The sequence below is a fragment of the Mycetocola sp. TRD_SC_2 genome (assembly GCF_055361225.1).
The window spans coordinates 508,186-565,856 of record NZ_CM143954.1 but is presented as its reverse complement, the minus strand read 5'-3'; the positions used below and the strand labels follow the sequence as shown (position 1 = coordinate 565,856).

Genomic DNA, 57,671 nt, shown 5'->3' with positions numbered 1-57,671 from the left:
TGGGCATCGACAGTGCCGAACACCTCAGCCAGGAGCGCCGTGTACGCGTCGTCGGGCGGGTCGTCCGACCAGAGCGCGAACGCTCCCCCCGGCTCGAGGTGCGCGGCCGCCTGGCGGATTCCTTCCACCGTGTAGAAGCCCACTGAGTTCTCGTTGAGCAAATGCCGTGGCGAGTGGTCGATGTCCACGAGGATCGCGTCGAACCGCGAATCGGATGCCGGCTCCGCCCGCATGAGTGCGAAGAAGTCGCCGTGGACGAGGCGAGTGCGAGCATCCGTCACGATGGGAGTTGACACCGGCAGCAGCTCGCGCTGGTGCCAGTCGATGACCGCGTCGAGGGCATCGACCACGGTCATGCTGGCGACCCGGTCATGGGTGAGCACTGCTTCGGCGGTGTAGCCGAGGCCGAGCCCGCCAACGACGACGGTGAGGGCATCACCGTCGACGGCAGCGAGGCCGAGGTGGGCGAGTTCGATCTCGGCGACGGGGAACAGGCTCGACATGAGGAACTCGTCGCCGAGCTTGACCTCGTAGATGTCGACGGCGAGAGCCGGGTCGTGCCGGCGGCGGAGGCTGACCTCGCCGAGCGGGGTCTCCTGCCAGGCGAGCTCTTCGAACCGGAGGCTCATCGGATGCCGGAGGTTCGGGAGAAAGTGCGCATGCCCCATGCTCCCACGCGCCGCCCTCCCTCGTTCGTCGAGTAGCGAGCGAAGCGAGCGTATCGAGACGCGGCGCTGCCCCTCCCGTTCGTCGAGTAGCGAGCGAAGGGAGCGTATCGAGACGCGCCGCCCACCTCCCTCGTTCGTCGAGTAGCTCGCCTTCCCTCCCGTTCGTCGAGTAGCGAGCGAAGCGAGCGTATCGAGACGCGCCGCCCCCATCGCCCCTAAGGTTGCGCGACCGGCTGGTACTCGTCGAGAGTGTCTGCACGGAAGTGGTCCCGAACAACGGCGACCTGGTTCCAGTCGACGTCGATCGCGATCTCTCCGTCATGGTCCGCGGGCCCGATGACGGGCAGGGTGAAGAACGTGACGTCATCCGTCCGGAGGTTACGCAGCTCGAAGCCAAGCCCGACCGCGTACCCGGAGGAGAACCCGCTGTCGACTTCGAGGTATGGAGTAGCTGCCGACATGAGCTCGGTGATCTTGCCAGGGTTGGTCAGAGTCTCCGCACTGAGGAACTTGGCCATGAGGCCTTTCACGAAAGCCTGCTGGTTGCGGAGCCGCTGAAGATCGCCATCGGTGAACGATTCGATCTCTCGGACGTACTCGAGGGCTTGCTTCCCGTTGAGCGTGATCGGCCCCTTTTCGAAGGAACGGAACGGAACCTCGTTGTTCACTTCCACTCCCCCGAGGGCGTCGGTGATCCCGGCAAAGCCCTCGAAGTCGACGCTCGCAACGCGGTCGATACGAGCGTCGAGCACCCCCTCGACCGTTTGCACAGCGAGCGGAACGCCGCCCAGAACGAGAGCAGCATTCAGACGATCCTGACCATGGCCCGGAATCTCGACCCAGCTGTCCTTCATGATCGACATCACATGGACACTTTCGCGGTCTCCCGAGACATGGATCACCATCAAGGTGTCGGAGCGGGTGCCTTCAATGTCGCTGGCGTCAGAGCCGGGGCTGCCCGCGTCAGAACCAATGAGCAAAATGTTCTGCGAAGCATCACCGGTAGCCGCCGGACGATCGGCTTCTGCAGGGAAAGAATTCTCGAACTTTTTAGCGCTGTCGAACGACGCAGACAGGCCATAGGCGTAAGCGCCGAGCGCCGCCAGCACCACGACGAGAAAAACCCCGGTGACAATCAACACAGTGCGCAACGGAAACCGGAACCGCCGTGGTGGCGGCGGCGTCGCGAGATAATCCTGAGGAAGGCTCATCTTGGTATCCAACCAGATGAATCACCCTCCGACGACCCCTTACCCTCATCCGATCCTTCTCTCCCGGGCATAGCAGCCCAGCAAGACGCCGCTACCGGCTAGTTCTGTGATGGAAGCAGGACCATTACGGGGCCCTGTCAATCCCGCAGGCGCTGCGGTCATTTAGAATCGCAGCCCGTCAGTTCGTACCTTGGACCCGCGCTGTCTATGCTTCACAGTGTGGCTATCCGCGAACGATTACTCCCCGTCGCCGGAGAGTCGACCTTAGGATCGAAATCTGTCGGATTCCGACTGGACATTCAAGGACTTCGCGGCCTTGCTGTGTTGATGGTGGTCCTTTACCACGCTGGCCTGCCAGGGCTCACGGGAGGATTTGTCGGCGTAGATGTCTTTTTCGTCATTTCAGGTTTTTTGATCACCGCACATGCGCTCACGGAACTAGGATCGACCGGCAGGATCTCGCTGCCGACATTCATCGCCAAGAGAATCCGCCGGATCATCCCCGCGTCTACCGCGGTCTTGGTACTCACCTCTATCGCTGCGTTGATTCTGATACCGCCGCTCATCTTGAGTCCTGTCCTAAAGGACGCTCTTTCTACCGTGCTTTACGTGCCGAATTTCCGCTTCGCTCAAGCTAACGTCGACTATCTTTCCGATCCGAACCCTTCCTTGTTTCAGCATTACTGGTCGCTCGGTGTCGAAGAACAGTTCTACCTGTTCTGGCCATTTCTGCTTCTACTGGGCTTTGTAATTTTTCGAAAATCACCGCACGGCGTTCTAATCACCCTGATGGCGACCTTCGTGATTTCGTTGGCGCTTTGCGTGTGGCTCACGGAAAGATCACAACCTTGGGCCTTTTTCATGATGCCGACCAGAGCATGGGAGTTTGCCGCGGGTGGCCTCGTAGCGTTCGTGGTGACTTCAACACGGTTCAGGTTGGACCATGCGTGGACCTCCGTCTTTGGAGCGCTGGGATTTGCGGGGCTGTTCGGTAGCGCCGTAGGGTTCAACGATCAAACTCCCTTTCCCGGCGTCGCCGCTCTTCTGCCGGTAACAGCGACTTCACTGCTGATTCTCGCCGGATCGAGACACGGATCGCGGTCATTTTCGACCCGAGTTCTGCGGTGGAAGCCTCTACGGTTCATCGGTGCGATTTCCTTCTCGTTATATCTTGTCCACTGGCCGATGCTCGTCATGCCACAGATCATCTACAGCGACAGGCAGGCGCTGCCCCTGCATTTCACGTTGCTTCTCGCAGCGGCATCCATCCCGATCGCTTGGGTCAGCTACACAGCAGTCGAGCGTCCTGCGCGCAACTGGACTGTTCTTACGGACCGACGGCCCCGAGTGACTGTCATCACAACAATCGCTGTCACGGTCATCGTCGCGCTCGTTTTGCTTTCTGGGGCTCGGTGGATGGATTCGCGACCATTGCATTCGGGAGGCCCCGCTCCCTCGCATAGTCGCGTTTCCGAACTAGCGGCGACAGGATTTGTGCCAACCAACCTTTCGCCTGGCCTGCGCGAGGCTAGTGCGGACAATCCCGCGATCTACCTATCGGGGTGCCATCTTGAATGGGTCGAAACTAATCCGCAAGGCTGCGTAGTCGGACCGCCCGATGCCCCCGTAAGCATCGCGCTATTCGGGGACTCGCATGCAGCGCAGTGGTATCCGGCACTTTCGAAGCTCGCTGAATCCGAAGAGATAGAGCTAAGAAACCATACGAAGAGTGGGTGTCCATCCGTCCGTGTATCGACATCGTTGAACGGCAAACCCTACGTCGAGTGCGACCGATGGCGAGAAGGCGTTATAGGTTTACTGCAGGCCAACCCACCTGATCTGGTGATACTTGCTAACTTCGCCGAAAGCGCCGGCGACCCGAAGAGAGTTGCTTTCAACGAGCGCTGGGGGAGTTCGCTTGGGCTGACCGTTGAAGACCTTGCCCTACACTCTGATGTCGTCGTGCTGGCTGACACTCCGCATTTCGACATTTCGCCGCCCGTCTGCCTGTCGGCGAATCTGCGGACCGCCCTTGCATGTGGTGCTGAACTGCCAGAGGCACTGTGGCCAAACTTAAGCGCGCAAGAGCGCATCTCGACTGTCGCGGCTGGCGGGTACTTTCTTGATCTGACAGGTGAGTTCTGCTCGCTGTCATTTTGTCCGGCGATTGTGGACGACCGTCTCATCTACCGCGACAGTCATCACCTCACAGCGACATTCGCTCAAGGCCTTGCACCAGCGCTGAAAAAGGGGCTGCAAGAAATCATGGCCAAAGCTCAAGAACAGCCTTAGTCCACTGGGCGCACCGGAACTTCATACTCCGAGAGAGAGTCGTCCAGGAAGTGCTGCTTGATGACGGCGACCTGTTCCCAGTCGACGTTGACGACGGACTGATCGCCCTGCGTCCCGGTTCCGAGGGTCGGCATCGTGAAGAACTTCATATCGGCCATGCGGATGTCGCGAAGCTCGAATCCGAGGCTGCCTGCATAGGTAGAGGAGAATCCCGAGTCCACCGTTAGGTACGGAGCCATTGACGAAACCAGGTTGTTGATGGTCACCGGATTGGTCAGGGTCTCCGCGCTGAGGATCTTGCGCAGCACGCCCTTGATGTAAATCTGCTGGTTCCGAACGCGTTGGTAGTCGCCGTCGGCGAACGAGCTGCGTTCCCGAACGAACTGGAGCGCTTCGTCGCCGTTCAGTGTGTTGAGTCCCTGTTCGAAGGACTTGAAAGCAATCGGATTGTCGACCTCCACGCCGCCGAGTGCGTTGGTGACGCCTTTGAAGCCATCGAAGTCCACGATCGCAATGCGGTCGATGCGGGAGCCGATCAGTCCTTCGATGGTCTGCACCGCGAGCGGCACGCCCCCGTAGGCGAGAGCGGCGTTCATCTTCGCCTTGCCGTGACCCGGGATATCTACCCAGCTGTCCCGCATGATCGACATCACGTGGACGCTGTCCCGATCCGATGAGATGTGAACCACCATCATGGTGTCAGAGCGACTGCCTTTGACGTCGTCGATGTCGCCGGAGAGCTCGCCCCGCTTGTCCGAACCCATCAAGAGGATGTTCTGCGATTTGTTTTCCGCGACGGCTGGCCGCGTCGTTTCCTCGGGAAACACCTCTTCCACGGCGATCTTCTTGGCGCTGTCGAATGTGCTGGACAGGTTGACCACGTAGACGCCAACCACAGCGACCGCAATCACCAGGAGGGAAGCAATCAAGATCAGGAAATTGCGGAGTCCGTGGCTCTTGCGCACGGGCTGTTCTTTGAACTCGAAAGGAAACGTCACTGACTCATCAAAGCAGACCAACCTTCACGTTCACCGGGCTAAGGGGCATGACCAGACCCCCAGTACCGGTGACCCGATTTAGAGACCTAGCCGTTGAAACGCACCAGGTCGGCCACAGAACCAATGCGCTCCGCGAACTGGTTCCGGAAGAAGCCGTCCTATTCCTCGCACCCAGGAGCGTCGATGGAAACGGGGGTCGGACGAACCATTGGTGTCGTTTGCACCTCGAGCGGACCGTACTCGAGGTCCGCCGCCCCAGTCATCTGATAACTGACAGTCACCGACTCTCCCGGAGCAATGACGCGGTTAATCCGCACGACGGGCCTTCCGAGATGCGTGCCTTCACTTACTGCCGCTACATCTTGACCGTTAACCTGCCACGAGCTTATGGCGGCGCCTACAGGACCATAAACCACGAAATCTGTGGCAATAAAGCCCGGCTGATAATACGGACCGGTGATGTAAGCAGGCAGATCCGCAGCCTGTTCACGCGTGATGAGATTCTTAAGGGTCACGTCGGTTGTCCAGCTCGGGGCGCTGCCAGCAGGATCGCATTGGGTCGTGGTCGAGCTGACTGAAGCATCAACGTAGTAGTCCATCTTGGACCCTGTCGTGTCATTGAAATAGACGCCAACCGTTGTCCGGTCAGTGTTGCTGGCTGGCAGAGTACCCTCGAGCCGTGTTCCGGCGATGAGATCCTGCTCAGGCTCGTTGGCGCTCCACATCTTCAAACGCCCTTCATTCACGGACTTTGCCACCGCGTCGAGCAGAAGCTTTGTATCGCCCGTTCCCGACTTAAGCGCGTCAAATATTGATACCGCGGCTGCCGCGAAAAAGGTGTCCTGCTGTGGACCTTTCTCGTAGCGGAAATACACCTCATTCAGCAGGACCTGCACGGCGTTATCCCCCGACAACTCCTCGCCGGTGATCAAAGTCACGGGGCCGGTCGCCTTGAGCAGATAGCTCAATCCAACTGGGTCGAAAGAAATGACTCCGTCAATAGGGGTTTCGGTGCCAAACTCTTCTTCCCAGTAGGCCTTCACGAGTTCCACCGTTGTCGGAAAGTGTGGCGTGGCAGTGATGTTCGGGATCCACTTGCCGACGATGTCTGAGTAGATGCGCTCGGTTTCAGCGTCGAGCGTGATCACGGAGTCTGGCCGATTGTTCTTGAAATCGCCGCTGGATGCTTGCTGCGCGATATCAATTTTTCCATCCACCACGCTTAGAAGCGTCATCGCTGCAGGGTTGCCCCCCGAAGCTCGAGCTTCCGAATTGCCTTGAAAGATCATCAGATAATTCCGTGGGCCTGTCGCTCCGAGGGCGTCCGGCAGCACCGACAGAGGCTGCTCAAGTGCGGCTAGCATGGGACGAACCTCTGCGAGCGTCGTGGAAAGCTTCTTTACCCCGCTTTGCAACTGAGGTAGCAGTTGCCCAGTTTCCAAATTCTCGAGGCGTTGCACCGCGACATCTACGGACGTGATTGTGCTGCTCAGCAACGTGCGGACGGCGCTGAGCGCTTCGACATCGAATCGACCATCCACCGGCTTGAGAGAGTCTAAGCTGATTGTGGTCGCGGGCAAGAGAGCATCGGCAGCGAGATCGTCCACAGTTTCTGAGATGATTCGGGTCGCCTTCAGATTAGGCCCGATAATCGGCGCATTCTCAATGACCGCCCAGACCCGCCCTTGGGTCGAGGCACGCGCGCTAGAAGTGTGTTTCTTGAGGGCCGCCGCAGTGGATTCGGCTGCCGTCGAGTCCCCAGCCAGCAGTTCTTTCTGAACCTGCGATGCCAATGGGAGAGCCGCCTCCAGTTCGCTTTTTGCGTCAAGTCCTTTGGGTATGAGATTTAGCGCAAGCAACCCGGCAGCGACGAGGAGGAAGAGAAGGAGCCCTGCGGGAATCCATAACCGTGCACTCTTCAGGAGTGGCTGTCTGGATACATGCATAGGTTTACCTCGTCGCCCCATTGCTCACCACCCGAAGTTTCATAGCCAAAAGTGTCTAGAACTCGACCGACTTGCCTGTTCTGGCGGAGTCGATGATGCCTTCGACGACAGCGAGGGTGCGCAAGCCTTCTTTCATCGTGACAACATCGGTACGCAAACCCAGAACCGCGTCGCGGAAGGCTTCGTGTTCAACCCGGAGCGGTTCACGTTTCGCGATCGCGAACCGGGTCACATCCCCCTCGGACACACCGCGGAACGCGGACATGTACTCCCACTCGGTCGGGATGGTGCCGTTGGCGTAGAAGGTCAGGTCGCTGGAGTTCGTGTCGGCAACATACGCACCACGTTCACCGGTGACGATCGTGATCCGTTCCTTCATCGGCGAGAGCCAGTTCACGACATGGTTCACGATCACACCGTTCTCCAACCGGCCGGTGGCGAGGATCATGTCCTCGTACTCCCGCCCGCTCTTCAACATTGTTTGCGCGAAGATCGTCTTGTGCGGCGACTGCGCCACCCACGCCGTCAAATCAACGTCGTGCGAACCGAGGTCCTTCGCGACCCCGACATCAGCGATCCGGGACGGGAACGGCCCCTGACGACGCGTCGCGATCTGATACACCTCGCCCAGGTCCCCGGCCTCGATCCGGCGACGCAACTCCTGCAACGCCGGGTTGAACCGTTCAATATGACCAACAGCACCAATCAGGCCCTTGTTGGCGAACGCGTCGACCATCCGCTGTCCGGCCTCGACCGAGTGCGCGATCGGTTTCTCGACCAGGGTGTGAACGCCCGCGTCGGCAAGTTTCAACGCCGCCGCCTCGTGGAACGCCGTCGGCACCGCGACAACAGCCATGTCGATCCCGACACCGATCAACGCATCTATATCCGGCAGAACATCAAGCTTCCCGGCGACATTATGTGGGTCCCCGCCCGGGTCAGCGATCCCGACCAGATCCACCCCGGGCAACTCCCTCAGCACCCGGGCGTGGTGCCGACCCATCTGGCCAACACCGAGCAACCCCACCCGCAACTCAGCCATCAGGCGCCCGCCTTCACCACAGTATTCACCGCGGCGACAACCCGTTCCAGGTCGTCCTGCGACAGTGACGGGTGCACCGGCAACGACACCACCTCGGCGGCGGCGCGCTCTGTTTCGGGCAGGTCGAGCCCGGGCGCGAGATGCGTCAACGACGGCAACCGGTGATTCGGTACCGGGTAATACACACCGCTACCGACCTGGTGCTCGTCCTTCAACGCCTGAACGAACCCGTCACGGTCCTCCGGAACCCGAATCGTGTACTGGTGATACACATGCACAGCACCCTCAGCAACCGGAGGCACGATCACACCTTCAAGGTTCGCATCCAGGAACGCAGCGTTCTCCTGACGGGTTTTCGTCCACCCACCAACCTTCGTCAACTGCACCCGGCCGATCGCCGCATGAATATCCGTCATCCGGTTGTTCAACCCGACAACCTCGTTCTGGTACTGGGTCTCCATACCCTGGTTACGGAACAGCTTCACCCGGCGGACGAACTCGTCACTGTCACAGGTCACCATCCCACCCTCACCACTGGTCATGTTCTTCGTCGGATACAGGCTGAACATCCCGAACCGACCAAACGACCCCACCCGCTTACCATCCAGCTCAGCACCATGCGCCTGAGCCGCATCCTCATACACATCCAGGTCGTACTTCTCCGCCAACGCCACCAACTCACGCAAATGCGCCGGGTGCCCATACAAATGCACCGGCATGATCGCCTTCGTCCGGCTGGTGATCGCCGCCTCAACCGCGACCGGGTCCAGAGTGAACTGGTCCGGTTCGATATCCACAAACACCGGAGTCGCCCCGGTCAACGCCACCGAGTTCGCCGTCGCCGCAAAAGTGAACGACGGCACAATCACCTCATCGCCCGCGCCGATACCGGCGGCAAGAAGACCGAGGTGCAAACCGGACGTGCCAGAGTTCACCGCGACACTCGCCCGACCCTGCACCATCACCTCAGCGAACTCAGCCTCAAACGCCGCCACCTCAGGACCCTGAGCAACCATCCCAGAACGAAGAACACGATCAACCGCCTCGCGCTCCTCATCACCAATAATCGGCCTCGCCGGAGGAATGAAATTCTTGGACATTATGAGCGTTCCCCTTTTACTTGCTCGAACTGATGTCGCAGGTGCGACGAAAACTAGTGTGTGCCGCCGGCGCCGATGACGAGGCGGGGTGTTCCGACCCACGCGTCGGCGCTGGTGGTGTTACGGCCATCGACGAGCAGGCGGATGCCGGGCAGGTCGGCAGCGGTCAACGTTTTGTAGTCGGCGTGGTCGGCCTGAACGATCGCGAGGTCCACCGGCTGGCCGATGTCGTACGGGGTGAACCCGAACCGGCCCAGTTCCTCATCCGAGTACAGCGGGTCGTGGACCAGCACCTCAGCGCCACGCGCGGTGAGCGCCTCCACCGTCGGGAACACTCCGGAGAACGCGGTCTCCTTCACCCCACCCCTGTATGCCGCCCCGAGCACAACAGCACGCATCCCGGTCAGGTTCCCGAGAACATTCGCGGCCTGCTCGACCACACGTTCCGGCATCGACGCGTTCAACGTCCGCGCCGTGCGGACGATCTCAGCATCCTGATCGGTCGAGAGGTACAACCGCGGATACACCGGGATGCAGTGCCCACCAACAGCGATACCCGGCTTGTGAATGTGGGAATACGGCTGCGAGTTACACGCCTCGATCACCGAATACACGTCGATGCCGACGGTGTCAGCGAACAACGCGAACTGGTTCGCCAACCCGATGTTCACATCCCGGTACGTCGTCTCGGCCAGCTTCGCCATCTCCGCCGCCTCAGCAGACCCGAGGTCCCAGACCCCGTTCGGCCGCGCCAGGTCCGGACGCTCATCAAACGTCAACACCGCTTCATAGAACTCCGTTGCCCGGCGCGCACCCTCAACGCTGAGACCACCGACGAGTTTCGGGTACTTCTTCAGATCAGCGAACACCCGACCGGTGAGCACCCGTTCCGGGGAGAACACCAGATGGAAATCGGTGCTCTCGACCAACCCGGAACCCTCCTCGAGCATCGGCTTCCACCGGGTCCTGGTCGTCCCCACCGGCAACGTGGTCTCATACGACACCAGAGTCCCCGGCGTCAGGTGCTCCGCAAGCGACCGCGTCGCAGCATCCATCCAGGCGAAGTCCGGCGCCCACGTCTCATCATTCACAAACAACGGCACAACAAGCACGACAGCGTCAGCACCCGGGATCGCATCCGCGTACTCCGTCGTCGCCCGCAACCTCCCGGCGGGCACCAGAGCAGAAAGCTTCTCCTGCAGCTGCGCCTCACCCGGGAACGGTTCAACCCCCGCGTTCACCAGGTCAACCGCGGCCGGGTTCACATCAACCCCGACCACCTCGTGGCCCGCATCCGCGAACTGAACAGCAAGAGGAAGACCAATTTTTCCGAGAGCAACAACCGCAATACGCATGGGCTCAATCCTAGGTGACGGTGTAGATGGCCCAGATTCTTCGGAGATCAACCGTCCAGACGATTCGATAGACTTCGTATTCTTGCGGGATCTGGGTATGTAATCAGAACCGCTCGGTGTTTGCCGTTGAGCACAAACAGGCTCCCGGCAGCGGCGGCAGATGCCCCGCTGCGGATGACCTTTTCGACGTCTTCGAAGGACCCGGCGCCCCCGAGCGCGACGACGGGGACGTCGAGTGAGCCGGCAATTTCCTCGATCAAGTCCAGGTCATACCCGCCGCCGGTACCGTCGCGATTGACTGATGATATGAGCAGTTCTCCCGCGCCTGACTCCACGGCTTTCTGCGCCCAGCCGAAAGGCGAATGAGCAGTTTTGCGACGGGCTCCGTTAGTCAAGACTTGTCGCCGCCCGAACCTGTCCCGATTCACGTCAACACTGACGACGACGCTCTGGGAGCCAACGGCGTCTGCAATCTCTCTAATCAAGTGCGTATCGTCAGAGGCAGCCGTGCCGAGTATCACCTTCTCAATACCGACTGCGAGTATTTCGGTGGCTTCGTTCACACTGCTGATTCCGCCGCCATAAGCCACCGGCATGAACGCCTCTGAGACGAACTCCTCCAGCCTTGCAAGGTCCGTCGGAGAACCTCGCTTCGTTGCGTCGAGATCTACTACGACCAGTTCATCGACTTGCTTCTCGTTGAAGATCTTTACCGCATTTATCGGGTCACCTACATAACGAGGCCTTCGAAACTTCGTTGTCTTGACCAAGTATCCGTCGCTGAGTTGCAAAACGGGTATCACGCGCGGCATCACGCGGGCAATCCAGCGAAATTCGCGAGAAGTTTCATACCGAAATGGTGGCTCTTCTCCGGATGAAACTGTGCTCCATAGACATTGTCCCGACCGACCATGGAGGTGAAAGAAGGTCCGTAGAGAGTTTCGCCTCCTTCATCTTCTGCATTCTCGCAAACCGCGTGGTAGCTGTGGACGAAGTAAAACCGATTGTCTGCCTCCAAGCCTGCCAGAAGGGGGTTGCTATTTTGCGGTTGCACAGTGTTCCACCCCATGTGTGGGATGCGCCTGCGCCGCGCCGGATCCACGGAGAACCGTTGGCTTCGTCCTGCGATCAGGCCGAGACCGGGCAGCTCGCCTTCCTCGCTCGAGTCAAGCAGAAGCTGCATCCCAAGGCATATTCCGAGAACGTCTCGGCCACCGTGCGCATACTCAAGAATTGAGTCGAACAGATTTAATTCTGTCAGTCGCCGAACTGCGTGGTCGAAGGAACCGACGCCGGGTAAGAGCAGTTTTGCGGCGCCAGCGATTTCGTAGGGAGTTCGCACGAGTTCAGCGTCGACTCCGATGTGTCGAAACATATTAAGCACGGAACCCAGATTGCCGACCCCGTAGTCGACGACGCCGACCGCTTGTGAACCGTTCAACTGACCTTTGCTTTCGTTGAGAAGCGCGAGCGAAGCCCCAGGAGTGCGTCGAACAGCCACTCTTGGTTGCGGTACTCCTTGTAACTCCGCGGCTCGGCGCGCACGAGTTCAGCTAACTCCTGAGGCGCAATCCCCAGCTTTTTCGCTATGAACTTATGGTCCTTTTCTCGAAGAGCAGCGTCATAGGGTTCGACATCTAATTCTTCGAGTGCTTCCTCTCTCGATAGTTGTCTAGAGAGGATCAAAGAACTGAGGTGTGCTCGCCGCTTGTCGAAGCCGAACTTGGTGGGCAGATAGTAGCCCTGAAAGTATCGAGTGAAAACAGATTCATGGTGTTTTCCACCGTAGTCACGCCACCCCAACCGAGAACTGATCGCACTCTTCGCCTCAGCCTTGACGTAGGGCATGTAGTTCAAAAACTTTACTGTGCGGATGCGCCGCACACGTTGATACCAAAGGTAACGCGAGAACACCCCCATGACTGGGTAGCTCTTCAAACGAACGGAGCCGAACCGGCGGTGAATATCTCGCAATTGCATTGCGTCAGCCGAGTTGTATCCCCACGCCTTCGGCAGAATCGACTCCGTCGCTAGATTGCTGCCAGACAAGATGTACTTGATCCCGTACTTGGATGCTTGTCGATACGCAACGGCAGGAAACGCGTGGTCCGTGGGCGTATCGGAGTTGGCAACGGACGATCGCAGGAAAGCGAGTTGAAGGTCTCTCATCTCACGCCAATCGACTACGTCTGTGTAGAGATCCAGATTCAGTCTCTGAACAATCCCCTCGACGTTGCTGACCGCAAGCTCTGAGTTCCATCCGCTATCGAAATGAACAGCTAATGGGCGCAATCCGAGTTCCTTCGCGCGCAGAGCAACGTACGAGCTATCGACCCCTCCGCTCACACCCACGATGCAGTCATACGGCTTCCCCTTACCCGCGGCCTTGATTTCCGTCACAAGTGCCGTCAACTCGGGCTCTCGTTCACCGCGCTGCGCGGCTTCGACTGTTTCCCGGAGAGCCGAATCGAAGTGAGTGCAGTAGCGACACAAACCCGATTGGTCAAAGAAAATTGAGGGATCCGAGGTGTCCATCACGCACCGCACACAAACTTGGTAGTCGGTAGCGTCTATCAATACATCTCCTTGGAAAGTGGACCGAGACCAACGAACTTGTAATCGTCAGACAGTGCGGATCGCTATCTCAACAATAGCTTCCGGCTTCTCAGTCTTGTGGCGCAGGGAACCGTGAGTACATGGCGCGCCATCATTGTCCAGTAGATTTACATCAAGAAGCCGAAATTGCTGGGAGCGATGCATGCCGAAGCCAGGGCGCTCCCGTTCGCACGGGGTTATTGCGCGGATCCTCTCAGGAAGCGTCGTCGGGCAGGGCCTGCTCGTTCTAATCTCCCCGCTACTGACACGCCTGTACACCCCAGCGGATTTTGGAGCGCTGGCAATTGTCACCGCTCTCTCAGGTGTTCTCGGAACCTTGGTTACACTGTGCTGGGAAGCAGCAATGGTGCTCCCTCGGACAACTCTCATCGCCCGAGCTCTGGGATATCTGGGCATGTTCTCGACCATCGCGATATCGCTTCTGGTCACGGTCGGCGCTTTCGTGTGGCGGCAACAGCTCGCCCAACTCTTAGGATCACCCTCGCTCGAGACGTACTGGTGGGTTGTACCGCTGACCGTCTTCACCATTGGGCTCTATCGAGTGAGTTCCTCGTGGGTCGTGCGCATGCAGGAGTACGGGCGGATCGCGTGGCGAAATGTAACCCAGGGCGTTGGGCAAGCAGTGTGCAATCTAGTACTCGGCTTCCTGGGCGCTGCCCCACTTGGCCTCATCCTTGGATTGGCAGCAGGGCGCGCACTTGCCCTCGCAGGCCTCCTCGGACGTAAGTCGTTCCTGGGCGGGCGCAGACCAACGCTCCGGGGCCTCCGCTTAGCGGCGAGGAGGTACAGAAGGTTCCCTCTAGTGACGTCGTGGTCGTACACGCTAAACACCCTCGGGCTCCAGCTACCGATTGTGATCCTGTCGATCGCGTACGAAGCCTACGAAGTGGGGCTACTAGCATTGACCATCCGGGTGTTGGCTTCCCCGGTGTCTATCGTTGCTGACGCGGTAAGCCAGTATTTCGAGGGCTCATTCGGTCAGCGGCTCCGCAGTCACGAACCGGGGCTATCGGCACAGTTGCGTGGCATCACCCTGCGGCTCGCGCTTCTGGCTTTGGGCCCCGCCGTACTGATAGCGGTCGCATCACCGTGGCTCTTCTCCATTGTATTTGGCGAGGAATGGAGTCGAGCTGGTACATTCGCGCAGCTTCTTGTTCTCGGGTATTTCTGTCAATTTGTCGTGGCACCCATCTCGAAGGCGCTCACTCTGCTTGAGCGACAAGACCTGCAACTCTGCTGGGACGTTTTCCGGGCGATCCTCACCGCGGGCTCGATTCTTGTCGCATATAGCATTGGTCTCGACATTATCTGGGCTATTGCGTTCCTGAGTGCAGCTCAAGCCATTAGCTATGGCGCAATGTTGGCGATGACGCTGATCGTCGCGCGAGGTCACGAGAACTCTGCTCTTGCCTCATCCCCGCGCTAATCACCTGCGGCATGCTTCCCGCTGCGAAAAGGGTAGGCTTTGCTCGATAATGAGAATCCTTAGAAGCGGCTGATGACTCGACCTACGCTGACTCCCGTTGATGCTACGGCCGGGTCCCGCCCTGGTCCGACGGCTTGGTTCGGCCCCGTCGCGCTGGCGCTTCTTATGTACTCCGGCCAACTCAAGTCGAATTCACTGCTGTCTTGGATTTCGCTTGATTTGACCGTACTGGCCGCTGGCGCTACTGTGATCGCCCTTGTTCACTCAAGGTTGAAAAACGGGCCAGCGAGTGCTTATGTTTTCGTTCCTGCATCACTCTTCCTGCTGTTCACTCTTGCCCTCTCGAGTGCTGAACTTCATGGCTATTCACTGTCGAAGTCAATCTCGCTCTTCTCGCTGACCCTCGTCTGTGCAATCGCTCCGTTTTACCTCCTTCGTGAGCGCGAGCAGCGGAACGCTTTTCTATACGCTTTGATAGCGATCGCGGCTCTGGTCGCCCTCGTAACCGTGATCTTTCCCACCACTGCGAGTGAGACCTCGGGCGCTATTGCCTTCGAAGGCGCGAACACAATTGGCACCGCCCGTATAACGGGCACTGGCGCGCTAATCCTCGCCGTAGGAGCGTTGTGCGCCAAGACGGGCCCTCTCAACCGAGCCCTGCTTTTCTCTGCGGCAGCTGCACTATCGCTACTAATGCTCAGTTCCGGTAGCCGCGGTCCCTTCTTGGGTATAGCAGCCGGGCTCGCAGTCGTGCTCGCTTTCAGCCCAGCTTTGACGAAGTATCGAGTTCAGGCAATCGTCGGGACCTGTCTTGCTTTTCTTGGCACGTTGCTTTGGTCTTTCAACAACTCAGCTGGTGGGGCAAGCAGGGTGTTCGGTTTCCTAGCAGGCGAGCAGAACACGTCATCACTGATGAGGGAACAGCTATGGGGAACAGCACTCGAAAGTATTCTTCGCAGCCCATTCGGCATCGGTTGGGGCAATTTCGGCAACCTGCCCGGACAAGGCCGGTACGCCTCCGCCGAGGGGCGAGTGTACCCACACAATGTCGGACTTGAGATCTTCGTCGAAGCAGGAGCCCTTGCCGGGCTGGCGTTCCTAATCTATGTAGTCGTTTCCGGTGCGCGACTGACGGTCAGGTCCACCGAACCAACAATGGTAACCCTCCTGGCACTTCTAGCATTCTCTTTCGTCAACGCCATGGTCTCCGGCGACATCAATGACAATCGCCTCCTTTGGCTTTGTCTTTCAGCGGCTTGGATGCATCGCGCTAGGTATAGCGAACGGCGCGAAGTCCGGGAACTCCGGTATCGCTGAGGAAGCGGCAGCATCTCACGCGCGATCTTCCTTAGACGATCTCATCTTCATTCGCAGGCGAGGCGAGCAGCTTGGAACTCGCGCCCTCGACGTTTCTATAACCGAGTTCACTGACCCCGCCAACCCGAGATGTTTACGGGTTCACGGAGGCGAGCCGATCGTACAAGTCGATCAGAGCTGTGGACTCGCTTTCCCAGTTCAGCTCGCGGACAGAAGCGGCGCGTGCGTTGCGTCCATGGGAGACAAGCAAATCCGCTTCCGCCGCATATCTCGCTACAGCGTCAGATATCGCTCTCGGGTCTTTCTCGTCGACAAGGACGCCGCACGCGTTGTCTTCAACAATCCGCCGCCATAGAGGGAAATCGGAGGCGATGACTGGAACCCCAGCCGCCAAATATTCGAAAAGTTTCGTCGGTAAAGAATCCACATAGGCAGCGCTGGCTTGCAACGTGACTATCCCGAGCCGGGCCCCAGAAACGATGTCGCGCGCCCTCTCCGGAGACACGATTCCGTGGTATCGGACGCGGGGCCATGCCGGATGACCCCGCATGCTCTTCTCAAGCGACGGCGGGACTATAGATCCCGCGAGATCTAAGGTCCACTCCTCTGGAAAGCCGTCACAGCTCATAGAATCCAGCATCTGCATGGCTCCCCGAGACTCGCTGATTGCCCCGACATAGACCAGTGTGTTCGGCCGGTCGCCAACGGGTGCGAGACCTTCATCGGATGCCCGAATCCGTGGATAGTTGCGCACCACGGTGACCCTTGCTGAGGAGTATCGTTCTGCGATCCTTTCAGTAGCCGCGACAACGTGATTGGCTCGCATGGTTAGGATGACGACGAGATTTGCAAGTGACGCTGCAATACCCGAAAGGGACTTCGGAATGTAGTGCTTGTCGAGCAACTGGGAGGGAAGGTCTTCGTGCGCGTCGTAGATTACCGTCTTGCCTAATGACCGCAATGGGATGATCGCCCAGGCCAGCTCGGGGTCATGTAGATGGAATATAGTTGCTCGCGTCTTGAGCCCCGCTGCTATGGCTGAAACCGATCCGAGCAGTACTCTTGCTGTCCGTTTCCGCTTGCGGAGCCGAATCACGTTGACGCCTGTATGCGGGGCGGAAAGATCGTTGTCTACCGCGACAAGATGGACTCGGTAGCCGGCATTGGCCAAAGATGTGGCCTCCCTGAAATGCACTCGATTGTCCGTCCAAGGGTGCGCCGAGCTGACGTGCGCAACGATCACTCGCCCTCGCGCAGCCCTTCGGCGGCTTGCTAGATCAGCTTGATTCACGATTCTCCTGTCGGACCTGTAGATGTGCTTGCAACTGCATCCGTTAGGACGGCATCGAGTTGTCCGGCGAGAGCAGAATAGTCGTAATGCTCTTGCACGTACTTTCGGGCAGCATCGCCAAAAGCGGCTCGTTGCGCTGCGGTAGTGGTCACCAGCTCAAGCATCGCCTGCGCGATAGCCTGAGACTCGTCGGCGGGCACAGTGAGCCCCGCCCCCGCATCCCGAACGGGGTTATTCGCGGCGTTGCTGGCTATGATGATGGGTCTAGCCGCTGCCATGTAGTCGAAGAGTTTGTTGAGACTGATTCCGTATTTGTAGAGTTTCAGATCAAGAACATTCAGAACCAAGACGTGGGCGGCGCTCGCGAGAGCAGGGATTTGCGCTTTTGGCACTGGCGCTCTGAAATCAACAACGTCGCTGACGGCAAATTGCCGCGCCAGGTCAGTCAGCGCGTCCTTCCGGGCGCCAGCCCCCACGAGAACGAGCTGCGCCTTGATGTGGCTCTCCGCATAGAACTTCGCGAACCCACGGACGATCGCTTCGACACCGTTGGCCATGCCCAACGAGCCGAAATACATGAATGTGAACGGTTCCGTTGCGGGCTGGGGCGTATGTGCGAAATCTTCCACATCAGTACCATTGGAGATCCAGATGACCTTCTCACGCGGTACGCCTTGACTTTCTAGATAGTCAGCAGCGAAGGGCACCAATACGATGACCTTTTCGGCCGCTTCGCACAGATGCCTCTCCAAAGAACGCATCAGTCGCGCAGGAACGCCATTTCGGCGCAACTTGCCCATATCGATCAACGTTTCCGGCCAAAGGTCGCGGATCTCGAATACGAAGGGGATTTTACGTCGCCGAGCGACCACTTTTGCAGCCCACGCAGCAAAGGGATGAACTGTACTTCCTATGATTATGTCTGGTCTAGAAAGCCCAGCGGTGGAGCGCTTCCGCATGACCCCTGCCGTGAACTGCAGCATGCCCCTCATGCGCGCGAGGCCGTTTCCTCTTGCGTTATCTGTTCGGAGCCATCGAGCTGTGACGCCATTGTGTGACGTCGTTGTCATTCGCTCATGCTTGCCGACCCGCTGGAGATCCGAGTTATGACCCGCGCTCGCTGCAATCAAGGTCACGTCCCAGCCCGCAGCAACCAAACCGGCGCCCAACGAGAAGTGCCGCGATCCAGATGCCGTGTCTCGTGGATCCGATACATAATGATTCACGATCCAGACGGATCTGCGTCGTCCAGACATCATGCTCCTTGACGTTGAAGGGGTGAGATGGTCATTCGTGTGTCACGCGTGTCTTCGGTTCGCCCTTTGCGGGAAAGGCAGTGCTGTCGGTGCCCTCTGTTCGCCGCGTTCACCTGGCTGGCACTCCCTTTACTACCGCCGAATCCGGCACATCCCTTACAACACAGGCTGCCGCCCCGACCACCGAGTTTCTGCCGATTCGAAGCCCTTGAAGAACTACAGCCCCCGCGCCGATCAAGGATCCGCGGCTCACCAAAACTTCGCCGGAGACGACCGCTCCTGGGTTGAGCGAAACGTATGCGGCTATCGTGGTGTCGTGCCCAATCGTGACATTGGGATTGATCTGAACGTGCGTCCCAATGTTCACGTTGGTCGATATCTGCGCGCCGGAACAGACCACCGTCCCGGCAGCAATTGTGCCGGCGCTGCCGACCACCGCAGATGGGTGCACTAGCGCCGCGACGGCTCTGAAGCCCCGCTCCTCCCAGCGCAGAGCGATGTTCGCTCGCACGGCGGGGGAACCGATACCAACTACGAAGATCCCGTCAGACGGACCATACCGCTGAAACCAATCCTCCTCTGAACCGAGGTAATGAGCATTGCGACGCTCCAGGCGCGCGAGATTTTCGGTGCTTGGTGAATCATCCACGACACCGAGAACGTTGTAGACGGGATTTACCGACCTGCGGTTGATCGCATCGATGACGTCCAATGTCTCGCGTCCGGAGCCTCCAGCCCCGACTACGACAAGAGACTGATTCACTGTGCGCCGAAAAATTCTGTTGCCGTCGCTTGCCCTGGGGCGGTTACACCGTTGCGACGAAGGACACGGAAGACTGTCTGCCGCAGAATCCGCATGTCGAGCTTGAGAGATCGTGTGTCAACGTAGCGAACGTCTAGCGCGAACTTCTCTTCCCACGTCAGTGCGTTTCGCCCGCTAACTTGTGCCAAGCCAGTTACGCCCGGACGGACCTCGTGACGCCGTGCTTGTTCAGGCGTATACCGCTCGAGGTACGAGACAAGCAAGGGTCGCGGCCCAACTAAGCTCATGTCGCCTTTGATCACATTCAACAAAGTCGGTAACTCGTCGAGACTCGTCGAACGCAACGCACGGCCCAGGGGTGTCAATCGCCGGACGTCAGAGCTCACCCCTTCTCCGTCAGCGGGCGGGTTCATGGTGCGAAATTTAACCATGACAAACGGTTTACCACCTCGCCCCGGGCGCACCTGGCGAAAGAGGACGGGACGCCCTAACCGCACCGCGACTGCCGCAGCCACTAGCGCCTGGATTGGAAGCGACGCTACGTAGAGGGGCACGCTTAGCGTGAGGTCGAACACCCGCTTGAGTGACTCGTACCCCCACAGTCCGTTTTTCGACTTCACTGGTGATCCTCCAGAAAGCGCTGAATAGTCGCCATCACGTATTCGGTCTGCTTAGTCGTCAGCGCAGACCCACTCGGCAAAGTCATTCCAGACCTGAACAGCCTTCCCGCAGCGCCGCTTAGGGTCGCATCCGCGGTCGCAAACACTGGCTGCATGTGCATCGGTTTCCAGAGCGGCCGACTCTCAATGTTGGCCGCACTCAGCGTCGCGTTCAAATCTGCGGTTGTCCATCCCGTCGCCGCGTCATCGACCAAGATCGACGTCAGCCACACATTGTCGTGAGAGTCTCCGTCGCCCCCAAATAATGTCACACCGTCGATATGCAAGAAAAGATTTCGGTACTGTTCTCGGATCGCCCTCCGACGAGCGATCATCTCGTCGAGTCGCAGGAGCTGAGCCCGCCCCAGTGCCGCTAATAGGTTGCTCAGCCGATAGTTGAACCCAATGTCAGTGTGCTCGTAGTGGATCACGGGCTGCCGCGCTTGCGTTGCAAGGTAACGCGTTTTGGCAGCGAGGTCCTGATCATCTGTCAGCAGCATCCCCCCACCAGACGTCGTCATTATCTTGTTTCCATTGAACGAGACAATCGATGCCCTTCCGAAAGATCCCGCCGCGCGGCCACGGTGGTAAGCCCCAAGCGATTCTGCGGCGTCGCATAGAACGGGCACATCGAATTCTGCAGCGATAGGCAATATCGCAGTGTAGTCGACCGTCTTTCCGAGAAGGTCAACGGGAACGATCGCAGCCGGCTTAATGCCGTCGGTTCGCATCTGTTCCAACGCGCGCTGAAGCAGTCTCGGGTCCATATTGCCCGTGTTGGGCTCGCAATCGACGAAGTGCGGCGAAGCGCCGGTGTAGACAATAGCGTTCGCCGTCGCAGCGAACGTCATGGTCGATGTGATGACCACGTCGCCCGCCTTGACCCCTAGTCCAAGCAGGCCCAAGTGAAGTGCTGCTGTTCCCGAGCTCAATGCAACCGCGTATTCGACACCCACCCGGTTAGCCATTTCCAACTCGAAGGCGTCGACGTCCGGCCCCAGAGGAGCGATCCAACCGGAGCGGATCGCTGCAAGGACAAACTCCTCTTCGAGCTCCCCGACGTCAGGAGATGACATGTGAATTCGATCGTTCACTTTTTCTCACTCACTGGCAGCCGTTCAATTATGGAGGTGTCATTGTTGCGCGGGGACGCGAACATCCGCTCTTCCCAGCCGCGCTTGTCAAGTCGTTGCGGCGAGATCCCGTTGACCCTTGCATGGGAGATCTTCGGGTGCAACGGCCGCTCGTCCGTCTCGTTTTGACCGATGAGTTCTTCGTGTAACTTCTCGCCATGGCGAAGGCCGGTGAAGACAATTTCGATGTCCTTCCCCGACATCGAAATCATACGTTGAGCCACATCCAGAATCTTCACCGGTTCGCCCATGTCGAGGATGAGGACTTCTCCGGCACTGCCGATTCCGCCGGCCTGGACGACGAGCTGACACGCTTCGGGGATTGTCATAAAGAACCGGGTCACATCTGGGTGTGTGACCGTGAGAGGGCCACCAGACTCAATCAACGACGTGAACGTGGGCAGCATCGAACCGCGGCTTCCGATCACATTGCCAAATCGGACCGAGAGGTACGTCTTCCCAGTCTCTTTCGCCATCCAGGCCGTCAGCTTTTCGGCAACGCGCTTCGAATGGCCAAGCACACTGGTCGGGTTGGCTGCCTTATCCGTCGATATGTTGACGAAAGTCGAGACTCCCGCCAGACGCGCGGCCTCAAGCACGTTGAGAGAGCCTATTACGTTGGTCTTCCAAGCCTCGTCTGGATACTGCTCCAGCATCGGCAAATGCTTGAGAGCGGCAGCGTGAAACACCACGTCCGGTCTACGATCCAAAAATATACCGTTGAGGGCATCTTGATCGCGGATGTCGGCCAATACCACGTCTCTCGTGTCGAGTAGTCCGTGGCCAGAGATACCGATCTGAGCGCCCTGCAGGCCCGTTTCGTCGCGGTCGAGCATGATGAGTTCGCCGGGACCGTACTTCGCGATCTGCCGACACAATTCGGAACCGATCGAGCCTCCGGCGCCGGTAACAAGAACCTTCTTGCCTTTGAGATAACCAGCGATCGTCTCGACCTCGGTATCGACTGGATGGCGGCCGATGAGGTCTTCGATTGAGATGTCACGCATGTCGGCCAGGCTTGCTTTGCGCTCCAAAAGCGTTTCGAGGGGCGGGAGTACCTTGACTCGAAGACCTGCTGCAGTCGCGGCGTCTGAGATCCGCCTGATCAACGACGAGTCCGCTCGCCCAATGCAGATGACCAAGTCTGTGGCTTGGGTTCTTTCGACGACCCTATGGAGGTCGTGGAAGGTCCCGAGGACTCGAACGCCGCGGTGCTGGGCGTTCGACTTCAGCGGATCATCGTCGAGCAATGCGACGGGCAGGAACTTTGACGTTGGATCTGTCAGCATTCGTCGAATGAGCGTTGCCCCTAGATAGCCGGCTCCGTAAATAATCGTGCGGCTAGCTTCGCTTCCTGGCTTGTATTTGCGTTCGACGAATAAACGTTTGGCATAACGGACAGCAAACATGAGTATGACGGCGATGGGGAATGCAATGACTGTTGCGCTACGGGCTATGTCGATGATCGGTCCGAAGATGAGCACCGGAATGCTGAGGATGGCGAATACGCTCAGCGCCGCGAACACCAATGCGCGGACTTCCTCGAAGCTGCCGTAAGTGTAACGACCCTTGTAGAGGGCGTAGCCCCAACCGATGACCAGTTGCAGTACGGTCGCGAGAAGGATCAACCCGAAAAGAGCACCCCAACCGATCTCGCCGAACGAGAATTCGTAACGGAAAATAACCGCTAGGAGGAGTGCGGCCGCCCACGCGATGGCATCAAGCACGAACTGGGCACCGAACCGAACCAGTGGGACCTCACCGTTTCGACCCTCGTCGCTCACTCTTGGATCAGGCTCTAGCTCCACGTCGCTCCCCCATCAGTAGACCGTACAAAATCTTCTCCTGCCCACAGCCAGAGCGCTCCGTCATCCGCAGCCGCCAAAGCGGTTTGGCCAAGCGGTACCGCCGTGCCGACACAAGCTGAGCCCGCACTCGGTTCTCCTCCAGCGATCACGACGATCGACGTGCCCTCGCATTTGGGCGCGCCGGACACGGCGATGACGTAGCCATCACCGGAGCCAGCTAGGGCGACCGCGCCCGGAACGGTCACCGGAGCGGACCATTCGGTCGCGCCGTTTGACATCTCGAAGAAGCTGCGATCTGAACAGAGGACCGCCGCGGACTCCGTCCGTGTCGCAAGGGCGATGACGGAATCGCAGGGGGCCGCAAGAGCGCCGGCTGGTGATTGCACGCTCCCTCTGTCTGCAGGATTCAGGTACCAGTACGCACCCAGATTCGCAGAATAGTCCTCCCAAGCGTCACCAGCGACGAAGGTCCCGACCAGCTGCGGCGAACACGCGCCATCGAGCGTGACCACGTTAGCTTCGCTCGCAGAGCTCGGCACGATCCGCACCAGGGTGTTCGCACCAGTCTCTAGAGCCGGGTCGATGGACTTCCACGAGGCGCCACTGTCTTCTGTGTACTCGAGCGCGGACGGTCCGTCAGGGCAAGTGCCGACGACCCCACGCCATGCCACATCTGCTGATGCAGCAGCCAGCAGTCGTTTCGGCGGAACGGCCAGCGGCGCTGCGCTCGGCGTTGGGGTACTTGATACGGACGGCAGTGATGATGCAACGGGAGGAGCGGGAGTCTTGGCAGCTACTTCTCCTGGGGCACGGTTGGCGTTGAGAGCAAACGCTACGAGGGCAACGTCGAAGGCGAGGAAAAGAGCGAGGGCAATAATCCACCAACGTCGAGAGATCCCGGCACGTTTCGGCCGGTGAACCGGTGCTCTGTTCGAAGCCACGAGACCCTCAGACCGCCGTCACCGCGCGCTCGAACAGAGCGAGCGATGCCTGAACCGCAGGGACGAGCTGCTGCCCGGACAGTGTGTAAACGTCGTCGGCCCGGCGGTAGGGGTCGACCACGTCGTCATCATCAACGTTCTGTAAGGGAGTGACCATACCGCGCAGGGAAGCCGCTGCCTCGACTGCGACCGCGAATCGTCCTGAGACATCGTCACGCTCGAGCACCGCGGCATCCATCAAGTCCTCGTCGGTGATCTCTGCTGCGATCCTTGCAAACTCCCGGATGGTGAACGTGTAGCGCGAAGCGCGCGGGTGCAGTTGGACGACGGCCCGACGGTGCTCGCGGGACATGGCAAACACCACGTTTGCCTCGCGGATTTGCTGCTCGTTGAGCTCGCGAGCCACGTGGCTCGCGGCATCCGTCACTCCGAAGCTGGTAGCCAGGGCGAGGGCACGCGCGTCCATCGGCTCTCCGACCAAGCCGACCGTGCCGGCGCTACCGACGGAGACCCCGGGATAGGAATTCAAGCCAGCTCGCAAAAGCTGCTCTGCCATTGGAGACCGGCAGATGTTGCCGGAGCACACAGTCAAAATGGTGAAGTCAGCCACGACTACTCCAGTCTCGCTTCGCGGAGCGAACGTCGACCTTTCGCTGCCGCCCTCTTGCTGATCTTCTTACCGGTGACATGGTCGGCGGTCGGCTCGACATCATCGAACTTGCCATAGCTGTATTGACCGTAGGCGTACGAGTCCGGACCCTTGGTCGGCAACATCGTGACAACGATGCCAGCGAGGTTACTGCCGATGCTCTCCAGCGTGCGCACGGCAGCACCGAGCTCGTTCTTTTTGGTTCGCCCGGAGGCCGCAACCATGATCACCCCACCAGTCAGCTTCGACATCACCGCAGCATCGGTGACCAGAAGAAGCGGCGGCGCGTCGATGAGCACGAAGTCGAACTGATCGGTCAGCGAGGTAAGCACACGCTTCATCGCGGCCGAACCGAGCAACTCGCTCGGGTTCGGAGGTACGCGACCGCTTGGAAGCACGTACATCTTTCCCCGACCCCATTTTTGGAGCACGTCCGCCAGTTCCGCGCGGCCGATGAGCACATCCGTCAGACCAACGCCGCCCTCGATACCCATGTATTCAGCGACTCTCGGGAGGCGGAGATCGCCGTCGATAAGTGCAACCGAGGCGCCGGTCTCAGCGAGAGCGATCGCTAGGTTGGCCGTGGTTGTGCTCTTCCCCTCACCGGGAATGGAACTGGTCACCACGAAGCTCCGCGGCCCCTTCTCGAGGTTGACGAATTGGAGATTGGTGCGGAGGCTGCGGAAGGATTCTGCACGGGGACTGCGGGGATCAGCATGCACAACGAGCGGGCGCTTCTTTGCCTCCGGGTCGAGTGCGATCCCGCCGAGGATGGCGGCATCCGTCACTGTCTCGATGTCATGGGAGCTGTGAATTCTGGTGTCGAGAACGCTGCGAAGGACGGCCACACCAAGTCCGATGGCCAACCCGACCAGAAGTCCGAGGATGATGTTCAACCGTACGTTGGGGCTCGACGGATTCGAAGGCGTGACCGCGGGCTGGATTGTTTCGATCCTCACCGGGCTCACGGTCTCGCCCTCGGGCTTCTCCAGCTGGTTCGTGACGACGTCGGCGAACGTCGAGCCCACCGAGTTTGCAATTGCGGCTGCCTGGACCGGGTCAGTGTTCGTGACCGTGACGTCGATAAGTACCGTGTTCAGCGGAGAGCTTGCGGCGATCGACGGTGCGAGCTGCTGTGCTGTCAGATCCAAATCGAGCTCGTCGATGACCTTGTCGAGCACGAGCGCGCTGTTTACGACATCGACATACGAGGTAACGGCCTGTCGGGCGAAGCTGGTTCCCTGAACGAGTTCACCTGTCGCTGCGCCTTCAGCCGCGCGCACCGAGACGTACAACTGAGTCGTCGACTGGTACTTCGGAGCAAGGGTCAGCGAGTACGCTGCCGCCGCACCCACACCGAGCAAAGTGCAGGCGACGATAAGAATCCAGCTCTTGTGCAGAATTCTTACGTAGTCTTTGAGCTCCAAAGAGTCCCCCTAAAAGCAGCTGTCAACGTATAGACACGTCTGTTTAGTTTCGCATAACATCGTTGGCTGTTCGCGCGGACGTGCTTGACAGCCGACACAAGACGTGAGTTTCTCAGCCGGATCCCGCTCTATGGCGCGGATGCATGGCGTGCACAGCGTGCCCTGTAGTGGGTGTACTAGCCGCCACCATCTGACCCCTAGTCTGACGAAAGGCCCGTGAGAGCGTTCTCCGGGCCGTTTTTACTGGCATCTATGGGGGGCAGCTTTGTCGCGTTCAAAGCACGAACGAACCACAGCGGGTCGGCCGAATTGGCAGAAGCGGGTGACCGGTCTGGCTGTTGCATTTGTGCTCGCGATCGGTGTTCCTGTTGCAACCGCAGCACCAGCCGCCGCGGCACCCGGCACCGGCACTATCTCCGGAACCGTCAAAGCCGCGGGTGTCAACATCGAGTGGGCGCAGGTCGCCCTTTTCGATGCTGGTAATGAGTGGGACGAGATCGTCGGGTGGGCTGACACCGACCAGAACGGCAACTTCACCTTCGATGAGGTTGAGGCGGGGCGTTACAAGCTGCAGGTTCAGAATCACGAGAACTTCGCACCGCAGTGGTGGAAGGGCGCGACCACCAGTGGTGCGGCAACAGTTGTGCCCCTCACCGCCGGCGGGGCAGTGACTGGAATCAACTTCGCCCTCGTTCCGGGGTCAACCATCACCGGAACGGTGAAATCCGCGTCTGGCACCCCGATCGAAGGGGCTTGGGTCTCAGCGGACGGCAACGACGGCTCCGGTTGGTCGAGCGCATACACGGACGAGTCCGGCTTCTATGAGCTCACAGGGCTTGCCGCCGGCTCCTTCTCGCTGATGTTCGAGGCCGGAGACGCTGAAGGCAGCTACATCACCCAGTGGTGGAACGGTAAGACGTCACCAGAAGACGCAACCGCCATCACCATCGGCGCAGGCGAAAAGCTGACCGGCAAGAACGCCACGCTCGCCACCGGCGCATCGATCTCAGGCAATGTGAAGGGCGCTGGAAGCCCGAACAAGAACCTGGACTTCGCCAGCATCAACGCGTACTCGATGCCCGACGGCGAGGAATCGTTTTACGCCTCTACCGACGAGAACGGCGACTACACGCTGAAGGGGCTGCCCGCGGGAGACTACGCTGTCGAGTTCTCATCGACAGGGGACGACGAATACGTCAGCCAGTACTGGAACGGTGCGTCGTCGCGCGAAACCGCCAACATCATCAGCGTCTCAACGGCTCAAAAGGTCGTCGGAACCAACGTCGTTTTGCAGGTCGGTGCAGCAATCTCCGGGGTCGTCACAGGCGGAGCGGCCAAGACACCGCTTGCTGGCATCAACGTCTACGCACAGTCGGAGTCGGGTGAGCATTTCGGGTGGGCGACGACCGATGAGACCGGCAAGTACCGGCTCAACAAGCTCGTTGCCGGCGCATATAAGGTCCAGTTCGACGCACGCGAAACCGGTCTGAACTACGTATCCACGTGGTGGCAGAACGCAACCTCCGAAGAGACAGCACAGACCATCCGCGTCGAAGGCAGCCAGGAGGTTGGCGGTACCAACGTCAACCTGGTGACCGGTGCGAAGATTTCGGGCAACGTGAAGGGAACAGGTTCTCCCAACACCAACCTCGAGGGAGTGCATATCTCCCTCGACAGCAACACCGCAAACTCCTACTGGTCGTATCTCACGACCAGTGACGCCGACGGGAACTTCGAGATCGTGGGAGTCCCTGCCGGAAAATACAGCGTCTCGTTCGACGCGGCATCCGCGGAACTCAACTACGTCGGGACATCAACTTCGGAATTCACTGTCGCCACGGGCAGTACCGTCACCGGCAAGAACATTGTGCTTGCGCGCGGTGGCTCGATATCGGGCAACGTCAAGAGTGCGGGATCGCCAAACAGGAACCTCGCAGATGCATCAGTGAACGCTTTGAGCGCCGACGGCGATTCCCGGGGATTCGCGTCGACGGACTCTGAGGGCAACTACACGATCTACGGTCTCGCACCCGGCGCGCATCTCGTCGAGTTCGACTTCTGGGGCGACGGCTCGCTTGAGCGCTACTACGCCCGTCAGTTCTGGAACAACGCGGCCACCCAGTCACAGGCAACACCTGTGAGCGTCATCGTCGATAAGGACGCTCCGGGGCGCAACGCCGTAATGGCCCAGGGCGCATCCATCACCGGGAAGGTCACTGACGCCGCGGGTGCTCCCCTTGCAGATGTCACCGTGCCCGTGTGGCAGAAGGATGGTACTGACTGGGGCTACCCGATCGACTCTGCGTACACGGACGAAAACGGTGAATACCGGTTCGATGCACTTGCCGTTGGAAGTTATAAAGTCGGCTTCGCTGATGACGCGGAATTCGGCGACTGGATGACCGGCACGGTCTACAAGCCGCAGTACTACGCGGGCAAGTCGACTCTGGCGACGGCTGACGTGATTTCGGTGACCTCGCCCGGGCAGCAGATCAAGAACACGACTGTAAAGCTGGAGAAGAAGAGCGCCGCACCCCTGGCTCTCACCGCAACACCCACCCCGACCATCAACGGAACGGTGCAGGTCGGGCAAGTGCTGACGGCATCCGCTGGCACCTGGTCACCCGCACCCGTCGCTCTCACCCACCAGTGGAGCCGCGACGGCGTCGCGATCACCGGTGCGACCGCCGCAACATACGCGCTCGCAGCAGCTGACCTCGGCAAGAAAATCACCGTCACGGTGACCGGAACCAAGGCCGGCTACGTCACGACGGCGAAGACGTCCTCGGCGACGGCAGCGGTTCTCGCCGCTCCGACGCCCGGTCCGTCGACCCTCACCGCTACTCCGGTTCCGACGATCGGCGGCACCGCCGAGGTCGGCAAGGTCCTGACGGCAACTCCCGGAACATGGGAGCCCGCACCGGTTGCTCTCGCGTACCAGTGGAGCCGCGACGGTGTCGCGATCGCTGGAGCAACGAACCCGACGTACGCGGCAGTCGCCGCGGACACCGGCAAGAAGCTCACCGTTGCGGTCACCGGCAGCAAGGGCGGATACACCTCGGTCACGAAGACGTCGCTCGCGACGGTCGCTGTGGCTCCGGCTCCCCCGCTCACCCTGACCGCGACACCCACGCCGACAATCAGCGGTGACGTGCAGGTCGGAAAGGTGCTGACGGCATCCGCCGGCACCTGGTCACCCGCACCGGTGACGCTCACGTACCAGTGGAGCCGCGGCGGCGTCGCGATCAGCGGAGCTACCGCTGCGACATATGCTCCGGTGGCTGCTGACCTGGGCAAGACGCTCACCGTCGCAGTGACCGGCACCAAGGCGGGCTACACCTCGGTGACGAAGACCTCGGCGGCAACCGTCGGCGTCGTCGACGCCATCAAGGAGTTCACCGCAGCACCTGCACCGACCGTCAGCGGACAGCCGAAGGTCGGCCAGACTCTGACCGCGAACGTCGGCGCCTGGAGCCCCGCTCCGGATGCCATGACGTTCCAGTGGAGCAGGGACGGCGCCGCCATCACCGGCGCAACGGGAATGAGCTACACGCTGACCCCGGCTGACCTCGGCAAGAAGATGTCGATCACCGTCACCGGCAGCAAGGGCGGGTACACGTCGGTCACGCGGACATCTGCCCTCACCCCCGCTGTGGTGGATGTCACCACGACACCGGCCCCGGTCACCGATCGTTTCTCGGGCACGGACCGGTACATGACCGGTGTCGACATCTCGAAGAAGTCGTTCTCGCCGGGTGTTCCGGTTGTGTACGTCGCAACAGGTCTGGCGTTCCCCGATGCTCTTGCGGCGGCTCCGGCCGCTGCGGCGCAGGGTGGCCCGTTGCTTCTGACGGCGGTGACGACGCTGCCGGCGTCGGTGAAGACTGAGATCACGAGGCTCAAGCCGAAGAAGATCGTCGTGGTGGGTGGAGAAGGTGCCGTCTCGGCCTCCGTCTTCAACCAGCTCAAAACGCTGACACCCGAGATTCGCCGTGACGCCGGTATCGACCGGTTCGCGACGTCGCAGACGATCGTGAAGAACGCGTTCCCGAACGGCAGCGCCACCGCGTTCGTCGCGACGGCGTGGAACTTCCCGGATGCTCTCGCCGCGTCAGCCGCCGCCGGTGCTGTGAACGCACCGGTCGTGCTGGTCGACGGCAAGGGAACCGCGATCGACGCGAAGACGAAGTCTCTGCTGTCGACACTGAAGGTGAAGAAGGCGTTCGTCGCCGGCGGCACCGGAGTCGTCAGTGCCAAGATGGAGACCTCGCTGAAGTCGATCCTGGGAACCAGCAACGTGACCCGGCTCGGCGGCATCGACCGGTACACGACCGCGTCAGTGATCAACAAGGCATCGTTCGCGTCGAGCGACACCGTGTACCTCGCCAACGGGCTCGGCTTCGCCGACGCTCTCGCCGGTGCTGCACTGGCCGGCAAGAACAAGGCGCCGCTCTACACGGTGTACGCGAACTGTGTTCCAAAGCTGGTGCTCGACGAGATCAAACGCCTCGGCGCGAGTAAGGTCGTCCTCCTCGGAGGGACCGGCGCACTCACCGAGAACGTGGCCAAGCTCTCGGTCTGCCGCTAACCATCACCGTGAGCGGTCGCCGCAACGAACACTGCGGCGACCGCTCTCTATATCTGAAAGACGCACATGCGACGACGTACCCCCGCTCTGCTCACCGGAGCTCTCCTCTCTCTGACGCTGGTGGGCGGTGCGGTCAGCCCCGCTATCGCTGCCGAACCGTCGGGGATCGACGCGACAACCACTGTCCAGCTCGAGGGCGACCTCCTCGTGCTCGCCGGCGGTGACGGTGCTCGCGCGACCTTTGTCGACGGCGCCACGAGCACGACCCACGATGGCCACACCGATGAGGTTCTTCTCCGAACAGCCGACGGCCTGACCGTTGAGCTGACTGGCGTGGCGCTTGATGACGCCATCTCCGGGAGCACGTTCGCGGGAACCGTTTCGGTCCCGACGGATGTCGCCGAGCGTGCAGAGGAAAGCCTCCCCGACGAGGCTGATGAGGTTTCTCCCGGTGATGTGATCGACGGCGAATCAGAGCTCGGTTCGACGATCATCGAGGCGGCCTCCGACCTCGACTCCTCGCTGGAGGTCGTCGACGCGACCGTCACCGGTCCTGTCTATGGCAAGGCTGTTTCCCCCCGCGCCCACACGCTCGACATCGCAGTGATGACCCTGCCGGGAAACCCAGGCGAAACGCTTGTAACCGACGCCGAAGTCAACACCATGGTGACCAAGCTCAACACCTATTGGCCGTCCCAGAGCGGCGGCCAGGTGGCGCGCGTCACGAAGCCGGCATCCGTTCAGCGCATCGTCTCGGCCTACGCGTGTGACCCCGAAAGCGCGTGGGATGTCGCCGCTGCGCGATTCGGCGCCTCCTTCGAGTACTACTGGCTGAACAACGCGACCGACCACCTCGTGGTCATCGCACCAGAGTCGTGCGGCGGCGGAACAGGGCTTGGAAGCATCGGATCCCTTGAAGACGGAGGCCTGATATGGGTCGGACATCACGCACCGGTCAACCTGCACACGCTCGCCCACGAATTCGGCCACAACCTTGGCCTCGAGCACTCCAACGCGCAGCTCTGCAATGAAAGCGCCGGCTGCGCCCCGACCGAGTATTACGACGTCTACGACACCATGGGCATGGCCCTCACCTACGACGGAATCACCAACCGTCAGTTGACGGCGCTCAACGTCACACACAAGGCGGCCTTGGATGCTCTCCCTGCTGCAGCTCTGCCGTCTCTGGCACTGACCGGCGGGTCGGCATACAGTTCAACCGCTGTCGCAGTCCAGCCGGCGACCTCCGCATCAGGCGTCCGTGGCATCCGGGTGACGGATCCGTCCAACGGCCAGGTGTACCTGGTGGAGTACCGGACCGGCGCGAGTATCGATGACGGCGCGCTCTACGAGACGGGATACTTCGCAGGCATGAACACCGGCGTGCGGGTCCTCAAGCTCGAAGCCAACGGGTCCTCCACCGTGCTTACCCGCCCAAGGACCACCGCTAGCAACGCTCACGATCTCTTCACCAATCGCGACCTGTTCTACAAAGCCGGTCAGACCTTCACCGCTCGGTCGGGCAAGGTGACCATCGCCGTCACCGGCACCGGCGCGACCGCTTCGGTCACCGTTTCGCTCGGCACGAAGCCGACGGTCGCCGTGAGCCGCCTCGCCGGCACGAGCCGCTACCAGACAGCAGTTGCCATCTCCAAGCAGTCGTTCGCAGGAACGGCTCCGGTCGTTTACATCGCGACCGGCATGGCGTTCCCCGACGCCCTTGCCGCCGCTCCCGCGGCGGCCGCCCAGGGCGGACCACTGCTCCTGACCGACGCGAGAAAACTCCCCACCGAGGTTGCCACAGAGATTCGCCGGCTGAAGCCGGGCAAGATCGTCGTCGTCGGCGGGCCCGGCGCAGTGTCGGAATCCGTCTATAACGAGCTGGCGGGCATGACGACCGAGATTCGCCGGGATGCCGGGATCGACCGGTTCGCGACGTCCCGCGTGATCGTGGAGAAAGCCTTCCCGAACGGCAGCGACACGGCATACGTTGCCACGGCGCTGAACTTCCCCGACGCACTCGCGGCCTCGGCCGCGGCCGGCTCGATCACCGCACCGGTTGTGCTGGTCAACGGCAAGGGATCGGCCGTGGACGCCGACACCAGAGGACTGCTCTCCACTCTCAAGGTGAAGAAGGCGTTCGTCGCCGGCGGCACCGGAGTGGTCAGCACCGCTGTCGAGTCATCGCTGAAGTCATTCCTGGGCACCGCGAACGTCAACCGCCTCGGTGGAGTGACCCGATACGACACCGCTGTGGCGATCAACAAGTCTGCGTTTGCGGCGTCAGACACGGTCTACTTCGCCAACGGTGACGGTTTCGCCGACGCCCTCGCCGGAGCAGCGCTGGCCGGCAAGAACAGGGCGCCGCTGTACACGGTGAAGACGGATTGCGTTCCACCCACGGTGCTCGCAGAGCTCGCTCGCCTGAAGGCCAAGAACGTCGTGCTCCTCGGTGGCGCCGGAGTGCTCACCGCCAAGGTCGTGAACATGACCGCATGTAGGTAAAACTCGCTCGATTCGAACGGCCCCGGTTGCGTTGCAGCCGGGGCCGTTTTTCGTTTGCCGGAGCGCGCCGGAGTCGCCGCGGCCCCCGTTGTGGTCACGTTCCGAGATAAATCGTATATAGTGAGCAAAGGTCTGTTTCGAGAGTGATCTCCGGACCTATTCTTATTTCCCACTTTTTCAGGAGCACCATTTGTCGCGCCCGAACTCCCCCGTTCAGCCTGCCCACACACCCTGGCGTCAGCGGGTGACGGCATTTGCCGTGACCCTCGCGATCGCGATCGGAGTTCCCCTCGTGGCTGGTGCGCCAGCATCCGCCGCTGCAGCAACCGGGTCCATCTCGGGAAACGTCAAAACGGGAACGGCAAACCTCGGCGGGGCACAAGTGCACGCCTATAACCCCGCCGGTGGTTCGGAAGGCGTTGCGACAACGGATGCCAACGGCAACTACACGATCACTGGCCTCACCGCTGGAGGGCACCGCATCGTCTTCTCCAAGTTCGGCGCGACGGCAACCGACCAGTCCTTCCTCCCCCAGTGGTGGCAGAACTCCGCGACTGAAGCCGCGTCGGTCGTGACCACGGTCGCAGCAGGAGCGACGGCATCCGCTCGCAATGCCGTGCTGACTAAGGCGTCGACGATCACGGGACTCGCGACGGACACCACCGGTGCACCGCTCGCAAACCTGCAGATTCCGGTCTGGAAGAAGAACGGTGAGGCATGGACGCGCGTCTTTGACAGCTTCACCGACGACAAGGGCCGCTACCAGGTGACCGGCCTCACTATCGGCTCGTACAAGCTCGGGTTCTCGGACAAGGGATTCGCCGATGCGTCGGCCAATTCGGTCACCCTCGCCGGGGCCACGTATGCTCCGCAGTTCTACCCGGCAGCGGCGTCGCTCGCAGCGGCAGGGACCATCGCCGTTCCCACGGCCGGCAGCGTCATCGAAACGCCGACGGTCAAGCTCGTGAAGAAAACCCCGACTGTCAGCCGTCTCGCCGGGACCGATCGCTATGCGACCGCGGTTGACGTCTCGAAGAAGTCATTCGCCGCTGGTGTTCCCGTTGTGTACGTCGCAACCGGTACGTCGTTCCCCGACGCTCTCGCCGCAGCACCCGCCGCCGCCGCGCAGAAGGGACCGCTGCTGCTGACCGCGAAGTCGTCGCTTCCTGCCACGGTCGCCGCTGAGATCACGAGGCTCAAGCCGAAGAAGATCGTGGTTGTCGGCGGCACGAGCGCCGTCTCCTCCCCCGTGTACAACAAGCTCTCGGCTCTCACCCCGTCAATTCGCCGGGATGCCGGTGGCGACCGATACGAGACCGCGCGCGTGATCGTGAAGAACGCGTTCCCCGCTGGCAGCGCGAAGGCATTCGTGGCGACGGGACGCAACTTCCCCGACGCCCTCGCCGCTTCCGCCGCGGCCGGCGCCGCCGGTGCACCCGTCGTGCTCGTGGACGGTAACGGCGCCGCTATCGACGCCAGGACGAAAGACCTGCTGTCGACGCTCAAGGTGACGAAGGCGACCATCGCCGGAAGCACCGGCGCCGTGAACGCGAAGGTCGAGGCCTCGCTCAAGTCTGCGCTCGGCGCCACGAACGTGACCCGCTTTGGCGGCGGAGACCGGTACGCCACGGCTGGCGCGATCAACCGCGGCTCGTTCACGACGAGCGGCACCGTGTATCTGGCCAACGGCTCCGGTTTTGCCGACGCCCTCGCCGGTGCGGCACTGGCCGGCAAGAACAAGGCACCGCTCTACACCGTGCGCGGCACGTGTGTTCCTGCCCATGTGCTAGCCGACATCAAGACACTTCGCGCGAGCTCAGTGGTGCTACTCGGCGGAACCGGAGCGCTCAGCGCGAACGTCGCAAACCTGGTGGCCTGCAAGTAGGGCGATCGCTCGGGCCGCTACTGACGACTGAATCGGCCGCTACTACGGAGTGGTGTCGGGATCGGTCTCGGGGTCAGGCTTTACTGGCCCGGGCTGCTCGACTACCGGCGGAGTGGTCGAACCCGAGTCCGGGTCCTCCGGGGCAGGAGTGTTCTGCCCCGGCGGAGTGACCGGGTCAGGGTTGGAGTCGTTTCGTGGCCGGTTCGGGGCCTGCGGAGTCCTGTCGTCTTCTGCCTCGACGGACTCGCGCTCCAGGATCACCCGTGCGTTCTCATCCTGGAGGGCGAAGGCCGAAGCGGCATACGCCTGGAGTTCGGCAGCGCCGGCTTCCTTCTCGACCGCTGCCGTCAAGGCAGTGACCGAAGTGCTGACCGCATCTCGCCATTCCTGGCCGGCATCCCCGTTGGCTTCGATCAAGGCAGTAGCCGTCGCCGGGATCGTCTCCGCGAACGTGGTGAACGCCGTCGTGAAGGCGGTTCGGGCATCCGTTATCGCCGTGAGAGCCGCATCGAGTTCGACCTGCGCCGCTTCGATCCGCGTGGCTTCGGCAGAGATCTCGTCGAGGGCAGCCCCGATGACGCTGAGGCTCGAACCCGCACTCACGCCGGGCGCTGCATACGGCGTCTCGGCCGGGTCGACGGCGACGACTTCCGCTATGGCTGCGGCCGTTGCGACGCGCTGAGTCTCTGCTGCAGCACGTGCGGGCTCGTCCGACACACCCGCGACGGCGGCGAGCGCGGCAGCAGCCGCCAGGTTGACCGCTTCGGCTTCCGTACTGGCGGTGGTGATGGCGGTGTAAGTGGAGGTGAGCTTTCGGTCAGCCTTCGCCACGGTGAGCTGCCGGGAGGAGTAGGCCTCGAATGCCTGCTGCTCGGGGGTCGCTGCCTGACTCTTCACCGCGAACAGGATGCCGACGCCGACGAGGGCGAGAACGGTGAGGATGGAGATGACGATGGTCAGAACGCTTCGGGTCGTCCTCTGCTTATTACCCGGGAGGAAGACGGTCGGTGTCGGGCGGATGATCCGCTCGTGCTCGGCGACATCGGCGCTGACTTCTTTGCCGTCATCGCGCAGAAGAATCGCGATCGAGGCCGTTTCGGCTTCGGACGGGGTGTCGCGGGTATCGGCCGCAGCAGTGGTCTTCGTGAAGGGAAGGGACAGCGTGAAGACGGACTCATCGATCGTGGTCACGTCCATGGGAGCGGTGGCATCGGGGTCGATCAGCCGGCGGCCGGCATCGGCCTGGTGAGCGTCGTGGCCGACAGGTGACTCAGCGTCCGAACCGATGAGCTGCGTGTCGTCGCTTGCCCGTCGTGCCCGCTTGGGCTCGATGAGCGGCGTTTCACTGTCATTCAACGGCCCGCGATCGGTGTCGTTGAGCTTCATATCGGTTGTCCCCCTGCGCACCAGGTCGATATGGTGCCCGAGTCACCATACCGCGAGGGCGCTTGGACGGCCGAGTTGCGGCCCGTGGACTGGGGGTGGGTTGCTGCAGCGATTGGACGAACTGGGGGTAACCCGCTATCGCAAACCCTGATGAGCGGTCCTATATTCGAAGGATGCCCAAGCATCGTCCCTTTCCTCGCCGCGCCCGGAACCGATGGGCGCCAATTGCAGCGCTCAGCGTGTGCCTGGTGCTCGCCGGGTGGCTGGTCTTCGAGGCCCTGAGTTCTCAGACCGCTTTCTAGACGGAACCCGCTCACTCCGACCGAACGAACAAGATGCCCGACCGCACTCGGTGCGATCGGGCATCTTACGTTCTCTTACTCGTGCTGCAACTTGGTCCGGCGCCTCAAGTGCGCACCCGCCGCGACGAGGAGCAGCGCAAACGCAGCAAGCAGAATTGCCGGCGCGACGGCATCCGTACCCGTTGCTGCCAGGTCGTCTGACTGGTCAGCGTCCGCCGATGAACCGGGGGCCTGACCCGCCGGCACGTCTCCATCGGAGTCACCCTCTCCCGGTGCCGGAGCATCCGGGTCGGCCGGGTTCGCCGGATCAGCTGGGTCACTCGGGTCGGCCGGATCGACCGGCGGCACGACCTCGCCGGGGACGGCGATCACCGTCACCTCGGCCGATACCGTCTCGCCGTTGACCGTGAGCGAGAGCGTTGCGGTCCCGGCGCTCACGGCGGTGAGCTGTTTCGTCGCCGGGTTGAACCGCAGCACCGACGCGGCACGCTCGCGCGCCTGGCCGGCGTCGATGACGACACCTGAACCGTCCCAGTCCGCACTCATCGGCCACTGCACCGGAACCTCACGGCCCTCGTCCTGCAGGATGCTGGCGCTCACCGACTCCGACTCCCCCACCGTCATGACCGTCGGTGCCGCGAGCAGCACCTCATCGACGCGCGGCTTCGTCTCAGCTCGCATCCAACCGGTGCGGTCGACAACGGTGGTCGGTGTCGATCCGACCACACCTGCCGACGGGTTGAGACCGAGCATCATCCAGCCGGTGAACCCGCCGGTCTCCGGCGTGCCAGACGGCCCCTTGCCCGAGTTTCCCGTGATGAGGCTCGATACCCCGTCGAAGCTCGTCGCGTGGAACACGCCGACGTGACCGTTGATCGTCGCGATCGACTTGCCCGAGTCGGCGCGGAACTTCGCGAGGGTCCGCTCCAGCTCCGCCGCTTCATACCGGTCGCTCAACTGGCTCGCCTTGGACGGCAGCGGATCATTTGCCGGGTGGTGCGCAAACACCGCTACCCCGGTGATCCGGCTGTCATCCGCTGCATCGGCGAGTGCCTTCTCGAGCACCCGCAGCTGGTTGGCGTCCGAACGAGCCAGCGAACCGTTCGCCGTGTTCAGCGTCACGACCAGGGTCGACCCGAGCCGCTTGGTCTGGGTGGTGTCGCCGAACTCCGCCTCGAAGTTCGAGATCGCCCCGCCCATGACCTCGTGGTTGCCCGGCACATAGATCCATGGAATCGCATCGCCCACTTCCTCATTGAGGATGGTGCGCGCGAGATCAAAATCGGCAGTGGACGCCTCGTCGACAAAGTCACCGTTGATCACTAGCAGGTCGGGCTTCTCGTCCACGATCTCCTGCAGCGTGCGACGGGCCGCCTGCACAATGGCGCCGTCGGGAACCCGGGCGACGAACTGGGCGTCGCTCATCACCGCGATGCGCTGGGCGCGATCCGCGACGGTTCCGTCGGTGACGATGACGTCGTCATACACAACGGATGCCACCGGCTGGTCAACGTCAGGAGCCACAATCGTCGAGATCCCCGCAATGGTGACCTCACCGTGGTATGACGCGGCTGATCGCGTCTCCATCATCCGGATCCGCTCGAACTGGAGGGGATACGCTGTGCCGGCTGGAACGCGGAAGGTGACCTCTTTCCAGCCGGTCCACTCCACGAGTGCACCGTCGAGGTTGGTGGTCACACCGTTCCCGGTCTTCACCTGAAGCCGGGGCCAGGCACCGCTCCCGTCACCGTGGATCCACATCGTGATCGCCTGCGGCTGGCCGGCGAGCTCGATCGGTGCCGGGGCGATGGCATAGTAACCACGCGTTGCGGTCGACGTCGTGAAGTCATAGTTGAGCTTCATCGCCGCCTCACCGTTGGGACCGGTCGCCGCGCTCGTCGTGCCGGTCGCGCGAGCGACGGCACTGGTCCAGGATGCGACGTCGCTGAGATCAGTGACCGGCTCGTATTTGTACCCGACGGTCACGGCAATCTCGGCGGTCTGCCCGCCCGCCTCGACCGTGATCGTTGCCGACCCTGACTCGACGTTCGGCGAGACGATGAAGGTGTCGACACCCGCGGGTTCGACGGTGATGTCGCTGCCGGCGGTGACGGAGAGGTCCGCGGTTTCGATGGGTGCACCGAAGCCGTCGGCGTCGAGCCCTTCGATACTGAGGGTGGCGGTGCTGCCTGGTTCTGCAAGCGAGATCACCGAAGCGGATGCCCGCAGTCGCGCCAGTTCACCCAGCACGTGCAGCGGCATCGAAGCAGTCTTGCCCTCCGCCGTGAACGACACATTCGTCTTACCTGGCTTGGCGCCAGTGACGCGGGCGGTGGTGCCATCGATCTTCTCGACGGTGACGCCCTCATTGTTCGCGGCGAAGTCGCCAGACACGGCGACTCCGGCGTAGTTGGCGTCGAGGCCGGTTCCGGTGATCGTGCGAGACAGGCCGGGGAACACGGCATCCGCTGTGTCGTTCGTCGACGCTGTGTCGATGGCCACGTTCGTCGCCGCGGCGGCCGGCGCGCTCGAGAAGAAGGCGAGGCTGTTGGCGACGACGCGTTCGGTGCCGTCGGAGGGGCGGTTCACCAAAGCGGGCGCGCTGGCACCCGGGGCGCGGGCGACGAGGGTGGTCGAGCCGCCACCGTCGAGGTTGACGGCGTTGTGGGCGCCGAGGTCGAGCATGAGACGGCCCAGCTCCTGCACGGTCATGCCGCGGGCGTCGCCGGCACGGCCGTCGATCGTCGCAACGTAGACGACGGTGCCGTTCTCGTTGACGCCGACGGCGGTGCGTGCCGCTTCGACCTGGTCGTCGGGGGTCTGCACGCCGTTCTCGATCAGGCGCTGCGATCCGCTGACCGCGAGGTCGACGTCGGCGGTGGTTCCGACCGAGACGTCGACCTTTTGGCCGACCGTCAGGGCAGCGATGCGGGATGCTTCCGCCTCACGCCCGACGAGTACCGCGCTGCCGCTCGGGATGGCGGTGTCTGCACTGACAAGCGCGATGGTCTCGGCCGGGTCGCTGGTCACCGAGGTGACAACGCCGTCGGTCACCGTCGCGACGGCGAAGGTCTTCGTCATGTTGGCCGGACCACCGAGCACGCGGGAGAGCGGGTGGCTTCCCCACAGTGGCGTGTAGTAGCCGATGCTGTTGCTCGGCACGCCGGGAGCGTTGACCGACGGGACGTCGAGCTTGTCGCCGTCGATCGTCACGGTAGCGGCGGAGGCGATCTGCTGGATAGCAGCAACTCCGTCGGCCATCGTGAGCGCCGGGCGATTGGAGTTGGTCGCGTTGAGCACTCCACGTGTGGACGACACATTGGTGCTGACCGGCGCACCGGACGCATTCATGTCGAAGTAGTCGCCGTTGACGGCGGCGATCGCGCCGGTGTCCTCGACCTGAGCGCTGACGGTCGCACCGCCGGAGACGCTGCCGCCGTCGAGCACATCCATGCTGAGGGTGGGGGTGCCGAGGTCGGCGACCATGACGTGGCCGGTGACCCAGCCCTGTGGTTGGAGCCGCTTGAACGACGTCAGGTCGAGGCCCGGGGCGAGCGCGCTGGTTTCCGCGGTGAGGAGAGATGAATTCTCACCGGTCAGGTTGAGCCCCCCGGTCCCGTCTGCGGCGACCGCCGGTGCTGGGTCGACGCCAATTGTGACGGTGCCTCCGAGAAGGAGCCCGGCACCGAGCGCGAGCGCAAGCCACCGAGTCGGGCGTCGCCTCGATTCCGGCCTCAGGGGTGACTGGGGTGGGGCGGCGGGCGAGCACTCGAGCACTATGGAACCTTCCAAGCTGTGGCATGGAGCCCGCGGCGGGCACCAGCGATTGAGGTTAGGGATGCCAGGTGACCCAGAGGCATCCGAAAGGTGAACGACGAAATTCGTATGACGCCGAGCGCCCCTTCGCTAGTGTGAGCGCATGGATCCCAACGCGGTGAACTCCTGGGGCTGGTTCGCCCTCGCCCTTGTCAACGCAGGCCTTGCCGAGCAGAAGAACCGAGGGCGGCTGGCCTGGTTCTTCATCTCTCTCCTTCTGGGTCCGTTCGCGACCCTGTACATCGTCGCGACGGACCCGCCTCCGGCCATTCGGCAGCCCAGCCCACCGTTGCAGCTACCCACCGCGATGTTGGTGGCCGGCATCATGCTGATGATTGCAAGCGGCGTTGCCGCAATTCTTGCCTTCACCTCTGAGTTCTGGGCGATTTGGGTCGTCGCCGGGCTACTCGCCGCACTCGGGGTTGCGGCGTTCGTATTCTTTGTCACCAAGCAGCCTCGAAGGGATGACCGCGTTTCGGTGCGGGATCTCGACAAGCTCGATCAGCGTTGAAGGGATCTCGATACACCGGCCTCGCTTCGCTCGGTCGGCACTCGATCAGCGGTAAGGGCTCGATCAGCGGTAAGGGCTCGATCAGCGGTGAGGGCTTGATCAGCGGTGACGGCTTGATTTGCGGTGAGGTGGGAATATGGTCAGACCGCATCGGTTGAAGCCGGAGATGAAAAGCATGGACACGAACGCGACGTCTGCTGCCGACGACGGCGGAGCATCCGTTCGCCCGACGCAGACCGCCGGCCTTCCCGACGGGCTCTTCGCCTCAGCACTCGAAGCGGTGTCGGAGGGATCGCTCATCACCAATGCCGAGCGGCGCATCATCTACGCGAACCGCGCGATCACGGAGATCACCGGGTATAGCGCCGACGAGATGATCGGCAAGAACTGCGCTCTGCTGCAGGGACCGGAGACCGATGCCGCAACGGTGCAGCTCATGCGTGACACGTTCGAGTCCGGCGAGACGTTCCGCGGCGAGATCCTCAACTACCGCAAGGACGGCACCTCGTTCTGGAACTCGCTCACCGTCACCCCGATCGCGGATGCCTCGGGCACAACCACGCACTTCGTCAGTGTGCAGAGAGACATCAGTCCCCTGATCGAACTGCAGGAACAGCTGCGGTTCCAGGCCACCCACGATCCGGTGACCGGGCTACCGAACCGCACGGCTCTGGCCGCGCACCTGGCCGACGCGCTGGCTCGAGGCTCACGCGCCGGCACCGCCCTCGCCGTCGGCATGATCGACCTCGACGACTTCAAGACCATCAACGACACGTACGGGCATCCGGTCGGTGATGCCGTGCTACGCGAATTCGCCCAGCGCACCCGCGCCTGCATCCGTTCTGTCGACGTGGTCGGGCGAATCGGCGGCGACGAGTTCCTCGCCGTGTTCGAGGGACTGGATGCCGCGCGACCGCTCGACGACCTGCGCGCGGTCATCGCCCGACTGCACGAGGCACACTCGCAGCCGATCTCGCTGCCGGATGGCGTCTCGATTTCGACGCCGCTCAGCATGGGTGTTGCCCTCGCGCCGACGCACGGCACGACCGGGGCCGAACTGTTCCGGATCGCCGACGAGGCGCTGTATTCGGTGAAGTCGCGCAAGGGTGCGCGGTCTGAGTGGTGGGAAGTAGCGGACTCCTGAAAAACGTGGCAGCCGACGCTCTCGCGCCGGCCGCCACTCCTGTTCAGTACTGCTCGTGTGTTACTCCTGCTGTGCGCGCGCCTTTCGCCGGGCGATCAGCAGAGCCGCTCCGAGCAGCATCACCAGAGCGGCACCGACGAAGGGCCACGGCGTGACATCGGAGCCCGTCTCCGACAGGCTGTCGCGGCCGGGGCTCGAGATGGGTTCGGCGTCCTCCCCCGCCGGTGATCCCGGTGAGGCCGGCGGTGTCGGTGTCGACGTCGACGGCGGGGTCACCGGAGGTGCTGCCACCTCGACCGCAGCCGTCGCTGCGTCCGCGAACGTGAGCGACGCGGCATCCGACCCGACAAGTTCGACGTCGAGGGTCAGCGCTCCACTTCCGGACCCGATTGCCTCGAACGACAGGGTGGCGAGGGTGAGGTCACCGGTCGCACTCGGCGAGGTGCCGAGCTTGGTGTGAACGAACTCAAGGGTGTCCCCAGCAACGGTCGCGCTGTTGACACCGGAGATCTCCGTCGCCGCACTGCCGTCGATGTACTCCAACACGGCCGGGTCGAAACCGAGCGCCAGCTCATACGCGTAGACGTCTGCCGCCGTCGCGGCCGAAACGGTGACGTCGATGATGTCGCCGACCTCCACCGTGTCATCCGATACCGCGATCGAGAAGCTCGCAACGCTCGGCGCCGCCGTTGCCGACAGCGGTGCGGCGAGAACCAGGCCGCCGGTGAGCACGGCGAGCGCGGAGAGCGAGAACCCGGCGCGCCTGCGGGGACTGACGGAGGGAATCATGGACTCGGTACCTTTCGTGGCGAGAACCGCGTTCTCGGGGAATGTCTGCCTCAAACCGCTCATGCCCTAGCCAGCCAATGCGGGAAAGAGGACGGGCGAGGTGCGGTGTTTGGTGGCCTGCTCGTAGTCATACGCGAAGCCGAGAAGCGTCGGTTCGGCGTAGGAGCGCCCGAGGAACTCTATGTTCGACGGGGCACCATCGATCCGGCTCCCGTCGATCGCCGTTGACGAGAAGCCCATTGGAACGGTGACCGCCGGCATCCCGCTGTACGCGCTGAGGCGGTTGTTTGCGCCCGCGCTGTACTGTCCGGTGGTCGTCGGGTAGATCATCGCTGACACGTTGTAGGTGTCCATCGCCCCGGAGAGAACGTTCTCGCCGTGAAGGATCTCGGCGTTGTGCTTCGTGATCCACGCCTGGTACGCCTCCTCGGTGACGGCTTCACGCGCGTTGTAGGTGCCGGTGCGTGACGGTGCCTGGTAGTCACCCGCCGCGATGATCTCGGCGAGGGATGCGTATGGCACGGCCGGATCGGTGACGAACTTTGAGAGGTACTCGTTGACGTCGTGCTTGAACTCGTTCGTGCTTCCGCTCGAGTAGCCCTGCACAGTGGCGAGGTCGGGGATCGTCATTTCGACGACGGTTGCGCCCTGCGCCTCAAGGTCTGCCCTGGCCTGGTTGAAGAGGCGCAGCACGGCGGCGTTCGTGCCAACGATCGATGGGACGTAACCGATCCGCGCACCCTCGAGGCTCGAATCATCGAGGCTCGACGTGTACGTCGACGGGATGTTGCCTTTCGACTCCTCGGTGATCGCATCTTCAGGGTCGTAGCCGACGACAGAATCGAGCGTGATGGCGGCATCCGAAACGGTGCGAGTCATCGGTCCGCCGGTGTCCTGGGACAGCGCGAGCGGAATGATGCCGTCGCGGCTGGCCAACCCGACCGTTGGACGAACGCCCACGAGCTGGTTGAACGACGACGGAACACGGATCGACCCACCGGTGTCGGTGCCGAGGCCGATGATGCCGAGGTTCGCGGCGATCGACGCGCCGGTTCCTCCGCTGGAGCCTCCGGCGTTCTGGTCCCGCACATACGCGCTGTTCGTCACGCCCCCGAGGGAGCTGTCCGTGCTCAGGTTGAAGGCAAACTCATCGAGGTTGGCCTTCGCCAGAATGACCGCCCCGTCAGCGCGCATCTGCTCGACCATCTGGCTGTCGGCATCCGTCTGGTTGTTCTTGAGGCACGTGCAGCCCGCAGTCGTCGGCATATCGAGCGTGTTGTAGTTGTCTTTCGCGATGACCGGGATGCCGTGGAGCATGCTTCGCGGTCCGCCCTTCGCTCGCTCGGCATCGAGTTCGGCGGCGATCTGCAGAGCACTGGCGTTCACCGAAATAATCGAGTTGAGCTTCTCGCCCTGATCGTCGTATGCGGCGATGCGGTCGAGGTACATCTGAGTCAGTGAGACCGCGGTGATGGTGCCGGCGTTCATTGCTTTCTGGGCGTCGATCGTGCTCGCCTCGACGGCGTCGAACGGACCGTCGTCGTAAAGTGCGCGCTGGGCGAGCAGAGCGACGTCGGTCAGGCCGATGGTGCCGTTGGCGTCGAAGTCCGCTTTGCTCACCTCGGCCCAGGTCGCGTCTGCCTCAGTAGTGCCGAGGGCCGCGATCAGCAGGTCGATATCCGCGTCGTCAACGGCGTTGTCGCCGGTGAGATCCGCTTCGCTGTAGAACGGGGCAAGAAAGTTCAGTGCGCTCGTATCGGATGGTGCGGCCGTAGCAACGGTCACCGTGCCGAAGCACGTGGCCGCGACGGCGACCATCGCTCCGGGGAGCAGAATGGCGCGTCGGAATCGGCGCCGGGATGGCTGACTCAAGGGTGTCCTCTCAGGGGCAATCAAGGATCGTGACGCGTTCTGATGCGTCACGTCGGCCGCGAACTGCGGCGTTCGCTCACACTCCCAGCGCGGTGTTGCGTTGATGTAACGAGACCGTTTCGGCCGCGAGAGGGTTTACTGGTGGCATGGAGAACAGGTCTGTTGCTGCGCACCGATCGACGATTTTAGAGTGGACCGCCGCCCTCGCGGAGTCCACCGGTTCGCCCGGTGGTGGGGCGGCATCCGGTGTCATGCTCGCGATCGCGTACAGCCTCACGTCGATGGTTGCCGGGTACACGTCGGTGTCGGGTCCGCGTGCTGACGAGCTTTCTGCGCTCCGCGCCCGGGCTGCTGCCGGACGGGAGACCGCCTTTCGGCTGGCCGATTCGGATGCCGCCGCCTCCGAGTCCTTCGGCAGCGCGTTTCGCCTGCAGCCGCACGAGGGTCGAGCGGATGCCATTCGCGAAGCATCCGTTCAGGCAGCGCATGCATCTGCGGACCTGGGCCGGCAGGGAGCGGCAGCGGTCAGTGACCTCGAGTGGCTCGCGGAGCACGGCAAGCCGGCGCTCATCGCCGATGTCGCGGTGGCGTGCGGGGCGCTGCGTGCTGCCGTTGCCGGGGCGCGGGCGAACGTGAACTTCGACCTGTCGGCGTTGGAATCTGGGTCTGCTGGGTCTTCTGCGCCCGTAGCCGAGGAGCATCCGGTGCTGTGGGAGACGGTCGGGCAACTCGACGCCGTGCTTGCCCGCATCGACCGGCTGGCCGCGGACATCGAGGGCCGGGATCGCCTGAACCCGGGCGAGTGACCCGCCCCGCTCCCCTGATCGCACGTCGACAAGCTCAGCAACCGGCGAGGAACGAGCGTATCGAGATCGACCCCCTGATCTCGAGCGTATCGAGATCAACCCCCCTGATCTCGATACACCGGCCTCGCTTCGCTCGGTCGGCACTCGATCAACGGTCCAAGGCTCGAGCGCAACTGCACTGCGCACATCAATACGCTCGTTTAGGTTTAAAGAATTTAACGTGATAGACCTACCGCAGGGGGCAGTAAACACGAGTTCGGGCTCGGCGTTACGCCTTCTCTATTGGGAGGCACACCATCTTCAAGAACCGTTATTTGTCGCGCCCCGCGACAGCATCCGTCGCTTTAGCGTCGATCGGCATCCTGCTCTTTTCGGCGACTCCGGCGCACGCAGACACAACTATTGACGGGCCGGTTGGACTCGGCTCCGCAGCAACGTTCGGAGTGCTGAGCGCATCAACCGTGACGAACACCGGGCCCACCGTCATCGAAGGCGATGTCGGCGTAAGCCCAGGAACAGCAATCGTCGGATTCCCACCCGGAATCTACGGTGGCGTCCTGCACTCCGCCGACGCCGAGGCCGCACAGGCGCAGAGCGACCTGACAACCGCGTACAACGTGGCCGCCAGCCTGACCCCCACCACGACCGGGGTCGGCGAACTCGCCGGTCTGTCGCTCACGCCCGGCGTCTACTCCGGCGGCGAGCTTGCACTGAACGGCGAGCTCACCCTGGCTGGCACCGCCGAATCGGTATGGGTCTTCCAGGCAGCAAGCACTCTGATCGCAGGATCCAGTTCGCGCATCACCCTGACCGGTGGAGCGAGCGCCTGCAACGTCTTCTGGCAGGTCGGTAGCTCAGCGACCCTCGGCAGCGACGCCCAGTTCGTCGGAACGGTCATGGCGCAGGCATCCATCACCGCTGTCACCGGTGCCGACATCACCGGCCGCCTGCTCGCAGACACGGGAGCGGTGACGCTCGACACGAACGTCATCACCGCGCCAGTCGGATGCGACACCGGAACCACCGAGGTCTCGACCAGTCCCACAATCACGTCGGATGCTCCGACCGACGCGACGGTCGGTGAGGAATACTCCTTCACCGTCACCTCCGAGGGGACGCCCACTGTGACGTACGCGGTCTCTTCGGGAGAACTCCCTGAGGGCCTGGAGCTCGACGGTGCGACCGGCGTGATTTCCGGCGTCCCGACGACCGCAGGGTCGTCCACGTTCGCGATCACCGCGAGCAATGGGACATCCCCGGCTGCGACCAGCACCTACACACTGGACACCGCGGCTGCACCGGTTGTTCCGCCCGTGGTTCCGGAGGCTCCTGTCGTGCCGCCGGCCGTACCCGCGGTTCCGCCGGTCGTACCTGCAGCGCCCGACGTTCCGGAAGCACCAGCAGCTCCTGTGACACCCGGGACCCCGGTCGACAGCGACCTGCCTGCAACCGGAGCTGAGCTCACCGTGCCGCTGCTCGGGCTCGGCGCTCTGCTGCTCGCGCTCGGTGGTCTGACCCTCGTTCTGCGGCGGGCGCACAACGCTCGCGCGACCCAGGGATAGTCGGCTCAGCCCCGCCTGATCATCCACTGCGGACGAGAACACCGGCACGCCGGGTGTTCTCGTCCGTTTCGGGTGTTTAGGCGCCCGCCAGCGGACCGCACGCTGCCGGCGAACAACTGATGACGGATGTCGCAGGCAGTGGGTACCCTGAGCACGTGAACTCAGAGCCCACCTCCTCTGCTGACAACGACGTCCTCGCGGGCGGCGCGGAAGCATCCGCTGTTCCACCGCATTGGAAGCGGAACGTCACCCTGTTTTTGAGCGGACAGACGATCTCGCTCTTCGGGTCGATGATCGTGCAGTACGCGGTGATGTGGTACATCACATTCGCAACCCAGTCCGGGCTGGCGATTGCCCTGTATGCGCTCGCTGCGTTCCTGCCGCAGGGCATTGTGTCGATTTTTGGTGGGGTCGTTGCGGACAGGATGAACCGGCGTGTGCTCGTCATCATCGCCGATACCTCGATAGCCGCGATAACCCTTGTGCTCGCCCTGGCAATGGCGAACGGCATCACGGATCTGTGGGTGATTCTGCTTGCGGTTGGAGCGCGCTCGATCGGCGCCGGGTTCCAGACGCCGGCGGTGTCGGCGATGATCCCGCAGATCGTGCCCGCCGACCAACTGATGCGAGTGAACGGCGTGTTCGGGTCGATCCAGTCCGCGATGGCGCTGCTCGCACCTGCCGCTGCCGGCGCCGTGTTCGGGCTGTTCGGGATTGTGCCCGTGTTCTTCATCGATGTCGTGACCGCGGTGATCGGCGTCGGATTCCTGCTGTTCGTCAGCGTGCCGACACTCGCCTCCATTGCGTCGAAGACGACGACCTATAGCGAGGACCTGGTCGGCGGATTCCGCTACATCTGGTCGCACAAGGTTGTGCGGTGGCTGCTCGGAGTTTTCGCGATCATCTTCCTGCTGACAGTGGCGCCGTCGTTCATCACGCCGCTGCTCATCGCGCGGACCTTCGGCACCGAGGTCTGGATGGTGACCGTGCTCGAGATCGCCTTCAGCGTCGGCATGACCCTCGGAGGTGTTCTGGTTGCGACTGTGCTGGCGAAGCGGGGGCGCATTTCGCTTATCCTGTTCTCGACGTTCGGCTTTGCCGTGTTCACCATTGCGCTCGGGCTCGCACCGAACCTCTGGGTGTTCTACGGATTCATGTTCGGGTTCGGGCTTCTCGTGCCACTGTTCTCGGCGCCGTTCATGACGCTCGTTCAAGAGACGGTGAAGCCCGAGATGCACGGCCGGGTGTTCAGTTACGTCGGCATCGTGATGGCGATGGCCACACCGATTGGGATGACGGTGTTCGGTCCCCTCGCGGATGTCATCAGTGTGCAGCTGCTACTCGTCATCGCTGGAATCGTGACGATCCTGGTGATGGTCGTGGCTGTGCTGTTGCCATCCGGGCGTGCGGCGATGGCGGCGGCCCGGGAGCAGAAGCCGCTGGAGGCCGACGGTGTTGCGCCGGGTGGCGGTGGCAAGCCGGACGCGGGCGCTGGCGTTGGTACCGTCGGCGTCAAGGACAGCGAGTCACTGTAGCTGTAGCCGCAGCCGTAGCCGTAGCTACGGCGCGGGTCCACTCAGTTCAGCGCGATGAGCAGACAGAGGCCCGCGAGCACAATGCACACCGGCGTCATGAGGTTGCGCTCGGGTTTGCTCCGCGAGATGCCGTTCATAATGATGCCCAGCGCGAAGTACGCGGTCAGGATCCAGATGCCGACCTGCGAGATGGCATCCGGGAAGATATTGGTGACTCCGGCCCGCTCAAGGATCACCACCATGAAGACGGCGTAGAGCACGATCGAGACCATGCTGCCCATTCGGAGGTTCCGCGGGAGCACATCGTGCTGCCCGCCCCAGGCGAAGCGGCCGAGCGGGCGACCGCCGATCAGGAGCGACTGGAAGACGGCCAGCGCGAGAAGGATCAGGCAGGCGAGCACGGCCGCAGCGAGAGTCATGGTTGCACTGTAGCGGGGCAGGGTGTCTGGGCAACTTCTCGACCAAGAAACTTATCCACAGATCGAACAAACCTTCGAATGTCGTTGACTTTTTGCTAAAATGGGAGCATGACTCAGATCCTCGATCGGCTCCCCGCGATGGTGACGCAGTTGCGTTCCAGCCTCGGTCTTCCGATTGACCCGGCTGGTGCGGGCACCGGCCTGAGCGAGGCTGAACTGGTGGGCCGGCTTTCGAGCGACGAGGTCGAGCGATTCACCGAGAGGGCGGCGGAGGTCATGAAGCTCGGTGAAGCACTGGTGGCGTTGGGCGCCGGCCAGATTGCCAAGCTGTCGGATCGCGAGCTCGGGTATTCCGGTCTCGCACAGCGTCGCGGCATGCGCACTCCTGAAGCCCTGGTTCAGTCGATCACCGGTTCCACTCGGGGCGAAGCGATGAAGCAAGTGCGGGTGGGTACCGCCGTGGGAGAGGCCGAAGCGGCCGATCGGATGCGACGCGACAACGAACAGCGCGAAGCGATGGGCGAAGAGACCGCTCTGCTTCCGGTTGAGGTGCCGTGGCACTCACCGCTCTCGATGGCGGTGTCGAGGGGAGAACTTTCCACAACCGCGGCAAGTTGCATTGCCCGCGGGCTCGGGGAACCGAACGAGAACATACCGCCCGACACGCTACGGGCGGCTGCGGAGCGACTACTGCCTCTGGCAGCGACAACCGACGCCGACGAATTGGCACGCCTGGCTCGCGAGGAACGAAACCTCATCGACGTGGCCGGTATCGGCGAGCGCGAACAGCAGTTGCGCGACCAACGCAGTCTGCGCATGATGCGACGGGATGCCACGGGCATGCGTGGCGTACAGATCCGGCTCGATCCAGAGAACGAGGCGATCTTCGCCGGCATCATCGACACGGTCACCAGTCCTCGCACCGGCGGGCCACGGTTCGTGCATCCCGACGATGTTGCGGCAGCCGATGCTCTCGTCGCCGACAATCGGACAACCGAACAAATCGCCCTCGACAACCTCATCCAGCTGATGCAACTCGGGGTTCAAGCAGACCCCGACACCGTTTTCACACGAGTCCAGCCCGAAGTGCGGATCGTGGTGAGAGCCGAGGAACTCCCCACACCGGACGGTGACGGGAACGTCGAAGGTATGGGGATGATCGAGTACTCGCGGGAGATCGTCTCCGGAGCCACCGTCGAACGCACGATGTGCCACGCCGGCATCATGGGAGTGCTCATGGGTCCGGGAAACTCGGTCTTCGAAGCCACGACCCTCATGCGGTTGTTCAACCGCCGACAGCGACGAGCAATGGCGGCGCGAGACGGCGGCTGCATGTTTCCCGGGTGCGACAGACCGGTCTCGTGGACCGAAGCACACCACATCAACCATTGGGAACACTCGAAAAAGACCGAGACAAAAGACGGCGTCCTCTTATGTCGACATCATCATCTCCTGATGCACAACAACGGGTGGGCGATCGTGCGGCGAGATACCGAGTACTTCCTCATACCGCCACCGAGCATCGACCTGGAGCAAAAAGAGATTCTGCTCCAGAGCAAGTCGCCACTCATGAGAGCTCGACTGCGGGCCTGATCCCGATGTCGAAGTTGGCGCTCGGATCGTGATGGCGCAGCGCGCTTCGCAGCCCGCTACTCGATCACCGACGAGTGTTGCGAAGGCCAGTCAGCGGGAGGCGGCCGGGACCGCGGCTGAAACGATCTCCCAGCCACCGGCATCCGTTTGCGACAACACGATCATGGTCGCGTTCGCGAGGCCCTGGATGTCGGTGCCGGTCAGCGCGAAGACGGTGGCGCGGATGAAGGCACCGTGCGACACCAGAAGGAGGTTGCCGGGGTGCTGTGCGATGAGCTTCTCGACGACAGCGGCTCCCCTGCTACGGACGACCTCGAGCGGCTCGGCATCGGGGAAGATCCGGTCCGCCCATTTGGCCTCGATGTCCGCTGCGGTTGCTCCGTCCGCCTCGCCGAAGCTGCGCTCGATGAGGTCGTCTTCGATGCCACCGAACGGTATCCCGGATCCCTCGCTGATCGCCCGCGCCGTGTCCGCCGCACGTGAGAGGGGCGACGAAAACACGAGCGCCCAGTCGTCGGGCGAGAAGGTCTCGGCGAGCGCACGCACCTGCTCGAACCCCGTCTCGTTGAGCGGGATGTCGGCACGACCCTGCAGGCGCTTGGCCAGATTCCAGTCGGTCTCACCGTGGCGCACGAGGGCAATTGTCGTCATAAATCCACCGTAGCCGAGGCCCTCTGAGGGATGCCTGTACTCGCCGTTGTAGGACCCACCTCACCCGAGCGCGGCGACGGGAACAGCGCTTTCGCCTGCGACCATTCCCCCGCCCGGTACTCGAGCACCGTCGCCGAACCGTTGACCACCCGGGCAAAAGGCTGGCCGGTCAATACCGACATCGTCGCCCTCAGCAACGCCCCATGGGACACCAGCACCAGGTCGCCGTCGTATTGCTCGAGAAGCGATTCGATAGCCACTCGCCCCCGTTGAGCAAGACGGAACAGAGATTCACTGCCGGGGAACTCACCATCTGGCCAGCGTTCGTTCACTTCGTCAACTGGACGGCCCTCGGCACGGCCATACGCTCGTTCGGTGAGACCCTCAACGGGCTCGACCACACGCAACCCGGCCACGGACGACAGCAGCGACGCCGTCTCGACCGCTCGCACCAATGGCGAACTCACCACCACCTCCCATGACCCAGCAGCCAAGTCACGCCCGAGCTGACGCGCCTGCAGCCGACCAATTTCATTGAGCGGCACATCCGTCGAGCCCTGGATGCGACGCTGCCGGTTCCAGTCCGTCTCACCGTGACGCACGAACGCGACCAACCTGCTCCCGGTCATGACGACTCCACCAGCAGTTCGGCCGAAACACCCACCGGCGTCGGGTAGAACAGCGCCCGCCGAATGGTGATTCCGAGCCGCTCCCCCACCAATGGCCGACGACCAACGATCCGACAGCGCACCGGAGTGCCGTTCCAGTCGACAACGACATCGTTCCCGCTGCGACCGAACAGCGACGACGTGACCGTCACCGTCGCGTTGCCCCATTCCCCGGCAACCAGATCCACATCCTCGGGCAATACGGCGATGGTTCCCGCTCCGGTCGCACCAACCGGAGCGTCGAGCTCATCGAGATCGACCGCACACGGATGCCCACTGGCCACGAAGCCATCGTTCGTCAGTTCACCATCGAAGAGCGTGGCATCCGACAGAAATCGAGCGATCGACGCGTGCGCCGGACGCGACACGAGATCGGGTGGTGTGCCGACCTGCTGGATCCGCCCGCCGTCGAGCACGACCACCCGGTCGGCGAGCGCAAGGGCTTCCTCCCGATCATGCGTGACATGCACAACCGTGAGCCCGATCGACCGGGTCAGGGTCTGCAGTTCGAGACGCAGGGCATCCCGCAACGGTTCATCGAGAGCAGAAAGAGCCTCGTCGAGCAGCAGCACCCGCGGCTTGCCGACGATCGCCCTCGCCAGGGCGACCCGCTGCCGCTGCCCGCCAGACAGCATCGCGGGGTTGCGCTTCTCGTAGCCAGACAGCCCCACGAGCGCGAGCACCTCGTCGACGCGTTTCGCCCTCTCTGCCCGACCGACCCCTGCCAGCTTGAGCGGGTACCCGATATTGCGGGCAACATCCCAGTGCGGCCAGATCGCGTGTTGCTGGAACACCATGCCGAGTTCCCGTTTTTCGGGCGGCACCAGTGAGTTCCCCGATGCCATCACGGCACCATCGATTCGAATGCTTCCCGTCGTCGGCGCCAGGAAGCCGGCGATCGCGCGCAGCAGGGTGGTTTTGCCCGAGCCGGACGGCCCGACCAGGGCGACGAACTCTCCATCGGCGATGTGGAGGTCGATGTCGGCGAGGCCGACAGTGCCGTCCGGGTAGGTCAGGCCAAGGGAGTCGAGAGATACGGATGCCACGGGGCGCCTTTCGGTTACGGGTTCAAGGTAAGAGGGAGGGTCAGCGTTGCTGTCTGGCAGCGAGGCCGAGGCCCGCCAGCCCAACGATGGTGATGACGAGGGACAGAGCGGATGCCGCGTTGTACGCCCCCGCCTGCTGCAGGCTGAAGATGTTCACACCGAGGGTCTGCGACCCAGGTGACAGCAGCAGAACAGAAATGGTGAGTTCGCGGACGGCGGTGAGCATGACGAGCACCCCGCCGGCTAGCGCGGCAGGAACCGCCATTCGCCAGGAAATGTCGAACAGTGCGCGCAGGCGCGATGCCCCCGAAATCCGCGCCGCCTCCTCCGCCGTGAGCGGAGTCGCGGCGAGCGGAGCGGCTACCGACTGCACGACAAGCGCTGTGAACGACATCACGTAGGCACAGAGGATCAGCCACGGCGTGTTGAAGAGACCGATCGACGGAGCGATGATGAGCCAGCCGACGGCGATCACGAGCCCGGGGATCGCCTGCGGCACCATTGCGAGCGTGCGTAAAGCGGTGTTGGACCTGGCCCTCGTGCGCGTGACGACGGTTCCGATCGCGAGACCGAGCACGGTGCAGATCACCCCGGCCAGCACCGACAGCATCACCGAGGTGCTCGCTCCCGCAAGCGTGCCGGGAGCAGTCGTCGCTCTCACGAGGTTGTCGAGGGTGAGGTTGTCCCAGGTCAACGGCACGCCCGGTGCGGGCAACAGAGCCTGGCTGAGTAGAGCGAGAAGCGGCAGGAGGGTCAGACCGAGCAAAACAACCCACGCCATGATGCTGACCGGGCCACGAAGGCGACCCAGCCGCAGCGGTTGCGGGGCGGACGCCGAGGCATCCAGTTCCCAGCGGTTCTTCGACAGCAGCAGGTCGGCGACCATTGCCAGCACGGCAAGCGTGAGCAGCACGACACCGATCGTGGCGACGACCTCGAGCGGAGCCTCCACCGTGCCTGACTGGATATACCGGTACACCAGCGTCGACAGGGTCACGAACCGTTCGGGCAGACCGACGATCGAGGGGATGCCGAAATCCGCGAGATTCGACACGGCGATGAGGGTGAACGCGCTCAGCATCGCGGGGCGCAGCAGGGGCAGCGTGATCGCACCGACGGCCTGGCCAGCGGATGCTCCGCTCATGCGTGCAGCCTGCTCCAGATCGGTCGGAACCCGGCGCAGTGCCGCAGAAACGATGATGTACGCGATCGGGTAGGAGTGAACGATGAGAAGGAACACCACACCGTCACCGCCGTAGATGTTCCACAGGGGGCCACCGAACCACCCGGTCCAGAGTTTGTTGAGCGGACCGGTCGGGCCAGCGAGCCCAATCCACGCGATTGCTCCGACAAACGGGGGCACGAGCAGAGGACTCACCGCGAACAGCCGGAGCACTCCGCGGCCACGCAGATCGCTGCGGTCGAGCAGGAGGGCGAGGACCGTGCCGAGGGTCACCGCCCCAAGCGCTGAGAGCAGCGCAGAACCGAGACTGTTAATGCCGGCTTCGACGACATCACCCTCGAGCAACATGGGCAGGTGATTACCGGAGAGGGCGAGCACGACGATCGCGCCCAGCGGACCGACGACGAGCGCAGCCGTGACGAGCCACAGCGCCACTCGCACCAGGTCGACTCCGTCGCGCCTCGACCGTCCGGGAGCACGGGTCAGGGCCCGGTCGCGAACGACCGGGCCCTGGAAGCGAACTTTAGTTGAAGAGCTCATTGAAGCGCTCGACGGCTGCTGTCTTGGTCTCGTTGATCAGGTCGAGGTCGGGCGACAGGATCGCGATGTCGTCCATCGACGGGGCACCCTCCGGGGTTCCGACGTCGTTGCGCACGGGCAGGTATGCCTGCTCGACCGCGAGAGACTGGCCTTCTTCGCTCACCAGGAAGTCAACGAACGCTTCGGAGGCTTCCTGCTCGTCAGTTGACGCGAAGATGCCGACCGGCTGTGAAACGTACGGCACACCCTCGGTCGGGTAGGCGACATCGATCGGCGATCCGGCAGCCTGCAGTTCGCGAACGAGGTAGTCCACGACGATCCCGACGGGCTGGGTGCCGGATGCCACGGCCTGCGAAACAGGTCCGTTGCTTTCCGCAATCACCGGCTGGTTCGCGGCGAGCTCGGTGAGCCAGGCTTCGCCGAGCGACTCTTCGTCCATCCAGACCGCGGCGTTATACGCGGCCGCACCCGAGACGTCCGGGTTCGGCATCGTGATCTTGCCCGCATACTGCTCGTCGGTCAGGTCTGCCCACGACTCCGGCGGAGTGCTGATCGCATCGGTGTTGTAGGCGATGACGGTGGGGATGATGCGGGTTCCGGTGTAGAAACCGTCCGGATCGACCACGTCCTGGTTGAGGGAATCGACGTCGGCGGGCGTGTACTCGAGGAGCAGGTCGTCGGCCTTGTAACCCTCGAATGTTCCGGAATCCGCGGCGAGCAGCACGTCTGCCTGCACGTCACCGGCGACCTTCTCGGCTTCGATACGGGCGGTGAGGTCGCCGGTTCCTGCCCGGAACACCTCGACGGTGACGTTCGGCTGCTGCTCGTTGAACGCGGCGATGACCGCGTCGATCTTCTCCTGGGGCTCCGAGGTGTAGACGGTGATCGTCGACTCTCCGAGAGCGTCCGCGCTGGGAGCCGCGGTTTCTGCTTCGGCCGACGCGGAGCATCCGGTCAGAGCGATGCCGAGGGCGGTGAAGGCAGCGGCGGCAACAAGCGATTTTCTGGCGAACATGAGTTCCTTACGGGTTGGATACAGCGGACAGTGCGGGTGCGGGGGACGAGAAAAGCGGACGCGGACGCAACAGGCTGACCGGTGCCGTGATGACACTCGACGCGGTGGCGTGCACGAGCGAGAACATGGCGAGGTCGTGACCGCTGACGGTGTTCGGCCCCGCATCCATGACCTGGTGGTAAGCGAGCGACGGGCCGACCGAAACGGGAATTCCACCGAAGTTCGCCGACATGGCGTGGTGGTAGTGTCCGGCGAGAACGACCCGCACATCTGATCCGGTGATCGCCGACGCGAAGCTCGCTGGATCACGCAAGCCCGTCTTCGACAGGGTCGGCATGGGTGATGGTACCGGTGCGTGGTGAAGGGCGACAACGGTTCCGAGGCCGTATGGCGTTCTGAGAACCGAATGGAGCCAGCGCAACTGCTCCGCGTCGAGGGCGCCGCTGCTGGAGTCGAGAAGCACAAAACGAAGTGCGCCGATGTGATCGACGCGATAGTGGCTCTCACCGTGCCCGTCGAGGAGACGGGCGGCACCCGGCTCATCGTGGTTGCCAAGAACCGTCAGGATCGGAGCGCCGAGATCCACGCTGAGACGCGAGAGTGCCTCGCGGACGGCAGGATAGGCATCCGCGTTGCCGCGCTGGATCAGGTCGCCCGTGACGACAACTGCTTCGGGTGTGATTCCGGCGCTGCGGGCATAATCCGCCACCTGTTGCAGCCGCGCGAGACCATCGACCTGCCCATAGAGAAGGTCGCCTGCCGTGGCGTGCACATCACTGAGGTGCAGGATCGTGAACCGCCCGGTTGCCGCGCTCATGCCCACCCTCTTTCCGTTTCGGCGTTTCACTTTCGATGAAACGTTGTTACGGAACCAGCGTCGCCGCCCGAGGTGAACTCCCGGTGACCAGCCCGGGATGCGACGCTGAACGGCGCAGGACGACTGGCCCTTCGCGCGGCCGCCCGCGACGTGCTCGAGTGTCAGTCGCCGGTGACGAGGGCATCGGCGACGACGTTGCGCATTTGCTCGGCGCTGTCGCCTTCGGCGAGCGCCGAGTGGATGGTGTGCAGCACGAGCAGGTGGCTGAGCCGACTGAGGAACGGGTCTACGTCGTGCGCTCGCGTCACCGGGCCGGTGATCAGAGCGATGTCGGCCAGGCGGGTCAGCGGTGACCGGGCGAAACTCGTGATGGCGATCACCGTTGCTCCCCCGTTGGCCGCCGCCGTCGATGCGTGGAGCGTGTGCACGTTTGCGCCGGAATAGCTGACGGCGAGACACACATCCGTCGGGGTGAGGGAGGCAGCGGCGAACTGCTGGCCGAGCACATCGCTCGGCGCTTCGGCCGCACGCCCGACGGTCGCGAATCGCATCGCCGCATCCTGGACCGGGGGCGCGGAGAAGCCGCTTCCGACGAGGACGAGCCGACCGGCATCCGCTATCGCCTCAATCGCAGCAGCGAGGCTGCCGAGGTCGACACTGTCACGGCCGACCCGGATCGAGTCCGCCGCATCGGAGAAGATACGCGAGAGCGGGTCGGCGGCTCTGGACGGAGTCGCGGACGGCGCCGCGCGCGCGAGTTCGAGGCGCAGGTGCTGGAACCCGCGAAAGCCCAGCGTCTGGCAGGCACGCACGACCGTGGCGGTGGAAGTTGCCGCCGCGGAGGCCAATTCAGAGGTGGACCAGTCCACGACGGCACCGGGGCACTCGAGAATGACGCACGCCACCCGGCGCTCGCTCGGGCCGAGCAGCGACAGCGACGCCCGGAGTCGTGCCAACACCGCGTCGTCCTTCTTGGGAATGCTCATGCTCCGCCTCTCGCCGGCTGACGCCGGGTGCGGGCAGCATAGCGAACCGAAACCACCGGGCGGTGTCGTGCCGGTGAAGGGCGGAGTGGGGCGTCTACGCGTCCTGCGGCACCCGCACCGTCAGGCCACCGGGCTTGATCCGCACCTTCACCGC

43 protein-coding genes (2 of these 43 only partly in view) are annotated in these 57,671 nt (G+C 62.6%); 12 read left to right on the top strand and 31 right to left on the bottom strand.

From position 1 onward, the window contains the following. Window positions 1-668, bottom strand: partial view of a spermidine synthase gene (locus ACWA1Q_RS02705; protein ID WP_463759308.1) — the 5' portion only. It extends 79 nt beyond the left edge of the window; the window shows 668 of its 747 coding nt (coding positions 1-668); the start codon lies at window positions 666-668; its stop codon lies beyond the left edge, outside the window. A 215-nt stretch (window positions 669-883) separates the two neighbouring features. Next, window positions 884-1,879, bottom strand: a complete 996-nt coding sequence (locus tag ACWA1Q_RS02700) for an LCP family protein (RefSeq protein WP_463759306.1) — start codon at window positions 1,877-1,879, stop codon at window positions 884-886. A gap of 219 nt (window positions 1,880-2,098) precedes the next feature. On the opposite strand from ACWA1Q_RS02700, the gene ACWA1Q_RS02695 reads away from it, so the two are divergent. Then, a complete protein-coding gene (locus ACWA1Q_RS02695; RefSeq protein ID WP_463759304.1) occupies window positions 2,099-4,171 on the top strand; it encodes an acyltransferase family protein in 2,073 nt (690 codons plus the stop codon). Here ACWA1Q_RS02695 and ACWA1Q_RS02690 read toward each other — a convergent pair. The 8 genes from ACWA1Q_RS02690 to ACWA1Q_RS02655 all read right to left on the bottom strand — a co-directional run bounded on the left by ACWA1Q_RS02690 (window position 4,168) and on the right by ACWA1Q_RS02655 (window position 13,147). Further along, the gene (locus ACWA1Q_RS02690; RefSeq protein WP_463759303.1) at window positions 4,168-5,190 is read right to left on the bottom strand and encodes an LCP family protein; all 1,023 of its coding nucleotides are present in this window, start codon (window positions 5,188-5,190) and stop codon (window positions 4,168-4,170) included. The two genes, ACWA1Q_RS02695 and ACWA1Q_RS02690, sit on opposite strands and share 4 nt — an antisense overlap. A 137-nt stretch (window positions 5,191-5,327) precedes the next feature. After that, the gene (locus ACWA1Q_RS02685) at window positions 5,328-7,115 is read right to left on the bottom strand and encodes a DUF4012 domain-containing protein (protein WP_463759301.1); all 1,788 of its coding nucleotides are present in this window, start codon (window positions 7,113-7,115) and stop codon (window positions 5,328-5,330) included. Window positions 7,116-7,170: 55 nt separating this feature from the next. Continuing rightward, a complete protein-coding gene (locus tag ACWA1Q_RS02680) occupies window positions 7,171-8,157 on the bottom strand; it encodes a Gfo/Idh/MocA family oxidoreductase (protein ID WP_463759300.1) in 987 nt (328 codons plus the stop codon). After that, window positions 8,157-9,257 carry a DegT/DnrJ/EryC1/StrS family aminotransferase gene (locus ACWA1Q_RS02675; protein WP_463759298.1) on the bottom strand — a complete coding sequence of 367 codons (1,101 nt, stop codon included), beginning with the start codon at window positions 9,255-9,257 and terminating at the stop codon, window positions 8,157-8,159. Before ACWA1Q_RS02675 ends, ACWA1Q_RS02680 begins: the two co-directional genes overlap by 1 nt. A 53-nt stretch (window positions 9,258-9,310) precedes the next feature. Next, complete coding sequence (locus ACWA1Q_RS02670; protein ID WP_463759296.1) at window positions 9,311-10,612, bottom strand: nucleotide sugar dehydrogenase; 1,302 nt, start codon at window positions 10,610-10,612, stop codon at window positions 9,311-9,313. A 47-nt stretch (window positions 10,613-10,659) separates the two neighbouring features. After that, complete coding sequence (locus ACWA1Q_RS02665; RefSeq protein WP_463759294.1) at window positions 10,660-11,382, bottom strand: HisA/HisF-related TIM barrel protein; 723 nt, start codon at window positions 11,380-11,382, stop codon at window positions 10,660-10,662. 41 nt (window positions 11,383-11,423) lie between these two features. Beyond that, on the bottom strand, window positions 11,424-12,053 hold the full coding sequence (hisH, locus tag ACWA1Q_RS02660) for an imidazole glycerol phosphate synthase subunit HisH (protein WP_463759292.1): 630 nt from the start codon (window positions 12,051-12,053) through the stop codon (window positions 11,424-11,426). Then, entirely contained in the window at window positions 12,050-13,147 is a 1,098-nt protein-coding gene (locus tag ACWA1Q_RS02655) for an N-acetyl sugar amidotransferase (protein WP_463760752.1), read from the bottom strand. Before ACWA1Q_RS02655 ends, hisH begins: the two co-directional genes overlap by 4 nt. 223 nt (window positions 13,148-13,370) lie before the next feature. Here ACWA1Q_RS02655 and ACWA1Q_RS02650 point away from each other — a divergent pair, with 223 nt between their 5' ends. Continuing rightward, window positions 13,371-14,654: a lipopolysaccharide biosynthesis protein gene (locus ACWA1Q_RS02650; protein ID WP_463759291.1), complete on the top strand. Its 1,284-nt coding sequence runs from the start codon at window positions 13,371-13,373 to the stop codon at window positions 14,652-14,654. 165 nt (window positions 14,655-14,819) lie between these two features. After that, window positions 14,820-15,971 carry an O-antigen ligase family protein gene (locus ACWA1Q_RS02645; protein ID WP_463759289.1) on the top strand — a complete coding sequence of 384 codons (1,152 nt, stop codon included), beginning with the start codon at window positions 14,820-14,822 and terminating at the stop codon, window positions 15,969-15,971. A gap of 133 nt (window positions 15,972-16,104) precedes the next feature. Here ACWA1Q_RS02645 and ACWA1Q_RS02640 read toward each other — a convergent pair whose 3' ends face one another. The 8 genes from ACWA1Q_RS02640 to ACWA1Q_RS02605 all read right to left on the bottom strand — a co-directional run bounded on the left by ACWA1Q_RS02640 (window position 16,105) and on the right by ACWA1Q_RS02605 (window position 25,898). Continuing rightward, entirely contained in the window at window positions 16,105-17,166 is a 1,062-nt protein-coding gene (locus ACWA1Q_RS02640; RefSeq protein ID WP_463759287.1) for a glycosyltransferase, read from the bottom strand. A gap of 92 nt (window positions 17,167-17,258) precedes the next feature. Further along, entirely contained in the window at window positions 17,259-18,518 is a 1,260-nt protein-coding gene (locus ACWA1Q_RS02635) for a glycosyltransferase family 4 protein (protein ID WP_463760750.1), read from the bottom strand. A 109-nt stretch (window positions 18,519-18,627) separates the two neighbouring features. Next, entirely contained in the window at window positions 18,628-19,230 is a 603-nt protein-coding gene (locus tag ACWA1Q_RS02630) for a NeuD/PglB/VioB family sugar acetyltransferase (protein ID WP_463759285.1), read from the bottom strand. A 47-nt stretch (window positions 19,231-19,277) separates the two neighbouring features. Then, window positions 19,278-19,835, bottom strand: coding sequence for a sugar transferase (locus ACWA1Q_RS02625; protein WP_463760748.1), 558 nt, complete (start codon window positions 19,833-19,835; stop codon window positions 19,278-19,280). A 62-nt stretch (window positions 19,836-19,897) separates the two neighbouring features. Further along, complete coding sequence (locus tag ACWA1Q_RS02620; protein ID WP_463759284.1) at window positions 19,898-21,016, bottom strand: DegT/DnrJ/EryC1/StrS family aminotransferase; 1,119 nt, start codon at window positions 21,014-21,016, stop codon at window positions 19,898-19,900. Window positions 21,017-21,030: 14 nt separating this feature from the next. Further along, window positions 21,031-22,800 (bottom strand): polysaccharide biosynthesis protein, encoded by a 1,770-nt coding sequence (locus ACWA1Q_RS02615; protein ID WP_463759282.1) that lies wholly within the window; start codon window positions 22,798-22,800, stop codon window positions 21,031-21,033. Window positions 22,801-23,829: 1,029 nt separating this feature from the next. Further along, on the bottom strand, window positions 23,830-24,378 hold the full coding sequence (locus tag ACWA1Q_RS02610) for an arsenate reductase/protein-tyrosine-phosphatase family protein (RefSeq protein WP_463759281.1): 549 nt from the start codon (window positions 24,376-24,378) through the stop codon (window positions 23,830-23,832). Between the two features lie 56 nt (window positions 24,379-24,434). Next, window positions 24,435-25,898: a tyrosine-protein kinase domain-containing protein gene (locus ACWA1Q_RS02605; protein WP_463759280.1), complete on the bottom strand. Its 1,464-nt coding sequence runs from the start codon at window positions 25,896-25,898 to the stop codon at window positions 24,435-24,437. Between the two features lie 322 nt (window positions 25,899-26,220). Here ACWA1Q_RS02605 and ACWA1Q_RS02600 point away from each other — a divergent pair, with 322 nt between their 5' ends. From ACWA1Q_RS02600 to ACWA1Q_RS02590, 3 genes are all read left to right on the top strand, one after another. Beyond that, the gene (locus tag ACWA1Q_RS02600) at window positions 26,221-30,486 is read left to right on the top strand and encodes a carboxypeptidase regulatory-like domain-containing protein (RefSeq protein ID WP_463759278.1); all 4,266 of its coding nucleotides are present in this window, start codon (window positions 26,221-26,223) and stop codon (window positions 30,484-30,486) included. Between the two features lie 66 nt (window positions 30,487-30,552). Continuing rightward, window positions 30,553-32,991 (top strand): cell wall-binding repeat-containing protein, encoded by a 2,439-nt coding sequence (locus ACWA1Q_RS02595; protein WP_463759276.1) that lies wholly within the window; start codon window positions 30,553-30,555, stop codon window positions 32,989-32,991. Between the two features lie 244 nt (window positions 32,992-33,235). Beyond that, entirely contained in the window at window positions 33,236-34,876 is a 1,641-nt protein-coding gene (locus tag ACWA1Q_RS02590; RefSeq protein ID WP_463759275.1) for a cell wall-binding repeat-containing protein, read from the top strand. A gap of 42 nt (window positions 34,877-34,918) precedes the next feature. Here the strand turns inward: ACWA1Q_RS02590 and ACWA1Q_RS02585 are convergent, their stop codons facing one another. Together ACWA1Q_RS02585 and ACWA1Q_RS02580 are read right to left on the bottom strand one after the other, a co-directional pair. Next, complete coding sequence (locus ACWA1Q_RS02585) at window positions 34,919-36,262, bottom strand: hypothetical protein (protein ID WP_463759273.1); 1,344 nt, start codon at window positions 36,260-36,262, stop codon at window positions 34,919-34,921. Window positions 36,263-36,639: 377 nt separating this feature from the next. Further along, window positions 36,640-40,341 carry a phosphodiester glycosidase family protein gene (locus ACWA1Q_RS02580; RefSeq protein WP_463759271.1) on the bottom strand — a complete coding sequence of 1,234 codons (3,702 nt, stop codon included), beginning with the start codon at window positions 40,339-40,341 and terminating at the stop codon, window positions 36,640-36,642. 142 nt (window positions 40,342-40,483) lie between these two features. Between ACWA1Q_RS02580 and ACWA1Q_RS02575 the strand changes: the two genes are divergently transcribed. Together ACWA1Q_RS02575 and ACWA1Q_RS02570 are read left to right on the top strand one after the other, a co-directional pair. Then, window positions 40,484-40,891, top strand: coding sequence for a hypothetical protein (locus ACWA1Q_RS02575; RefSeq protein ID WP_463759270.1), 408 nt, complete (start codon window positions 40,484-40,486; stop codon window positions 40,889-40,891). Window positions 40,892-41,066: 175 nt separating this feature from the next. After that, window positions 41,067-42,035, top strand: coding sequence for a diguanylate cyclase domain-containing protein (locus ACWA1Q_RS02570; protein ID WP_463759268.1), 969 nt, complete (start codon window positions 41,067-41,069; stop codon window positions 42,033-42,035). A 60-nt stretch (window positions 42,036-42,095) separates the two neighbouring features. Here the strand turns inward: ACWA1Q_RS02570 and ACWA1Q_RS02565 are convergent, their stop codons facing one another. Further along, complete coding sequence (locus ACWA1Q_RS02565; RefSeq protein ID WP_463759266.1) at window positions 42,096-42,824, bottom strand: cohesin domain-containing protein; 729 nt, start codon at window positions 42,822-42,824, stop codon at window positions 42,096-42,098. 66 nt (window positions 42,825-42,890) lie between these two features. Continuing rightward, window positions 42,891-44,696, bottom strand: a complete 1,806-nt coding sequence (locus ACWA1Q_RS02560) for an amidase family protein (RefSeq protein ID WP_463759265.1) — start codon at window positions 44,694-44,696, stop codon at window positions 42,891-42,893. Window positions 44,697-44,842: 146 nt separating this feature from the next. Here ACWA1Q_RS02560 and ACWA1Q_RS02555 point away from each other — a divergent pair, with 146 nt between their 5' ends. From ACWA1Q_RS02555 to ACWA1Q_RS02545, 3 genes are all read left to right on the top strand, one after another. Next, window positions 44,843-45,502, top strand: coding sequence for a cyclodeaminase/cyclohydrolase family protein (locus ACWA1Q_RS02555; RefSeq protein ID WP_463759263.1), 660 nt, complete (start codon window positions 44,843-44,845; stop codon window positions 45,500-45,502). A gap of 314 nt (window positions 45,503-45,816) precedes the next feature. Next, window positions 45,817-47,064 carry an ice-binding family protein gene (locus ACWA1Q_RS02550; RefSeq protein ID WP_463759262.1) on the top strand — a complete coding sequence of 416 codons (1,248 nt, stop codon included), beginning with the start codon at window positions 45,817-45,819 and terminating at the stop codon, window positions 47,062-47,064. A 155-nt stretch (window positions 47,065-47,219) separates the two neighbouring features. Next, window positions 47,220-48,599, top strand: a complete 1,380-nt coding sequence (locus ACWA1Q_RS02545) for an MFS transporter (RefSeq protein ID WP_463759261.1) — start codon at window positions 47,220-47,222, stop codon at window positions 48,597-48,599. 41 nt (window positions 48,600-48,640) lie between these two features. Here ACWA1Q_RS02545 and ACWA1Q_RS02540 read toward each other — a convergent pair whose 3' ends face one another. Continuing rightward, window positions 48,641-49,018 carry a hypothetical protein gene (locus ACWA1Q_RS02540; RefSeq protein WP_463759258.1) on the bottom strand — a complete coding sequence of 126 codons (378 nt, stop codon included), beginning with the start codon at window positions 49,016-49,018 and terminating at the stop codon, window positions 48,641-48,643. Between the two features lie 108 nt (window positions 49,019-49,126). On the opposite strand from ACWA1Q_RS02540, the gene ACWA1Q_RS02535 reads away from it, so the two are divergent. Further along, window positions 49,127-50,611: an HNH endonuclease signature motif containing protein gene (locus tag ACWA1Q_RS02535; RefSeq protein WP_463759256.1), complete on the top strand. Its 1,485-nt coding sequence runs from the start codon at window positions 49,127-49,129 to the stop codon at window positions 50,609-50,611. A 90-nt stretch (window positions 50,612-50,701) separates the two neighbouring features. Here ACWA1Q_RS02535 and ACWA1Q_RS02530 read toward each other — a convergent pair whose 3' ends face one another. From ACWA1Q_RS02530 to ACWA1Q_RS02495, 8 genes are all read right to left on the bottom strand, one after another. Continuing rightward, window positions 50,702-51,262, bottom strand: coding sequence for a histidine phosphatase family protein (locus tag ACWA1Q_RS02530; RefSeq protein WP_463759254.1), 561 nt, complete (start codon window positions 51,260-51,262; stop codon window positions 50,702-50,704). Next, window positions 51,259-51,876 (bottom strand): histidine phosphatase family protein, encoded by a 618-nt coding sequence (locus ACWA1Q_RS02525; RefSeq protein WP_463759252.1) that lies wholly within the window; start codon window positions 51,874-51,876, stop codon window positions 51,259-51,261. The genes ACWA1Q_RS02530 and ACWA1Q_RS02525 overlap by 4 nt, the downstream gene beginning before the upstream one ends. Before the next feature lie 11 nt (window positions 51,877-51,887). Continuing rightward, entirely contained in the window at window positions 51,888-52,976 is a 1,089-nt protein-coding gene (locus ACWA1Q_RS02520) for an ABC transporter ATP-binding protein (protein ID WP_463759251.1), read from the bottom strand. 40 nt (window positions 52,977-53,016) lie between these two features. Next, entirely contained in the window at window positions 53,017-54,699 is a 1,683-nt protein-coding gene (locus ACWA1Q_RS02515; protein ID WP_463759249.1) for an ABC transporter permease, read from the bottom strand. After that, window positions 54,683-55,714, bottom strand: coding sequence for an ABC transporter substrate-binding protein (locus ACWA1Q_RS02510; RefSeq protein WP_463759247.1), 1,032 nt, complete (start codon window positions 55,712-55,714; stop codon window positions 54,683-54,685). The genes ACWA1Q_RS02515 and ACWA1Q_RS02510 overlap by 17 nt, the downstream gene beginning before the upstream one ends. 7 nt (window positions 55,715-55,721) lie before the next feature. Continuing rightward, window positions 55,722-56,531, bottom strand: coding sequence for a metallophosphoesterase family protein (locus tag ACWA1Q_RS02505; RefSeq protein WP_463759245.1), 810 nt, complete (start codon window positions 56,529-56,531; stop codon window positions 55,722-55,724). Between the two features lie 161 nt (window positions 56,532-56,692). After that, window positions 56,693-57,517 (bottom strand): MurR/RpiR family transcriptional regulator, encoded by an 825-nt coding sequence (locus ACWA1Q_RS02500; RefSeq protein ID WP_463759243.1) that lies wholly within the window; start codon window positions 57,515-57,517, stop codon window positions 56,693-56,695. Between the two features lie 94 nt (window positions 57,518-57,611). After that, on the bottom strand, window positions 57,612-57,671 hold the end of the coding sequence (locus tag ACWA1Q_RS02495; protein ID WP_463759241.1) for a diacylglycerol/lipid kinase family protein. Its footprint extends 927 nt past the window's final position; only the last 60 of its 987 coding nucleotides appear in the window; its start codon lies beyond the right edge, outside the window — the gene reads right to left on this strand; its stop codon occupies window positions 57,612-57,614.

Coding starts and splice junctions, on each gene's coding strand:
- ACWA1Q_RS02700 (WP_463759306.1), bottom strand. CDS start 1,879: ATGAGCCTTCCTCAGGATTATCTCGCGACGCCGCCGCCACCACGGCGG.
- ACWA1Q_RS02685 (WP_463759301.1), bottom strand. CDS start 7,115: ATGCATGTATCCAGACAGCCACTCCTGAAGAGTGCACGGTTATGGATT.
- ACWA1Q_RS02680 (WP_463759300.1), bottom strand. CDS start 8,157: ATGGCTGAGTTGCGGGTGGGGTTGCTCGGTGTTGGCCAGATGGGTCGG.
- ACWA1Q_RS02675 (WP_463759298.1), bottom strand. CDS start 9,257: ATGTCCAAGAATTTCATTCCTCCGGCGAGGCCGATTATTGGTGATGAG.
- ACWA1Q_RS02670 (WP_463759296.1), bottom strand. CDS start 10,612: ATGCGTATTGCGGTTGTTGCTCTCGGAAAAATTGGTCTTCCTCTTGCT.
- ACWA1Q_RS02655 (WP_463760752.1), bottom strand. CDS start 13,147: ATGGACACCTCGGATCCCTCAATTTTCTTTGACCAATCGGGTTTGTGT.
- ACWA1Q_RS02650 (WP_463759291.1), top strand. CDS start 13,371: ATGCCGAAGCCAGGGCGCTCCCGTTCGCACGGGGTTATTGCGCGGATC.
- ACWA1Q_RS02645 (WP_463759289.1), top strand. CDS start 14,820: ATGTACTCCGGCCAACTCAAGTCGAATTCACTGCTGTCTTGGATTTCG.
- ACWA1Q_RS02635 (WP_463760750.1), bottom strand. CDS start 18,518: ATGTCTGGACGACGCAGATCCGTCTGGATCGTGAATCATTATGTATCG.
- ACWA1Q_RS02620 (WP_463759284.1), bottom strand. CDS start 21,016: ATGTCATCTCCTGACGTCGGGGAGCTCGAAGAGGAGTTTGTCCTTGCA.
- ACWA1Q_RS02610 (WP_463759281.1), bottom strand. CDS start 24,378: ATGGCAGAGCAGCTTTTGCGAGCTGGCTTGAATTCCTATCCCGGGGTC.
- ACWA1Q_RS02595 (WP_463759276.1), top strand. CDS start 30,553: ATGCGACGACGTACCCCCGCTCTGCTCACCGGAGCTCTCCTCTCTCTG.
- ACWA1Q_RS02585 (WP_463759273.1), bottom strand. CDS start 36,262: ATGAAGCTCAACGACACCGATCGCGGGCCGTTGAATGACAGTGAAACG.
- ACWA1Q_RS02575 (WP_463759270.1), top strand. CDS start 40,484: ATGGATCCCAACGCGGTGAACTCCTGGGGCTGGTTCGCCCTCGCCCTT.
- ACWA1Q_RS02570 (WP_463759268.1), top strand. CDS start 41,067: ATGGACACGAACGCGACGTCTGCTGCCGACGACGGCGGAGCATCCGTT.
- ACWA1Q_RS02565 (WP_463759266.1), bottom strand. CDS start 42,824: ATGATTCCCTCCGTCAGTCCCCGCAGGCGCGCCGGGTTCTCGCTCTCC.
- ACWA1Q_RS02555 (WP_463759263.1), top strand. CDS start 44,843: ATGGAGAACAGGTCTGTTGCTGCGCACCGATCGACGATTTTAGAGTGG.
- ACWA1Q_RS02540 (WP_463759258.1), bottom strand. CDS start 49,018: ATGACTCTCGCTGCGGCCGTGCTCGCCTGCCTGATCCTTCTCGCGCTG.
- ACWA1Q_RS02535 (WP_463759256.1), top strand. CDS start 49,127: ATGACTCAGATCCTCGATCGGCTCCCCGCGATGGTGACGCAGTTGCGT.
- ACWA1Q_RS02530 (WP_463759254.1), bottom strand. CDS start 51,262: ATGACGACAATTGCCCTCGTGCGCCACGGTGAGACCGACTGGAATCTG.
- ACWA1Q_RS02515 (WP_463759249.1), bottom strand. CDS start 54,699: ATGAGCTCTTCAACTAAAGTTCGCTTCCAGGGCCCGGTCGTTCGCGAC.
- ACWA1Q_RS02510 (WP_463759247.1), bottom strand. CDS start 55,714: ATGTTCGCCAGAAAATCGCTTGTTGCCGCCGCTGCCTTCACCGCCCTC.
- ACWA1Q_RS02505 (WP_463759245.1), bottom strand. CDS start 56,531: ATGAGCGCGGCAACCGGGCGGTTCACGATCCTGCACCTCAGTGATGTG.
- ACWA1Q_RS02500 (WP_463759243.1), bottom strand. CDS start 57,517: ATGAGCATTCCCAAGAAGGACGACGCGGTGTTGGCACGACTCCGGGCG.